This window comes from Gordonia sp. NPDC003950, assembly GCF_053605205.1.
In genome coordinates, this window is sequence record NZ_JBSGIT010000027.1 from 1 (window position 1) to 57,671 (window position 57,671).

General features: G+C 63.3%; 48 protein-coding genes and 4 tRNA genes (1 of these 52 running past the window's edge). 20 read left to right on the forward strand and 32 right to left on the reverse strand.

Annotated elements, in window-relative coordinates:
- Window positions 1-134, forward strand: a 134-nt coding sequence (locus ACWETB_RS20250) for an ATP-binding protein (RefSeq protein WP_452213292.1), incomplete at its 5' end; no start/stop codon positions are given.
- A gap of 68 nt (window positions 135-202) precedes the next feature.
- Here the strand turns inward: ACWETB_RS20250 and ACWETB_RS20255 are convergent.
- Together ACWETB_RS20255 and ACWETB_RS20260 are read right to left on the reverse strand one after the other, a co-directional pair.
- Window positions 203-1,798: a hypothetical protein gene (locus ACWETB_RS20255; RefSeq protein WP_452213218.1), complete on the reverse strand. Its 1,596-nt coding sequence runs from the start codon at window positions 1,796-1,798 to the stop codon at window positions 203-205.
- Window positions 1,795-2,868 carry a hypothetical protein gene (locus ACWETB_RS20260; protein ID WP_452213220.1) on the reverse strand — a complete coding sequence of 358 codons (1,074 nt, stop codon included), beginning with the start codon at window positions 2,866-2,868 and terminating at the stop codon, window positions 1,795-1,797. Before ACWETB_RS20260 ends, ACWETB_RS20255 begins: the two co-directional genes overlap by 4 nt.
- A 955-nt stretch (window positions 2,869-3,823) precedes the next feature.
- Between ACWETB_RS20260 and ACWETB_RS20265 the strand changes: the two genes are divergently transcribed.
- Window positions 3,824-5,560: a hypothetical protein gene (locus ACWETB_RS20265; protein WP_452213222.1), complete on the forward strand. Its 1,737-nt coding sequence runs from the start codon at window positions 3,824-3,826 to the stop codon at window positions 5,558-5,560.
- A gap of 281 nt (window positions 5,561-5,841) precedes the next feature.
- On the opposite strand, the gene ACWETB_RS20270 is transcribed toward ACWETB_RS20265, so the two are convergent.
- The 8 genes from ACWETB_RS20270 to ACWETB_RS20305 all read right to left on the reverse strand — a co-directional run bounded on the left by ACWETB_RS20270 (window position 5,842) and on the right by ACWETB_RS20305 (window position 16,916).
- Window positions 5,842-6,561, reverse strand: coding sequence for a restriction endonuclease (locus tag ACWETB_RS20270; RefSeq protein WP_452213224.1), 720 nt, complete (start codon window positions 6,559-6,561; stop codon window positions 5,842-5,844).
- Between the two features lie 63 nt (window positions 6,562-6,624).
- Window positions 6,625-8,103 carry a P-loop ATPase, Sll1717 family gene (locus ACWETB_RS20275; RefSeq protein ID WP_452213226.1) on the reverse strand — a complete coding sequence of 493 codons (1,479 nt, stop codon included), beginning with the start codon at window positions 8,101-8,103 and terminating at the stop codon, window positions 6,625-6,627.
- 29 nt (window positions 8,104-8,132) lie between these two features.
- Complete coding sequence (locus ACWETB_RS20280) at window positions 8,133-8,888, reverse strand: M48 family metallopeptidase (protein ID WP_452213228.1); 756 nt, start codon at window positions 8,886-8,888, stop codon at window positions 8,133-8,135.
- On the reverse strand, window positions 8,875-11,949 hold the full coding sequence (locus tag ACWETB_RS20285) for a type I restriction endonuclease subunit R (protein ID WP_452213230.1): 3,075 nt from the start codon (window positions 11,947-11,949) through the stop codon (window positions 8,875-8,877). Before ACWETB_RS20285 ends, ACWETB_RS20280 begins: the two co-directional genes overlap by 14 nt.
- Window positions 11,942-12,970, reverse strand: a complete 1,029-nt coding sequence (locus ACWETB_RS20290) for a GIY-YIG nuclease family protein (protein ID WP_452213232.1) — start codon at window positions 12,968-12,970, stop codon at window positions 11,942-11,944. The genes ACWETB_RS20285 and ACWETB_RS20290 overlap by 8 nt, the downstream gene beginning before the upstream one ends.
- The gene (locus ACWETB_RS20295; protein ID WP_452213234.1) at window positions 12,967-14,175 is read right to left on the reverse strand and encodes a restriction endonuclease subunit S; all 1,209 of its coding nucleotides are present in this window, start codon (window positions 14,173-14,175) and stop codon (window positions 12,967-12,969) included. The genes ACWETB_RS20290 and ACWETB_RS20295 overlap by 4 nt, the downstream gene beginning before the upstream one ends.
- Complete coding sequence (locus tag ACWETB_RS20300; RefSeq protein ID WP_452213236.1) at window positions 14,172-16,610, reverse strand: type I restriction-modification system subunit M; 2,439 nt, start codon at window positions 16,608-16,610, stop codon at window positions 14,172-14,174. The genes ACWETB_RS20295 and ACWETB_RS20300 overlap by 4 nt, the downstream gene beginning before the upstream one ends.
- A 220-nt stretch (window positions 16,611-16,830) precedes the next feature.
- A tRNA-Leu gene (locus tag ACWETB_RS20305) sits at window positions 16,831-16,916 on the reverse strand.
- A gap of 38 nt (window positions 16,917-16,954) precedes the next feature.
- Between ACWETB_RS20305 and ACWETB_RS20310 the strand changes: the two genes are divergently transcribed.
- The 8 genes from ACWETB_RS20310 to pknB all read left to right on the forward strand — a co-directional run bounded on the left by ACWETB_RS20310 (window position 16,955) and on the right by pknB (window position 26,931).
- Window positions 16,955-17,203, forward strand: coding sequence for a hypothetical protein (locus tag ACWETB_RS20310; RefSeq protein ID WP_452213238.1), 249 nt, complete (start codon window positions 16,955-16,957; stop codon window positions 17,201-17,203).
- A gap of 52 nt (window positions 17,204-17,255) precedes the next feature.
- Window positions 17,256-18,521: an FhaA domain-containing protein gene (locus tag ACWETB_RS20315; protein ID WP_449743339.1), complete on the forward strand. Its 1,266-nt coding sequence runs from the start codon at window positions 17,256-17,258 to the stop codon at window positions 18,519-18,521.
- A gap of 232 nt (window positions 18,522-18,753) precedes the next feature.
- On the forward strand, window positions 18,754-19,218 hold the full coding sequence (locus ACWETB_RS20320; RefSeq protein WP_449743340.1) for an FHA domain-containing protein FhaB/FipA: 465 nt from the start codon (window positions 18,754-18,756) through the stop codon (window positions 19,216-19,218).
- Window positions 19,215-20,753 (forward strand): PP2C family protein-serine/threonine phosphatase, encoded by a 1,539-nt coding sequence (locus ACWETB_RS20325; RefSeq protein ID WP_452213240.1) that lies wholly within the window; start codon window positions 19,215-19,217, stop codon window positions 20,751-20,753. The genes ACWETB_RS20320 and ACWETB_RS20325 overlap by 4 nt, the downstream gene beginning before the upstream one ends.
- Window positions 20,750-22,180: an FtsW/RodA/SpoVE family cell cycle protein gene (locus ACWETB_RS20330; protein ID WP_449743342.1), complete on the forward strand. Its 1,431-nt coding sequence runs from the start codon at window positions 20,750-20,752 to the stop codon at window positions 22,178-22,180. Before ACWETB_RS20325 ends, ACWETB_RS20330 begins: the two co-directional genes overlap by 4 nt.
- Window positions 22,177-23,658, forward strand: a complete 1,482-nt coding sequence (locus ACWETB_RS20335; protein WP_449743343.1) for a peptidoglycan D,D-transpeptidase FtsI family protein — start codon at window positions 22,177-22,179, stop codon at window positions 23,656-23,658. Before ACWETB_RS20330 ends, ACWETB_RS20335 begins: the two co-directional genes overlap by 4 nt.
- Window positions 23,655-25,016 (forward strand): protein kinase domain-containing protein, encoded by a 1,362-nt coding sequence (locus ACWETB_RS20340; RefSeq protein WP_452213243.1) that lies wholly within the window; start codon window positions 23,655-23,657, stop codon window positions 25,014-25,016. Before ACWETB_RS20335 ends, ACWETB_RS20340 begins: the two co-directional genes overlap by 4 nt.
- Before the next feature lie 4 nt (window positions 25,017-25,020).
- Window positions 25,021-26,931, forward strand: a complete 1,911-nt coding sequence (pknB, locus tag ACWETB_RS20345) for a Stk1 family PASTA domain-containing Ser/Thr kinase (protein WP_452213245.1) — start codon at window positions 25,021-25,023, stop codon at window positions 26,929-26,931.
- A 20-nt stretch (window positions 26,932-26,951) separates the two neighbouring features.
- Here the strand turns inward: pknB and ACWETB_RS20350 are convergent, their stop codons facing one another.
- A complete protein-coding gene (locus ACWETB_RS20350) occupies window positions 26,952-27,677 on the reverse strand; it encodes an aminodeoxychorismate/anthranilate synthase component II (protein WP_452213247.1) in 726 nt (241 codons plus the stop codon).
- A gap of 119 nt (window positions 27,678-27,796) precedes the next feature.
- Between ACWETB_RS20350 and crgA the strand changes: the two genes are divergently transcribed.
- Both crgA and ACWETB_RS20360 read left to right on the forward strand, forming a co-directional pair.
- Window positions 27,797-28,087: a cell division protein CrgA gene (crgA, locus tag ACWETB_RS20355; RefSeq protein ID WP_348805407.1), complete on the forward strand. Its 291-nt coding sequence runs from the start codon at window positions 27,797-27,799 to the stop codon at window positions 28,085-28,087.
- Window positions 28,088-28,193: 106 nt separating this feature from the next.
- The gene (locus ACWETB_RS20360) at window positions 28,194-28,661 is read left to right on the forward strand and encodes a PH domain-containing protein (RefSeq protein WP_449743347.1); all 468 of its coding nucleotides are present in this window, start codon (window positions 28,194-28,196) and stop codon (window positions 28,659-28,661) included.
- A gap of 19 nt (window positions 28,662-28,680) precedes the next feature.
- Here the strand turns inward: ACWETB_RS20360 and ACWETB_RS20365 are convergent, their stop codons facing one another.
- Window positions 28,681-29,604, reverse strand: coding sequence for a rhomboid family intramembrane serine protease (locus ACWETB_RS20365; protein WP_449743476.1), 924 nt, complete (start codon window positions 29,602-29,604; stop codon window positions 28,681-28,683).
- A complete protein-coding gene (locus tag ACWETB_RS20370) occupies window positions 29,601-30,122 on the reverse strand; it encodes a peptidylprolyl isomerase (RefSeq protein WP_348805410.1) in 522 nt (173 codons plus the stop codon). Before ACWETB_RS20370 ends, ACWETB_RS20365 begins: the two co-directional genes overlap by 4 nt.
- Before the next feature lie 74 nt (window positions 30,123-30,196).
- On the opposite strand from ACWETB_RS20370, the gene ACWETB_RS20375 reads away from it, so the two are divergent.
- The 3 genes from ACWETB_RS20375 (at window position 30,197) to ACWETB_RS20385 (ending at window position 32,762) form a co-directional block, all read left to right on the forward strand.
- Window positions 30,197-30,439 (forward strand): hypothetical protein, encoded by a 243-nt coding sequence (locus tag ACWETB_RS20375; protein WP_452213250.1) that lies wholly within the window; start codon window positions 30,197-30,199, stop codon window positions 30,437-30,439.
- 798 nt (window positions 30,440-31,237) lie between these two features.
- Window positions 31,238-31,867 carry a DUF4190 domain-containing protein gene (locus tag ACWETB_RS20380; protein WP_452213252.1) on the forward strand — a complete coding sequence of 210 codons (630 nt, stop codon included), beginning with the start codon at window positions 31,238-31,240 and terminating at the stop codon, window positions 31,865-31,867.
- 184 nt (window positions 31,868-32,051) lie between these two features.
- The gene (locus tag ACWETB_RS20385) at window positions 32,052-32,762 is read left to right on the forward strand and encodes a cutinase family protein (protein ID WP_449743477.1); all 711 of its coding nucleotides are present in this window, start codon (window positions 32,052-32,054) and stop codon (window positions 32,760-32,762) included.
- A gap of 475 nt (window positions 32,763-33,237) precedes the next feature.
- Here ACWETB_RS20385 and ACWETB_RS20390 read toward each other — a convergent pair whose 3' ends face one another.
- From ACWETB_RS20390 to ACWETB_RS20415, 6 genes are read right to left on the reverse strand one after another with little or no spacing between them, the layout of a single operon-like run.
- Window positions 33,238-34,542, reverse strand: coding sequence for a nucleotide-binding domain-containing protein (locus ACWETB_RS20390; RefSeq protein ID WP_452213254.1), 1,305 nt, complete (start codon window positions 34,540-34,542; stop codon window positions 33,238-33,240).
- The gene (locus ACWETB_RS20395; protein ID WP_452213256.1) at window positions 34,539-35,225 is read right to left on the reverse strand and encodes an SLATT domain-containing protein; all 687 of its coding nucleotides are present in this window, start codon (window positions 35,223-35,225) and stop codon (window positions 34,539-34,541) included. The genes ACWETB_RS20390 and ACWETB_RS20395 overlap by 4 nt, the downstream gene beginning before the upstream one ends.
- Window positions 35,206-35,637 carry a DUF6262 family protein gene (locus ACWETB_RS20400; protein ID WP_083859128.1) on the reverse strand — a complete coding sequence of 144 codons (432 nt, stop codon included), beginning with the start codon at window positions 35,635-35,637 and terminating at the stop codon, window positions 35,206-35,208. The genes ACWETB_RS20395 and ACWETB_RS20400 overlap by 20 nt, the downstream gene beginning before the upstream one ends.
- Window positions 35,634-37,634, reverse strand: coding sequence for a tyrosine-type recombinase/integrase (locus ACWETB_RS20405; protein WP_452213258.1), 2,001 nt, complete (start codon window positions 37,632-37,634; stop codon window positions 35,634-35,636). Before ACWETB_RS20405 ends, ACWETB_RS20400 begins: the two co-directional genes overlap by 4 nt.
- Window positions 37,631-38,719, reverse strand: coding sequence for a tyrosine-type recombinase/integrase (locus tag ACWETB_RS20410; protein WP_452213260.1), 1,089 nt, complete (start codon window positions 38,717-38,719; stop codon window positions 37,631-37,633). Before ACWETB_RS20410 ends, ACWETB_RS20405 begins: the two co-directional genes overlap by 4 nt.
- An 11-nt stretch (window positions 38,720-38,730) precedes the next feature.
- The gene (locus tag ACWETB_RS20415; RefSeq protein ID WP_005180051.1) at window positions 38,731-39,363 is read right to left on the reverse strand and encodes a hypothetical protein; all 633 of its coding nucleotides are present in this window, start codon (window positions 39,361-39,363) and stop codon (window positions 38,731-38,733) included.
- Window positions 39,364-39,677: 314 nt separating this feature from the next.
- Between ACWETB_RS20415 and ACWETB_RS20420 the strand changes: the two genes are divergently transcribed.
- Complete coding sequence (locus tag ACWETB_RS20420) at window positions 39,678-40,787, forward strand: XRE family transcriptional regulator (protein ID WP_005180052.1); 1,110 nt, start codon at window positions 39,678-39,680, stop codon at window positions 40,785-40,787.
- A 349-nt stretch (window positions 40,788-41,136) separates the two neighbouring features.
- On the opposite strand, the gene ACWETB_RS20425 is transcribed toward ACWETB_RS20420, so the two are convergent.
- Complete coding sequence (locus ACWETB_RS20425) at window positions 41,137-41,499, reverse strand: helix-turn-helix domain-containing protein (protein ID WP_373279122.1); 363 nt, start codon at window positions 41,497-41,499, stop codon at window positions 41,137-41,139.
- A gap of 137 nt (window positions 41,500-41,636) precedes the next feature.
- On the opposite strand from ACWETB_RS20425, the gene ACWETB_RS20430 reads away from it, so the two are divergent.
- A complete protein-coding gene (locus tag ACWETB_RS20430) occupies window positions 41,637-42,101 on the forward strand; it encodes an HIT family protein (protein WP_157227928.1) in 465 nt (154 codons plus the stop codon).
- On the opposite strand, the gene ACWETB_RS20435 is transcribed toward ACWETB_RS20430, so the two are convergent.
- The 12 genes from ACWETB_RS20435 to dnaA all read right to left on the reverse strand — a co-directional run bounded on the left by ACWETB_RS20435 (window position 42,098) and on the right by dnaA (window position 56,106).
- Window positions 42,098-43,123 carry a hypothetical protein gene (locus tag ACWETB_RS20435; RefSeq protein WP_157227930.1) on the reverse strand — a complete coding sequence of 342 codons (1,026 nt, stop codon included), beginning with the start codon at window positions 43,121-43,123 and terminating at the stop codon, window positions 42,098-42,100. The genes ACWETB_RS20430 and ACWETB_RS20435 overlap by 4 nt on opposite strands.
- A gap of 66 nt (window positions 43,124-43,189) precedes the next feature.
- Window positions 43,190-43,262: transfer RNA gene (locus tag ACWETB_RS20440), tRNA-Ala, on the reverse strand.
- Window positions 43,263-43,335: 73 nt separating this feature from the next.
- A tRNA-Ala gene (locus ACWETB_RS20445) sits at window positions 43,336-43,414 on the reverse strand.
- Between the two features lie 72 nt (window positions 43,415-43,486).
- A tRNA-Ile gene (locus ACWETB_RS20450) sits at window positions 43,487-43,560 on the reverse strand.
- A gap of 84 nt (window positions 43,561-43,644) precedes the next feature.
- Entirely contained in the window at window positions 43,645-44,604 is a 960-nt protein-coding gene (locus ACWETB_RS20455) for a DUF3566 domain-containing protein (protein WP_449743350.1), read from the reverse strand.
- 181 nt (window positions 44,605-44,785) lie between these two features.
- Window positions 44,786-47,272, reverse strand: a complete 2,487-nt coding sequence (gene gyrA, locus ACWETB_RS20460) for a DNA gyrase subunit A (RefSeq protein ID WP_452213264.1) — start codon at window positions 47,270-47,272, stop codon at window positions 44,786-44,788.
- A gap of 50 nt (window positions 47,273-47,322) precedes the next feature.
- Complete coding sequence (gene gyrB / locus ACWETB_RS20465) at window positions 47,323-49,401, reverse strand: DNA topoisomerase (ATP-hydrolyzing) subunit B (protein ID WP_348805418.1); 2,079 nt, start codon at window positions 49,399-49,401, stop codon at window positions 47,323-47,325.
- 320 nt (window positions 49,402-49,721) lie between these two features.
- Window positions 49,722-50,288, reverse strand: a complete 567-nt coding sequence (locus ACWETB_RS20470) for a DUF721 family protein (protein ID WP_449743352.1) — start codon at window positions 50,286-50,288, stop codon at window positions 49,722-49,724.
- Entirely contained in the window at window positions 50,285-51,592 is a 1,308-nt protein-coding gene (recF, locus tag ACWETB_RS20475) for a DNA replication/repair protein RecF (protein ID WP_449743353.1), read from the reverse strand. The genes ACWETB_RS20470 and recF overlap by 4 nt, the downstream gene beginning before the upstream one ends.
- Before the next feature lie 3 nt (window positions 51,593-51,595).
- Entirely contained in the window at window positions 51,596-52,528 is a 933-nt protein-coding gene (gene gnd, locus ACWETB_RS20480; RefSeq protein ID WP_452213267.1) for a phosphogluconate dehydrogenase (NAD(+)-dependent, decarboxylating), read from the reverse strand.
- Between the two features lie 106 nt (window positions 52,529-52,634).
- Window positions 52,635-53,816, reverse strand: coding sequence for a DNA polymerase III subunit beta (gene dnaN, locus ACWETB_RS20485; protein ID WP_348805423.1), 1,182 nt, complete (start codon window positions 53,814-53,816; stop codon window positions 52,635-52,637).
- 712 nt (window positions 53,817-54,528) lie between these two features.
- Entirely contained in the window at window positions 54,529-56,106 is a 1,578-nt protein-coding gene (gene dnaA, locus ACWETB_RS20490; RefSeq protein WP_452213269.1) for a chromosomal replication initiator protein DnaA, read from the reverse strand.
- Between the two features lie 572 nt (window positions 56,107-56,678).
- Between dnaA and rpmH the strand changes: the two genes are divergently transcribed.
- The 3 genes in view from rpmH to yidD are tightly spaced (at most 58 nt apart) and all read left to right on the forward strand, a layout consistent with a single transcriptional unit that may run on beyond the window.
- Window positions 56,679-56,822 (forward strand): 50S ribosomal protein L34, encoded by a 144-nt coding sequence (gene rpmH, locus ACWETB_RS20495; protein ID WP_348805425.1) that lies wholly within the window; start codon window positions 56,679-56,681, stop codon window positions 56,820-56,822.
- A 58-nt stretch (window positions 56,823-56,880) separates the two neighbouring features.
- Window positions 56,881-57,333, forward strand: a complete 453-nt coding sequence (rnpA, locus tag ACWETB_RS20500) for a ribonuclease P protein component (protein WP_452213271.1) — start codon at window positions 56,881-56,883, stop codon at window positions 57,331-57,333.
- On the forward strand, window positions 57,330-57,671 hold the 5' portion of the coding sequence (gene yidD / locus ACWETB_RS20505) for a membrane protein insertion efficiency factor YidD (protein ID WP_452213273.1). 117 nt of this gene lie beyond the right edge of the window; 342 of the gene's 459 nt are visible here — the first part of the coding sequence; its start codon is at window positions 57,330-57,332; its stop codon lies off the right edge, out of view. The genes rnpA and yidD overlap by 4 nt, the downstream gene beginning before the upstream one ends.

The following is a 57,671-nucleotide window of genomic DNA, read 5'->3' on the forward strand; positions in this document are numbered from 1 at the left end:
AACTCATGCCCAAAACACTGGCCACTGCCACCGTGGACCGGCTGCTGCACCACGCCCACCTCTGCCAGACCACCGGCGACTCCGTGCGCCTGGCCCAAGCACTCGCCGGGAAGGGGGTCACCGCCCTGAACTGACACACCCCCGGTGGCGGACCAACGGTGGGCACATTCATGTCCGCCACCGGGCACCCCCTCGTGACCGCCTACGGGCAGTTCCCACGTCCGCCTGTGGGCACTTCCCGATGTCCCTTGACAGTGAGCGCACGTGCGGCCTCGTGGTAGATCGCGTGATCGTTGGATCCGGGCGCCCACGGACTGAGCTGCTGTCGTTTGCGTTGGTCGTCGGTCAGCGTGATCGTGACGCTGCGTTGTCTGCAGCACGGATACAGCGGCATGTCCGGCTCGGGTTCGATGTATGGCAGATCGAGCCGGTCCTCGGTGTCTGGATTGTGCCAACGGGAACAGCGGACGTTGCCGAGGCTGGCCGGGCAGCTCAGCACCATCTTGACCGCCTTGTCGGGCTGTGCGCCTTCAGCGGGGCGTCCTGGTCGGGTGTTGCGCTCGATGAGTCGCCTGTCGACGCCCATCAGCCTCGGCAGGAGCTGACGGAGTCGGCGTTCGCGAGCCTCCCATTCGTCTTTGTCGAGCACGTCGCGTAGTGGCTTCACGTACTGCTTGCCCAGGGAGATGCCAGCCGCCGTCGGACAGTACCAAGCACCCGACAATTGCACGGGACCAGGCTTGACGCCACCGGGCTGCGCCGGAACGCTCTCGAAATCGCGTCGCCAGTGGTCGGGATAGCGGAAGACGCCAGCATACTTCCGATCAAATTGCCATCGATCGAGGCCGTCTTTCAGATAACCCATGTCGAAGGTGATCAGCGGCCATCGGGCCGTTCGGCTTGTCGGTCGACTGTCGAACCCGTTGCGTTGATGATGCTCGATGGCTTCGTCGAGCCCTTCGAGTGAACCCGATGTCGGTGGGTGAATAGCGATGCCGGTGAACAGGATCGGCCGGTTATGCAGGGCATCGGGCGGCCCGACGCTGCTGACCGCGGTGACACCGATTCCCCACGCCCGTTTCTTCGTCAGCGGATTCCCTTCGGCGTCGACGCGATTGCGGAAGTCCCTGCGGTAGTAGCCACCGAAGTAGATGGCCGACCGGTTGCGGTCGTCGGTGACGCCAAGGTCGTAGGTCCCATCTGACGTGTCGATAATGGTCTCGTCGACGACGACATCGCCGCGGCCGCTTTGTTGGTGTTCGGTGGGAATCGAGCCGGCCAGAATGCGGTTGACGACAGTCGAGAGTCGTTGCGCCGCTACCTCGTATGCCTCTTGTTGCTCAGGGGTTCGGGCTCGGATGATCGCCTTGTGCTGGGTGACGGGAATTCGTACTGCGGGCTGATCGCGTGCCGAGTCCAGGCAGGCCAGTGTTCGATCAAGCCAGTTCCTGAAGCTTTTCAAGGCTCGGTCAGCATCGGACCTGATGGCGGTGAGATCGGCGTCGGCGATGTCGAGCTGGGCAAGCTGGTCAGGGGTGAAGTCGAGCAGGGTGCGGAAAATCGTGCGGACCGTAGGTTCGGCTCGTCTGAGCAGCACGCAGGCAAGGGCGACGAGGACGCTTTCGACTGTGTAGGACAGGGCACCTCGGAACGGTCCGCGGGGTGCGGCCACACTCTCGGCTCGCCACCCCTCGATCATCGCTGCGGCACCGGAGCGGTTCACGACGACTACTGCTCGAGTGAAGATGCTGTCGCTGGTGTGGACTTCAGAGTGGTTGATGCTGGGATGAATACTCATTGCCCGTCCTCCAGGAAGTGAGCGGTGATCTCGTTGATGTCGCCCGTCGCGTCGGCAACCACGTCCAGGTCGCTCATGTGGTGCAGGCTTGTGACCCCGGCGAGGTAGCAGAACTCGCTGACGGGCACCAACTGCACAACTTCTTGTATCCACGCATGGCGCAGGGCCTGCGCGTTGAGTCGTTCGGGCTGGCCACGTTCAGCAAGCCGATCGTTGACCCGGTTGATGCCGTTCCTTTCGACGGTGGGGGCCGAGCCGAATGCCAGCAGGAGGTCGTGGCGTGCGTTCGCGGCGTAGTGCTCCAGTTCTTTCCCGATCTGCTCGTCAAGGACAGGCACGTCTCGTGGCGCTGTCTTCGGAGTTTGCAGCGTGACAACCACCCACCGCTCCCCGTGATGCCGCTCTACCCGAATGTGCTCGCGCCGCAGATGCTTGAGCTCCTCTGGGCGGGCACCAACCCCGTACATGAGGTCCACGAGCACCGTCAGCGCCAGCTCCCACTTCTCACCGAGGGTCAATGCGACGCGGTACAGCGCATCGATCTCCTCGTCGGTGGCCGGCGCGGTGCGTATCTGGCGCGGAGCGTCCAAAGTGAATGCCGGTGGGTACTCATGCGGGTACCAGACGCGGCCAGCGGTGTAGAGCAGGTATCGCAGGGTCCGGCGGGCAGGTCGGTTGCGTGATATCAAGTACGCGTCGACGTTGCTGCGGCGCAGTGCCCGCAGCGGATCGACCCGGCCAGTGTCGTGGTAGTAGGCGACCAACAGGTGCACAATTGCGCCGAACGCGTCCCGGTCGACGATCTCCGAACGAAACGGGACTGACGCCTGCACGCGCGCCGCGTCCTCTCGCACCGACTCCCCGACACTCGCTTGTCGCACCTTAATACCCATACCGCGCAACCGATTCAGACGCTCCACATCGAGACCATCGGTGGAGATCGTTCCAACAACAACGCCGGGATTGTCGTGGCGAACCTTACGACCTGTGGCTCGCTTGCCGTCGCGATCGTTCGGCTGGGGTTGCGGCGTCGGGCCACCCTTGCCGCGTGCCATCACCACCACCCCCACGCCATGAGGCTGGTGCGCTTGATTTCGTGCCGCGGGCACGATGAAATGAACATGCCAGAATCTCCTAGCTGAGAACTTGTGAGTTTTGGACGCGGCATCTGCCGCCCCGTGGGGGGCCGGGCCCTAATCCGGCCCTCCCACGGCACTCCCGGCGACGCACGCCGAGATCTTGCAACGCTGTCCCACGGCAATTCCACCGCGACACAGCACTGACATTGGTGGTGGAAGACCCGAATGGCGGCGGCACCACACGTCGGCGCGCTGCAACACCGTCACGCGACGGGAGCGCAACCAACAGGCACTACCATGAGCCACGACGGGCCCCTTTCCTTGGCGGTTCGGGTGCCCGTAAGGGGGCGGGCGCTGTTGACGCAGCGCTTGCCTCCGCCCTCGATAAGCGGGCACACCTCGAACAGTACGAGAGAATCCCTCATTTGCACCGCTGCCATCTATCGGCGTGTCGCAGGTCAACCGCTCAGTGCATGCCCTAATCACCGCCTAAGATTGGCGCATACGTCGAAGCCCACATTGTTTGAGGAGGATGGTCCGCCTTTGGCGTGCCGTCCTGTCGGTGCGTCCTGGTAGACCAACGCACCATGAGTATCCGCTCGCTGACGACCCCGAAATCGGTCGACGATCTCCTGTCTCACCGGACTCTCTATCCACCGGTTGCCATCTGCCTGAATCCGGGATGCACAAATTCGTGTTCGTATCCCATCAAGAACAAGGGAAGACGGCCCCTCTTCTGCTCAAAGGCTTGTGCCACAACGTATTCCGCAAATCGCGTCGCTCTGATACGAGAGCTTGAGTTCATCGAAGCGGCTCTGTCGGAGGTCGCGACATGGAGCGCTGCCGCGACCTCGCTACGTCAACAACGCGCGCATGCGAGTTGGCTTCTCACCAGGTATGGCGGCGCACCGAACCAGGACGCTGATGCTTCCGGAGCGGTCGCCCGTTGACTCCCGTCGATTGGCCCCGACTCGGTGACCATCTGTTTACCAGAACAGTCGAAGCGCTCGTCAAACGTCGATGGGCTGAAATCGCAAAGGTCACCTGCCCAGACGGGAGAGGGGGCGACAACGGCATCGATATCGAGGTCGTACAGGGCAAGGCCCGACGGCGCGTCTACCAAATCAAATATTTCACAGACGGTTTCAGTGGCGATCGCAAGTTCACCCGACGGCGACAGATCAAGAACTCGTTCGAGCGGGCCAATACTCTGCAGCCTCAACCGTTCGAATGGTATCTCGTGGTTCCCACGAAACTCACTCCAGGAGAACGTAAGTACGTCCTTGACCTGGAGGACGACGGTACTGCCCGCGTCAAGATTCTCGACCGACCGGAGCTCGACGATCTGATGGCCCAGTACCCAGACATCCATCAGTACCTCGCCACGGATCAGATGCGCGACGACATACGACTCTTCCAGAAGGAGACCGAAACCCTTAGTACTACAGACTCATTGAGTGAGCGTCTTAGGGGTCTTGGCGCTCGGGCCGATGCAATGAACCTGAACTGGGGTGTGAACTTTACCCGCACAGGACAGATCATAGAACTGTCACCGTATCCCAAGACTCCGAGCGCATCGCACGACTGCCCTATCACCGTTAGCTTTGGAACTCGGTTCGGACCCGAGCACGCCGACCTTCGCAATCAGTTTGAACGATTGATGAAGTTCGGCGCGGAAGGCACGGTCATCCTCAACTCCGAAACTCTCACCAGCCTATCCGTAGATGGCCCAATACCTTTCGCAACAGACGGCACTGACGGCGAGCTTGAGATATCAAAAGAGTCGCTGCCCAACGCGGTCGGAAAGTCAGCAGAACTCCGATTCTTGAACGACGACGACGTGACCGCCGCAACCCACGAGGGCACAGTCACCTACGCAAATCACGGGACCCACGGCTGGGCGATCACGCTCAGCTTCTACGGGCACGCAGCCGTCGAGATCGACCAACCCAACAAAGTCGGCGAAGTCGGTGCTGTTCATGTCAACTACAACTTTCACAGTATCGATCCGAATCAAGTCCTGCGCCTCGCGGGCCTTCTCGACAGCCTCCACGAGGCTGCCAGATGCGAGCTCTACCTCGACCAACAACGCGCCGGTCTCCTAGACCTGCAGGAAGTGGAGGTCACGAATACAGAGGAGCTACGCAAAATTGTTGGTATAGCAACCGATCTCGACATCGTGCAGCGACACTGCTCACAGTTCTTCACAGTCCCCCCGGAGGTGACAGCCTGGGACAGGGTCAACCTTCGCGTGGCCAGGTGCATAATTGAGGGTTTCCTCGTAGCCTCGCCGCGCGCGAAGGTGCAGACCGTCCAAATGACTGGGGAAGTATCGCCGGAGCTCGAGCTATTGCTCAGCGGGGGTGTCCCAATAAGGTGCTTGGTGGACGACTTCACTCTGACCCTAAGTGACCGGCAGCTACCTATAGGCACGGTCGGGATGTACCACCCGAGAGCGACTGCCGTGAACCCCGAAAAGGCCCGCGCGGCAATGAAGAACGGGACCGCACGTGGTCGAGAACTCCAACTGAAGCCCGGGAACGAACCGTACTTCTACCTCTACCTCGCCGACAAGACAGACAGCCCCCAAGATCTCAAGGTCGCCATGTGGTCGCTGCCCGACATCGATCAGCCCGGAGTCGACTCGACGGCCGTCCGTTCCGCCGTAGTCTCGGCCCGATGACACCCAGTGATCTACGACGACACCTTGTGAGCGGTCGCACACGGCAGCTCCGCGCTTCTGATGAGGCTCACCGATTTTCCCAGGGCGGCTCAGGGAGATTCCCCACCTGGTGGCGGCTTCTGCTGTAGCGGCGGCGGACACGGGGTCGTGCCGTGCACCTCCGGCGTGGCCACTTGAACCGACCCTTCTCAGCCGGTCCTTCGGGTCGAACATGATTTAGGGCCCCTCTCGCACAAGCGGAGTCGCGTCGAGGCCAAACGATAATCAACTGCTTACCAGGTTCAACGGGAGTCGCGCTCGTCGGGCTCGGCTGCGATGACGGACCAGCCGAGCACCACGCACAGCAGCACCATGGCGACGCCGCCTACCAGAAACCACCAGTCACCAGCAGTCGGCTCAGACAACAGCCCGGACACCCCGAGGTACATGAAGAAACCGCCAGTCGCCAGGACTGCCAGTGGTACCAACGCCAGCAGAGCTAGTGCCAGCCACGCCGCTACCTCCTCCACAAACTGCCGAGCGCGCCCAGGATGTGCCGGCTTTCTCGGCTTCGCCTCAGACGTGACGATCGACGGAGTCCTCCTGCGGTACGCCATCGCGTGTTTGCCTACGGCCTTGGCCCTGCCGTTCATCGAGAACTCGAACAGCACCATTCCCACCGCGTCCGCATAGTCCACGGCCTGAGGAGTGTAGCCGCTCTTCGAGAAGAAGAACATCTTGCTGTTCCGCTTCCAGAGGCGCTGCTCGCGCAACCAGGCGCCGCCGAGTTGCTGAACAGCCGGTCGGCCAACAGGTTTGGCCTGCCACTTCACCTGGGCAATCGTGTTCGATGAGCGGACATCGATTCCCTGATCCCCACTGGATACCGTCTTCACGGCATCTGAGAACCCGATCTTCTTCATAATCCCGGCTGCGACATGCTCGGCACGATCCGCCTCAGCCCGCGTGATCCCGGCCAGAGCATCAGTCACGTTCCCCAAAGAGTCACCGTCAACGTCCATCACTTTCTGGCCACCATCCCTCCCATGGTCTCTGCATCGCAGTATGCAGCACTGTCCAACAGATCACCTGATTAGGCCTAGCGCCTCCTTGAAACCTGGATGCACTCGAAAAGACTTCACGGTCGGATCGAAACGAGCCCTGGAGTCTTTATAGCGCCACACATACTCTGAACCTCCGCCCCTGCCTCCCGGCTTGAGATAGCTAATGATCGAGAAGGTGAAGAGATCTTCTATTGCTCTGATAGCGCTGCTTCCTGGCTCGGTAAATCTATCTTTGTAGATATCCTGAAACGTACCTAACTCAAACTTCTCTTGGCCAATTGACTTAATTATCTCGAGGTACTCCCGATACGCGGGAACATGCTTGGAGATTTCATCATCAATCTCGTTCAGAAGGTATTCCGAGTATCCTTCACGTGCCGAGTGAACGCAGTTATTATCAAACCTATCCGTGGAAGATTCTCCATTCTTGAAATGCACTAAGACCTCGTTGCAGAACTTAATCATGTCGCGTGGCCTGAGAAACGTACGATCACAGATGTGTTGGTACTTGGTTTGCCTGCCCGGCATTCGCGAACCAGAATCCTCTTCAAACACGTCTTCCCAGATCACGGGAAGGTCTGGCTGTCCGACCACCTCGGTGAACCTAGTCTCCATGAGTCGCTTCAGGGTGAGGGCTGATTGTGCAGTGGAAGAGGCGTTCCAGGTTATCCACGACGCGTAGTTTTCAGTTATCTTATTCTTATCCTCAAATTGCAGCTCATGAAAAATATCGTCCCTCAAGAACACGGTTGGGCTCAGGTTCTTTCCTGATTCGCGAGCCGCAAGAAATATGTCCTTGGCGGCTATTATTAGTCCAACGAGACGTTGGCTGTACGTGGGATCTTTAATAGAGAATCCCAAGTCTAACTGATCGAAACATATGTAGTACTTCAAGCTGGGATTGAGGCTCCTGACTATGCACTCCTGCATTGCCCTATTAACAGCTTGTATGTGAACTGGCAAATCCTGCATCGAAACCCGTTCACCCTCGACTTTTACGAGTTTGAAATCAATGGATCCCTTGACCTTTATCCTCTGGTCAGGGCTGAAAAGAGTCGCCATATCCGGGTCGCTCGACCCATACGAGTCCACAACGAATGCCTCAAGTCGTTGAATCGGCTCAAATGAAGAGTCACACCAAGGTTGGCTATTATCCTTATTCAAGAGAATCTTTGCCAGGTTCATCAGAATCAGGTATTTCCAAGAGTGGACATAGCGTCGCTCTTCCGGTACGCCTACCTCCGCTTGCAGGTCATGATGGTGCCAAGGGTAGTCTTCAAAGCTATAGCCTTCAGCGAGGACTGTCGAGTCATCCTTACCCAGTAGTCTTCGGTAAATTGCTGTCTTGCCTGAACCTTTCCTCCCCAGCACCAGAAACTTCTTCATTGCGCTGACAGAGATGTAAGCAGGATGATCTTCGAAGCAATCCGCAAGCAATCCATCAGCATCTGCGTCAATCCCTCCGAAACTATCCACGGCAGCCAATTCTGACTCAGTCACACGTACCTTCCCATGCTGGTTGTGGCATCCTACCGACCTTCCCATTCCTCATGTGCAAGCGAAGCCCCATTCAGCTGATTTCGGCGGTTGAGCCAGTCAGGTAACTCACTGTCCATCAGCGCTACGAAGCGCTGCCCGTGCCCACGCTCGAAGTAGTGCGTCATCTCGTGAACAACGATGTACTCCAGGCACTCTGGCGGCTTCTTCGCTAGTTCGACGTTGAACCAGATGTGGCGGGTCTCGCGATTGCAGGAGCCCCATTTGGTCTTCATGCGACGCACGCTCCACTTGGGCACGACGACGTCGAGACGCTTCTCCCACGTTTCGATGAGCGGAGGCAATGCGTGGCGGAGTTGCTGGCGGTACCACTGGTCGAGTTGCTGGCGATGCTGATCGGGCGACATCTCGCCGTTGGTGTAGAGCAACAACCGGTCGCCGCTGACCTCGAAATGAGGCCGGCCGGGCCGTTCGATCACAGCGAGGCGCAGCCGACGGCCCCACACATAGTGGGATTCGCCGGTTGTCATCTCCCGCTGAGATTGACGAGGTGCGTTCCGAAATTGGACCTGCTGCTTGCGAATCCACGAGTATCGCTGAAGCACAGCCAGTCTGACTTGGTCCTCGGTGAGACTCAAGGGTGCGGCTACGCGTACCCGGCCAAGCGGTGGTTCGACTGCGATGTGGAGATTCTTGACGTCTTTGAACTCGACGTCGACCTCGATGTCTCGGACGGTGAGGTAGCCGGGAGAAACAGAGGGATCTGTCGACTGGTCAGTGGTACTCATCGTGAGCCTTCACCACGGCCATGAGTTCGTCGAACTCATCCTCTCCGAAGTCGGCTGGCAACTCGGCTCTGATCGCATTTCGTACGAGTCGCTGCTTGAGCTTGCTGTCGATCCAACCGTGAGGCTTCACCTCGTGGATGACGATGTCGATTCGTCTGGCGAGTTGGTCGTCGCCGAGGTTGTCGATCAGTGCCTGGAGTCCCGTGTGGATCGGGCTCTCGCGCTCGGGTCGTGCTTTGCGTGCGAGTTCGATGAGCTCGGCGAGGTAGTTCTCGTAGTCGATCGCCTCCCTCCGCCGCTGTTCGATGAGCGCGGTCAGGAGGTCACTGACGTGGTCGTAGTACTTGGGGTTCATCATGCGTTCGTCGGTGAGGATCTTGCGCACGTTGTTGACGATCGTCTCTGACACAGCCCGCGGATCACTTCGCACACCGGCGGGGAGGAGGCCGAGAGCGTCGGGACCGAGCTCGACGATGAGCTCGATGAGACCCTTGTCCTCAAAGGTCGCAACCACCTTGGATGTGTCTGCCTGGATGTAGGTGTCGAGGAGGTAGCGCATTCCGGCTTCGTATTGTTTGAAGTCGACGTTCTCGCAAGCGCCGAGTTTTACCTCGGTACGGATGCTGATGTAGTCTGCGACTTCCTTCTTGATCTGCGCTGCTTGGGTTTTCGTGTACCCAGCATCGGCCATGTCGCCGGCGATGTTTGCGTAGGCGCTGGTGACCGCCGACACTGCTTTGTAGAGCATGACCCTCTTGGGTTCGTTGTCTTTGAGTTGCTTCGCGTCGCCTTGATCCTGGGCGCAGAAGTACTGCTGGTACTCGTAGGTGCCCTTGGGTGGCTTCACGGGTTCGACGAGCGCTCGGATGTGCTCGAGCGCCTCGTCGAGGTCTTCGCGCGCCTTCTTGACCCGATCGGTGAGGAGTCCCTCGATGTCGTCCTTCTCATAGCCGTCGAGCGCTTCCGCGGTGTAGTCGTGGATCGCTGATTCCAGTGACTTGAACAGATCACGGTAGTCGACGATGTAGCCGTAGTCCTTGTCGTCGCCGTCGAGTCGGTTGACGCGGCAGATCGCCTGGAACAGGCCGTGATTCTGCATCTTCTTGTCGATGTAGAGGTAGGTGGCCGATGGTGCGTCGAACCCGGTAAGGAGCTTGTCGACGACGATGAGGAGCTTCATCTGGCCGGGGTTCTCGACGAACTGTCGTTTGACCTCGCGTTCGAACTGCTCGACTTTGCTCATCGCTTTGTCGGCCGGTTCGTTGAAGTAGTCGGCGAGCATGCGACGGTAGATCTCGTACTGCCGCAGCTTCTCAGTCTTTCCTTCCCCGGAGCGTTCCTTCGCGATGTCACCGGTGTTGGGGATGTAGCTGGTGACGATGGCGCACTTGCCTTGGAAGCCGGCGTTGCAGAACAGTTCGTACAGGCGGCAGGCCTGGTAGATGCTTTCCCCGACGAGCATGGCGTTGCCGCGTGAGTTCTTCAGGCGCGGTTTGAGTTCCATGTCGAGGAGGATGTCGTTGACGATCTGACGAGATCGTGGCTCGCTGGAGGCGATCTTCTGCATCGTCATCCAGCGTTTCTTTAACTCTGCCTTGGACAGATCCGTCATGTTCTGGGTCTTGGCCTCGAACCACTGGTCGACCCGCTCCGGAGAGGTGAGGTGCTGCTCGATGTTGCGCGCTTCGTAGCGGAGATCGAGGACCACGCCGTCGGCGACGGCTTCGTCGAACTTGTAAGTGTGGATGAAGGAGCCGAAGGTTTCGAGGCTGGTGGCTTTGTCGGCCTTGAGCAGCGGCGTGCCGGTGAAACCGATGAACATCGCTTCTGGCAGCAGCTGTTTCATGGCGTCGTGCATCACGCCGGACTGGGTGCGGTGGGCCTCGTCGACGAAGACAAAGATGTTGCCCTTGGCCTTGAAGTTCTTCGGGATCTTCGCGTTGAGTTCACGGACGAACTCGGCGGTGGCCTCGTCGTCCTCGCGGTCAGAGTCCGGCGCACGGAACTTGTGCACCAGTGAGCAGATCAGCCACTCTTCGGACTTGTTGAGTGCGGCGATGAGGTCGGCACCACTGCGGGTGCGGTAGATCTCCTCGTTGACACCGTGAAACACCTTCTCGATCTGCTCATCGAGTTCGGTGCGGTCGGTGATGAGCAGCACGCGCGCGTCGGGCTGGTTCTCCCGAATCCACTTGGCCAGCCACACCATGGTGAGGCTCTTGCCGGATCCCTGGGTGTGCCAGATGATGCCGCCCTCGCGCCTGGCGATGCGCTCTTGAGCAGCCTTCACCCCGAAGTACTGGTTGTGACGGGGGCCCTTCTTTACGCCTGAGTCGAAGACGATGAAGTCGTGAATGAGTTCGAGGAAGCGGCTTTTCTCGCACATCTGCAGGAGCGCCTTATCGAGCGGGCTCACTTTGCGGCGAGAAGCTTCTTTCCATGTGAGCCAGTACTTTTCGGACGTGTCGATCAGCCCGTATCGAAGACCTTCGACGTCGTTGCCGGCGAACACGAACTGGACTGTGGAGAAGAACGGTCGGATGAAGTCCGGTGATTGGTTTCCGATTGTCTGTCGAATACCTTCGGACACGGCAACTTTGGACCGCTTGAGTTCGAGGGTGGCCAGAGCGATGCCGTTGACGTAGAGCACGATGTCAGGGCGCTTGGTGTGTTCGCCCATCACGGTCACTTCCTCGGCGACGGCGAAATGATTTGCCTCCAGATCATCCCAGTCGATCAGCCAGACCGTCTCGTACTGCTCGCCGACGCCAGGCTTGACCTTCACGCCGTAGCGCAGCAGACCGTAGACATCACGGTTCGCTTCGTACAGGTCGTGGCCGGCACCAACCGCTGCGGCCTTCCCGAGACGATCGAGTGCACGGGTGATGACACTCTTGTCGTAGCCCCGTGCCCGGAGACTTGCGACAAGCAGTCCCTCGTCGATGTTGGAGTTGCCGGCCCTGGCAGCCCAGTTGCCGAGGTAGTCGTATCCAAGCTTCCTCGCGAGAAGGTCGACCACGTGTTTCTGCGTGATGCGCTCCTTCCGGCCTACCTCACTCATGACCTGCCCCCTCGCTCATGGCCTCCTCGAGCCCCTCGGACTCCCATTCACCGTAGGTTGTGCGCGTGCCCTGTACCTTCCACTCGAGACGACCGTTGGCGTTACGGCCGGCGACAACAGCGGCTGCTGCGCTCGGGCTGGAGAAGGGGTGGTCGCGGTGGAAGATCATCGTGGCGCCGTCCGGCGAGGGTACAAGCGTGCCGTCGTTCTCCAGCTTGGTGCGCAGCCCGATGTAGTTGTGGCCCGCGGCACCCATCCACGCGGAACGCGCCTGGGAGCCTTCGATCACGGTGAACTCGCCGTCCACTTCTTGTGCCGTCGCGATGATGCCCCACTTCTTCATCGTCATCTCGAACTGCGGCGAGTCCGTGCGGCCGCCCTCGGAAGATGCAGACGCCGTGGCAACGGACGTCCTCGGGGACCGAAAGATGTTTACTCCCAAGAAACCAAGCACCCACCGAGGGATCAGCAACCCCAGATGACGAGAGTGCGGGTTGTCAGCGTGGCGGTCAGCGCGAGGTCGAAGTAGAAGCAGCACGATCTTGGCCTGCTCAATGAAGTACTCCATGTCGGACACGTCCGCCTCGGGCAGCACAATCGGCGCGGGAGAGGTTCCGTTCGTGAGACGCGCGCGGCTGGCCCTGACCGCGAGGGTGATGAATCGACTCTCGAGGTACCGGGCGTGTGCCTTGGTCAGGTTCGCGTCCTTACTTGTCAGGACAATGGCCCTATCCCAGAAGTCCTTGCCGTTCTGACCTTCTGGCCGCGCATGTTGGTACAGGCGCTTGCTTACATCATCGCCTTCACCGACGTACGCCAGCTGCCCGCCGAGGCTGTCCGGATCATCACCCAGCAAGATGTAGATACCCGTGCGAGTCGCTTCGGGACGCTTCAACAACGCCGCCAGATCTGAACGCGGGGCCGCCACGACGTGACCTGTCCAGTTCATGATCTCCGCCGTCAGCAGACCACCAGGAGTGCCGTCAGCGAGGAACAGCCGAACCGACTTGCCAGCGCTCACGGTTCATCCTCCACCGGCAGGCGGGTGCGACCGGTCAGGAGTTGTTGCATCATCCCGGTCTTGATGTCGCGTGACTTCAACAACCTCGATCGAATCGACGAGATCTCACGTTCGATATCATCCAGCGCTGTAACTATCGCTGCCTGCTCGACTCTCGGCGGAAGATTTAATTCAATGCGCTCGATCTCTCCCATTCCTATATTACCTTGCGATGAAGTATTGGTTAGAACCTCAATTTGGCGTTCCGTTTCCCTCGACTGCAGCTGGTAATAGATAAATTTTGATACCAGGCTATCTCGTGGCCGAATTAGTGCAATTGGCGACCATATATTGACTTCTTGGTCAGAATCGAGGACCGCCACCTTCCCAACCGAAGCGGCCTTACCGAGTAGCACATCGCCTCGCCGTGGCCGACATTTCCTGCTAAAGACTTCATGGTCGGACCTCGAGATATAGCGTAGATCTCCCCAGTCGATATGCCCGTCCACCAGATTATTTACCGAAAGAAACGGGACTCCAGAGTTTAAGAACTGCGGCGTCGAGTGTGGTCCATCAGTCACTGGAATCTCCACGATATCCTTCACACTTAGGTTGATCCACCGTCCATCAAACCCAGGCAGGCGGGTGCGGCCGGTCAGGAGTTGCTGCATCATGCCCTGCTTGATCGCCTGCTTCTTGGCGATGAGGCGTTCGAGGGAGTACGTGAGGCGATCAGCACTATCGAGTGACTTACGCACATGCACTTGCTCGTCGTAAGCTAGCCTTGGTATTTCCGTTGCGCGAACTTGAGCAAGGCTGATCTGCGGGTACGCCTGTCCCGTAACAATTGACTCGTAGTATTCGCGCATCGCACTCTGGGACAGATAATGATACACATAGCCCGGGTCAAACGCGGCGTCTGTGATCCGGATGCGAGCTATATGCTGATTAATATTTGCTGAATCGAGATCTTCTAACAAGACTACCCGTCCAACATTCCCGGTAATCGTCATTAAAATGTCGCCCTTGACCACTCGACTCCGCCGGAGGACCTTATTTGCCGACTCTGAGATGTACATGGATTGCCTCATGTCAAGTCCATGGTCGGAGACACACTCGCTGCGGAGGAAGGGGACTCCCGTTGCTTCCCAAGCGAATCCATAGGTTGTAGGGGTGGCGCCCTTTGTGATGAATCCGCAGATGTCACCAAGTTTGACAGTAGTCATGATGATGGAACACCCATCTCTGCCAGGTGCCGAAAGTTATCAGCTTCGAGCTTTTTCAGTGTGGCTTCAATGGCGGAAGCCGTCTCAGCATAGCGCTCCCCGAGCAGCCGTATGCGTTCGACGAGGCCGACCGTTAGGCCTTCAACTTCACCGGCAACACGTTGCGCAACAACACTCTGCCATTTGTCATCGAGTACAAGGGCTTTGACATCGCTGATCGTCAGATCTCCGTACTTGGCCAGCGTCTTCTGGTCCAACTCGACCTGCGCATCTTTGGATGCCTTCTTCGTGTGGGCCTCGGCGTCGTAGAGTTTGAGAAGTTGCCCCAGGGCTCCGATCTCATCCGGGTCTGCCCCTTCGCGTTTAGCTACCCGAAGGCGCGCACTCACGAGTGCTTTGGTCGCCTTGCCGTCGTCCATGGACTCGGCGAGCGGCCCATCCTCAGTCCCGTTCTCTTCGATGTACTCCTCGACGGCTCGCGTCGCGTCATCCGCAGCGGCATTCAGTTCGTCAAGCTCAGCTTGCTCACGAGCGAAGTACCGGGCAACGATCAGTGCCGGCGGGATGAGGTCCATCTTGTACTTGGTAGCTCCTCGTCCTTTGCCAACCACGAGATCTGCTGTCTCCGATAGCTTCCTGACCTTGTCCTCGATGGTCTTGCGAGGCTTTGCCGCGTCGAGCCAGCCGTCGCTCATGATGAGATACACATCGTCGTGCATGACCTCGTGCCAGTAGGTCATGAGTTGCTCATAGATGTCGTATTCGTCCACCAGCGGCACATCAGCGAAGCTGCGGAGCAAGTCGTCGCCGATCTCGGTGATCAGGTGGTTCGGATTGGTGTTGGCGGTGATGTGGCTCAGCCGGGCACGATGCGAGGTGAACCAGTCCGTCGTAATGGCCTGCGCGCGTTCTGCAAACGCTTTGAACTCGTCGGAATCGAGGATCGCTTGTTGCACGTCGCCGACGTCGATACGTAGGTCGCTGTAGCCGGCCCTGTTGCGTTTGAAGAGCTGCTTCCGCAGGCTCGGGAACGCCTCCCAGTAGTCGATGAGGGCATCGAGGTCGCGGTTGGGGATGCCGCCGTTGATGTGGGCGTCGAGGTCCTGCAGGTCTTCGGGTTCGGAGGAGTCGATGTAGCGGGGAATGTTGAGGTTGTAGTCGTTCTTGGCGTCGGCGATCTCGCGCAGCGGCACCATCCGCGAGTACCGGGGAATCTCTCGCTGATTGGTGAAGGTGTCGACGATCCTGTGGATGTCTTGGCTGCGCAGTCGGTTCTTGGGACCGTCCTTCATGAAGCCCTTGGATGCGTCGATCATGAAGACACCGGTGCGTGCGTTGGCGTTCTCCTTGTCGAGAACGACGATGCAAGCAGGAATTCCGGTGCCGTAGAAGAGGTTCGCGGGGAGTCCGATGATGCCCTTGATGAAGCCCTGCTGTAGCAATCGTTCGCGGATGCCGGCTTCGGCGTGGCCGCGGAACAGGACGCCGTGCGGCATGATGATGGCCGCTTTGCCCGTGCTCTTCAGAGATGCGAGAGCGTGGAGCAGGAAGGCGTAATCGCCGTTCTTCTCCGGTGGTTTGCCGTATTCGAAACGGCCGTATTCGTTTTCGAGGCCGTTGCTCCATGACTTTGTCGAGAACGGTGGATTCATCACGACATAGTCGAAGCGTTCGAGCCGGGTGCCCTTGACGAACTGCGGGTTGGTGATGGTGTCGCCCTTGGCGAGATCGGCAATCTCGTTGCCGTGCAGGATCATGTTCATTTTGGCCAACGCCCAGGTGGAGAAGTCCTTCTCCTGCCCGTAGATACTCATGCCGTGCGGTGCCTCGGCAGCGGCCTTGAGTAGCAGCGATCCGGAGCCGCACGCGGGATCGAACACCGTGTCGCCTCGCTTGGTGTGTGGCCCGATCCCGACGACCTGGGCGATGACCCGTGACACCTCGGCCGGCGTGTAGAACTGTCCCTTGCTCTTGCCCGACTCCGTTGCGAAGTGCCGCATCAGATACTCGTAGGCGTCTCCCAGCAGGTCATCGCCTTCGGCTCGGGAACCGCGGAAGTCGAGACCGTTGAAGATCTCAACCAGCTTTGAGAGCCGGTCTTGCATCTCCTTGCCCTTGCCGAGCTTCTCCTCGTCGTTGAAGTCGGCGAGGTCAATGACATTGCGCAACTCGTTAGCCTCGGCCAGCTTTGCGATGACCTTGTTGAACCGGTCACCGATCTCGACCGACCCCTTCGCCTTCAGGAGATCGTCGAAAGACCCGCCGCGCGGAACATCGATGAGGCTATTCCGGTCGGCCTTCGCCTTGTCGGAAACGTACTTCACGAACAGCAGCGTCAAGATGTAGTCCTTGTACTGACTTGCGTCCATGCTCCCGCGCAGCTGATCACAGCTCGCCCAGAGCGATGAGTACAGATCCGACTTCTTCAGCGCCACGACACCGGCCTTCCACAAACACGAGAGGGTGTTGCCTGCAAATAAGGCCCTACCCTAGTGCGTTCGGAAGGGGTTTACGGGCAGCTCAAGGGGACGGCGTCGATCCAAGTCCCCTAAATCAGAAAGTTGCCACCCGGCGCAGGAGACTGGGGATAAAGAGCGAGGTCACAGCCTCGGAAGGACTGTGACCTCGAATGTGCAACTGTTGTGAACTGCTCCGTGGTGGGCGAAGGGGGACTTGAACCCCCACGTCCCGAAGGACACTGGCACCTGAAGCCAGCGCGTCTGCCATTCCGCCACTCGCCCGTGACCGCCGATTTCTCGACTGGCATGACCGGTGATCGTTGGGTTCGATCAACGGCCTGGAGAACGATAGCACGCACCCCACCCTGAAAGAAAAATCGTTCCGCCCGACCCAAATCCCGCGGATTGTCATTCGAGCGGAGGGCATGTCGGGGGTGGACGTCAAAGTGCTGGTCAGGGATCATTTCCAGGACCCGGGGCAGACATCCGGTGCCGTGGTGCGCGTGATGCGGGCGGTACTGCAGTTGCTTGATGACAGCCCTGGCCGTCAGTATCGGTATCATCCATGAAGGCCATACGCACGGCGACACGCCAGACAACAGCCGCGAAGGGAGGTCGACGGTGGGGATATTGCAACGCTTCGAGCGCAAGCTCGAGGGAGCTGTCGATGATGGCTTCGCACGCGTCTTCGGTGGCGAGGTCGCTCCGCAGGAGATCGAGAACGGCTTGCAGCGCGAAGCCGAGGAGTCATTGGAAGATCTCGGCGGCGGTACCGTTCTCGCCGCCAACAGCTACACCTTGCTGTTCAGTCCGACCGATCACGAGCACATCGCGGCCGAGTACGAACTGAATCGCAAACGTTTCTCCAAGCATCTGGAGAACTACATCAAAGACAACGGGTGGCAGACATACGGTGAGGTGGTCGTCGAGTTCGATCAATCGCCCTCGTTGCATACAGGTATCTTTCGTGCGCGCGGCACGGTCAACCCCGACGCCCGGCCCCGGCCGGCGACGGGAGGCCCCGCCCCACGTCCCCAGTCACAACCGCATCCCGACGGTGCGGCCCGAGAAGTAGGAGCCCCAGAAATGACCCAGAACCCCGGATACGACCAGCGCAGGGGCCCGGATCCGGCCTATGACCAGGGCGGCTACGGCCAGCAGGGCGGGTATGACTACCAGGGCTATGACCAGCAGGGGTACGGCCAACAGGGCGGCTACGACCCGCAGGCCTACGGTCAGCAGGGTTACGACCAGGCCGGCTACGGCCAGCAGCCGGGCCACGCCTCGCAGCCCGGATACGGCTCGCAGCCGGGTTACGGCCAGCAGGGCTATGAGCAGCAGGGCTACGACCAGGCGGGCTATGGCCAGCAGGGCGGCTACGACCAGGGCTACGCGCAGCCTCAGCCGGGTTACGGCCAGGGCTACGAGCAGGGTGGCTACGGCCAGCAGGGCGGCTACGGATACGACCAGCAGGGTTACGGCCAGCAGGGCGGCTACGACCAGGGTTACGCACAGCAGGGGTACGAGCAGGGCGGTTACGGCCAGCAGGGCGGCTACGGATACGACCAGGGCTACGGCCGCCCGGCCGCCGGTTACGCGCCGACCGCGATCACTCTTCTTCTCGAGGACGGCAGCAACCGCACCTTCCAGCTGCGAGAGGGCTCCAACGTCGTCGGCCGCGGACAGGACGCCCAGTTCCGTCTCCCCGACACCGGCGTCTCGCGTCGTCACCTGGAGATCCGTTGGGACGGCAGCACCGCGATGCTGACCGACCTCAACTCCACCAACGGCACCACCGTCAACGACGTCCAGGTCAACAGCTGGGAGCTCGCCGACGGCGATCGCATCCGCGTCGGACACTCCGACATCACCGTGCGTTTCCAGTAGCGGCAATACCCCGGTCGACCTCGGCGATCGTCCACGGCAACCCGCGTTGCCGTCGATCGTTGATATGTAACTGACACATCCGAATGGCCGAAGACCGGGATCCAGCCCATAAGATGCACTCGGGTCCGTTGTGCGGTCCCCTGTCGGCCTGCCCTCGTATCCTGGGGGGCCGATTGCCGATCGGTGACGAAAACGCACAAGTGACGACGAACGCACGGAGGTGGATGACGACATGCAGGGGTTGGTGCTGCAACTGACCCGGCTGGGGTTCTTGATTCTGCTCTGGCTGTTCGTCTACGCCGTGATCCGTACCGTGCGTGCCGACGTCGCGACCGCCTCCGGTTCGCGGATGCCCCGGTTCCGTTCGAGCGGTGACAAGAACAGGGGCAAGCCGACGACCCGCGGGGCGGCGAAGTATCTGGTGGTGACGCAGGGCAACCTCGCCAACACCCGCATTACGTTGGGCGCCCAACCGGTGCTGCTGGGTCGCGCCGACGACTCCACCCTCGTCCTCACCGACGATTACGCCTCAGAACGCCACGCACGCCTGTCCCGTCGGGGGGATGACTGGTATGTCGAAGACCTGGGCTCCACCAACGGCACCTACCTGGACCGGTCCAAGGTGACCACGGCGGTGAAGGTGCCGTTGTCCACGCCGATCCGCATCGGCAAAACCGTGATCGAGCTCCGCCCGTGACACTCGTATTGCGCTATATCGCGCGCAGCGACCAGGGTTTGGTCCGAGCCAACAACGAGGACTCCGCGTACGCGGGGCCGCGCCTGCTCGCCCTCGCCGATGGTATGGGCGGCCACGCCGCGGGCGAGGTGGCCAGCCGACTCGTCATCGAGGCGCTGCGGTCACTCGACGACGACGACGCGAGCAGCGATCTGCTCGGCGCGCTCAATCACGCCACCCAAGTCGGTAACCACGCCATCGCCGCGCAGGTCGAGGAGAAACCCGAACTCGACGGCATGGGCACCACGCTCACCGCAATCCTGTTCGCAGGCAACCGAATTGGCCTCTGCCACATCGGCGACTCGCGCGGCTACCTCTACCGCGACGGGGAACTGACGCAGATCACCCGCGACGACACGTTCGTGCAGACCCTCGTCGACGAGGGGCGCATCACCCCGGAGCAGGCACACACCCATCCGCAGCGCTCGCTGATCATGCGGGCACTGACCGGCGCCGAGGTCGAACCGACCCTGACCGTCCGGGAGGCCCGCGCCGGTGACCGCTACCTGCTGTGCAGCGACGGCTTGTCCGATGTGGTCAGCGAGGAAACCCTCGCCGAGACCCTCGGTTCGATCACCGACTACCGCGAATGCGCCGACCGCCTCATCGAGTTGGCGCTGCGCGGCGGCGGACCCGACAACGTCACCGTCGTCCTCGCCGACATCGTCGACACCGACTACGGCGACTCGCGACCCATCGTCGGCGGCGCCGCCGGGCACGGCGCGGACGCCTATACCCCCGATCCCAAGACCGCTGCCGGCCGGGCCGCGGCCCTGCGCCCGCGCCTCGCGGCGCCGCAGCAGCCGACGATCCTGCCCGACGAGGAACCGGCCGCTCGTCGCGGCCACAAGGGACGCTGGATTGCCGGTGCCGTCGCACTTCTCGTCGTGGCGGCACTGCTCGCCGGCTTCTTCTTCGTCCGCTCGTACCTGCATCGCACGTACTACGTCGGCGAACAGGACGGCAACGTCGTGGTGTTCCAGGGCTCGCCGGATTCCGTGCTGTTCTACACGGTGCAGAATCTCTCGCAGAAGGGCTGCATCGTCGATCCGGCGTCGAAGGACGCGGAGATCACGTTCATTCCCGCCGACAGCACTGACCAGTGCACCGAACTGAAGATCAGCGACCTGCAACCGGCGCCGCAGGGCACCGTGCGTGATCACGGGATCTCCGGCATCTCGCTCGACGACATCCCGGCCAGGACGTCCGAACTGGAACTCAAGGATCCGTGCCCGCCGGCCCCACCGGTCGAGGACAAATCGACGCCGGCACCCGCCACGCCGGGTGCGCCGGAGACCAGTGCTCCGACGACCACCACCCCGCAGCAGGCGACGTTCGCGCCGGCGACGGCCGTTCCGACACCCGCACCCGCGACGACCACACCCGAAGCGTCCCCACCGAACGCATCGTCACCGAGCGAATCGTCACCGGCGACCTCCGCCCCGCCGAGCACGACGCCGAACGAGCCACCGTACTGCCGCCAGGTTGGCGAATGACCCAGACCGCGGCCTCGACGCATGCGCCTGCCAGCCAGCCCGAGCAGTCCGGACGCACCGCCGAACTGGTGTTGCTCCTGTGTGCCATCGGGTTGGTGACGGTGGCGCTGCTCATCGTCCAGAGCGCCCAGGGCGAGTCACTGACCTGGGATATCGCCAAGTACGTCGCCGCGTACGTGGCGCTGTTCGGTGCGGGGCACTTCGTGATCCGGCGCTATGCGCCCTACGCCGATCCGGTGTTCCTGCCGATCGTCGCGGTCCTCAACGGGCTCGGTCTGGTGCTGATCCACCGGCTCGACCTCGGCTCCGGCAACACCGGTGAGTCGATCAATCCGACCACCCGCACCAACAATGCCGACCAGCAGTTGCTGTGGGCGTTCCTGGGGATGATCGCGTTCGCGGCCATCCTGATCCTCATCCGCGATCACCGGACGCTCTCGCGATACGCCTACACCCTCGGCCTCGGTGGCCTGATCTTCCTCGCGATCCCGGCGATCCTGCCGTCGTCGCTGTCGGAGATCAACGGGTCCAAGATCTGGATTCGCACCCCGTTCTTCAACATTCAGCCCGGCGAGTTCTCCAAGATCCTGATCATCATCTTCGCCGCGGCGTTCCTGGTGTCCAAGCGGGATCTGTTCACCACCGCGGGGAAGCACTTCCTGGGCACCGACTTCCCGCGGGCCCGCGACCTCGGGCCCCTGCTGGTGGCGTGGGCACTGGCGATCGCGGTCCTGGCGTTCGAATCGGACCTGGGTACCTCACTGCTGATCTTCACCACGGTCCTGACGATGGTGTACGTCGCCACCGAACGGGTCAGCTGGCTGGTGCTGGGCCTGGGCCTGTTTGCCGTCGGGGCGATCGTCGCCTACAACCTGTTCAGTCACCTGCAGGTACGCGTGGCGGTCTGGCGCGATCCGTTCGCCGACTTCTACGACACCGGCTACCAGATCGGTCAGAGCCTGTTCGGTCTGGCCACCGGCGGACTGTTCGGCACCGGACTCGGATCGGGGCGGCCCAACGCCGTGCCGTTCGCCAACACCGACTTCATCATCTCCACCATCGGTGAAGAACTCGGCCTGTTCGGTCTGGCCGCGATCCTGATGCTGTACCTGATCTTCGTCATGCGCGGCCTGCGCACCGGCGTCGCCGTGCGCGACAGCTTCGGCAAACTGCTGGCCACCGGGCTCTCGTTCACCATCGCCGTTCAGGTCTTCGTTGTGGTCGGCGGCGTCACCAAGCTGATCCCGCTGACGGGTCTGACCACACCGTTCCTGTCCTATGGTGGTTCGTCGTTGCTGGCCAACTACGTCCTCGTCGCCCTGCTCATCCGCGTCTCCAACGCGGCCCGCGAACCCGATCCCACCAAACGGCGCCCCTCGCCGAAATCGGTGGACTCCCTGCCGACGCGGGCGGTGAAGAAGGCGTGAACACACCGATCCGCCGGGTGTCGATGGCCGTCGTCGTGCTCATCGTCATCCTGCTGGCGAATGCCACCTACGTGCAGGTCATCAAGGCCGACTCGCTGCGCAACGACACCCGCAACGACCGTGTGCTACTCGACGAGTACTCCCGGCAGCGCGGTGCGATCATCGCCGGCGGGCAGGTCATCGCCATGTCGCAGGCCACCGACAGCCGCTACAAGTACCTGCGACGCTATCCGCTGAACCCGCGGGCCTTCGCGCCGATCACCGGCTACTACTCGATCCAGTACGGCTCGGCGGGACTCGAGCAGTACGAGAACTCGATCCTGACCGGCAACGACGATCGGCTCTTCGGCCAGCGATTCACCGACATGTTCTCCGGGCGTGACCCGCGAGGCGGCAACGTCGTCACGACCGTCGACCCACGACTGCAACAGGTCGCCTACGACCAGATGAACAGCGGCGCCACCTGCGACGGCCCGTGCCGCGGCGCGGTCGTCGCGCTCGAACCGAGCACCGGCAAGATCCTGGCGATGGTCTCCACCCCCAGCTACGACCCGAATCTGCTGTCCAGCCACGACCAGGCCACTCGCGAGGCCGCCTGGGCGGTCGACACCGGACCCGACAAACGACTGCAGAACCGGGCGACCGACGAGATCTACCCACCCGGGTCGACATTCAAGATCGTGACGACATCGGCGGCGCTTCGTGACGGACGCGACGCCAACACGCAGCTGACCGCGGCGTCCACCTTCCAGCTTCCCGACTCCACCGCATCGCTGCCCAACTACGGGGATGAGACCTGCCCGGGCGGTAGTGGCACCGTCAGCCTGGCCGACGCCGTGAAGTACTCCTGCAACACCGCGTTCGCCGATCTGGTGCTCAACAAGATGGACGACGCGACGGCCAAACTCAAGCAGACCGCGTACCTCTACGGCTTCAACCAGTCCGGACCGAACATCCCGATGCCGGTGGCGCAGTCGTCGACCGGCGAGATCGCCGATCGTGCCGCCTTGGCGCTGTCGTCGATCGGGCAGAAGGACGTGGTGGTGTCGGCGGTGCAGAACGCGATGGTGGCCGCGACGGTGGCCAATGCGGGCGTACGTATGCAGCCATACCTGGTGGACAAGCTGCAGTCGGCCGACCTGCGCACGCTGTACACGACCCCACCGACCAACATCAACTCACCGATCACCCCCGAGCAGGCGGCCAGCCTGACCTCGATGATGGTCGGGGTGGAGAATTCCTCGGGGACGAGCAGCCCCGTGCAGATCGCCTCGAAGACCGGCACCGCCGAGCACGGGGACGCGTCGACCTCGACGCCGTATTCGTGGTATATCGCCTTCGGACCGTCCAACGACGCGAAGATCGCAGTGGCCGTCGTGGTGGAAAATGGGAAGTTCGGTGTGAGTTCGGTCGGTAATACTGTCGCCGGACCCATCGGCCGAGCGGTGATCAATGCGTATGTAGGAGGTGGACGATGACGTTGCAGAACGGCTCCATCATCGCCGACCGCTATCGGCTGATGCGTCTCATCGCCACCGGCGGTATGGGACAGGTCTGGGAAGCGCTCGACACCCGGCTCAATCGCCGGGTCGCGGTCAAGGTGCTCAAGGCGGAGTACTCCGACGATCCCGAGTTCGCCGCGCGGTTCCGCACCGAGGCGCAGACCACCGCCAAGCTGAACAATCCGGGCATCGCGAACGTCTTCGACTACGGCGAGACCGCCGATCGTGGTGGCGGCACCCTGGCGTATCTGGTGATGGAGCTCGTCGACGGTGAGCCGCTCAACGCCGTGATCTCACGGATGGGCCGGCTGTCGGTGACCAACACCCTCGACATGCTCGAGCAGACCGGCCGTGCGCTGCAGGCCGCGCACGGTCAAGGCCTGGTGCACCGCGACGTCAAGCCCGGCAACATCCTCATCACCCCGACCGGTCAGGTGAAGATCACCGACTTCGGTATCGCCAAGGCCGTCGACGCCGCACCGGTGACGCAGACCGGCATGGTGATGGGCACCGCGCAGTACATCTCCCCGGAACAGGCCACCGGCGACGACGCGACCGCGGCGTCGGATGTGTACTCGCTGGGCGTCGTCGGCTACGAGGCCCTGGTGGGTCGTCGACCGTTCCTCGGTGACGGCGCCATCACGGTGGCGATGAAGCACATCCGGGAAACCCCGCCGCCGCTGCCGGAGACGATTCCGGCCAACGTCCGTGAGCTCATCGACATCACGATGTCGAAGGATCCGAAGCAGCGTTACCCCAACGGCGGCGCCTTCGCCGACGCGGTGGCCGCGGTGCGGGCCGGTCATCGTCCGCCACGGCCGGGTGCCGCGGGTGCCGCCGGCGCGGCAGCTGCAGGGGCCGCACTCGGTGCCGGGGCAGCGGCCGCGGCGCGTCCGTCCACCCGCGCGATGAGCGGCAGCGCCACGGCTGCGGCCACACCCACCCAGCCGCCGCGGACCGCAGCCTCCTCGACCTCCGACAGTGGATGGACCACCGGTCAGAAGGTGCTCGCCGGGGTGGCCGCGGCGTTGCTTGTCGGTGCGATCGCGCTGATCGGCTACTACTTCGCCAGCGCCAACGACGACACACCCAGCACGCCGCTGCCGTCGTCGACGACGGTCACCGAGACCACCACCGAGCGGACCACGCAGACCACCGACGAGACGACAGAGGAGACCACCACCCGTCGTCCCACGCGGACCACCACCACCGAAGAGACCACCACCACCGAGGACACCACGACCCCGCCCACCCAGACGCCCGAGACGCCGACGACGACCGACACGGGGGCGGCGACCGGAACCGGCCCGTTCTGTCCGCCGATCTGCTTCTGAGCGCATGATGAGCACCCCACATCACCTCTCCGACCGCTACGAACTGGGCGAGACGCTCGGTTTCGGTGGCATGTCCGAGGTGCACTACGCCCGCGACCTGCTGCTCAACCGGGATGTCGCGATCAAGGTGTTGCGCGCCGATCTGGCCCGCGACCCATCGTTCTATCTGCGGTTCCGCCGAGAGGCGCAGAACGCCGCGAAGCTCAATCACCCGACCATCGTGCAGGTCTTCGACACCGGTGAGGCGGAGACCGAGGACGGTCCGCTGCCGTTCATCGTGATGGAGTACGTCGACGGTGAGACCCTGCGGGATGTGTTGCGCCGCAACGGTCCGGTGGCCCCGCGGCAGGCGATGACGTGGATGGCCGATGTGGCCGCGGCGATGGACTTCTCGCATCGCAACGGCATCGTGCACCGGGACATGAAGCCGGCGAACGTGATGATCGACTCGTCCGGGGCGGTCAAGGTCATGGACTTCGGCATCGCCCGCGCCATCAACGACTCCACCTCGACGATGACGCAGACGAGCGCGGTGATGGGCACCGCGCAGTACCTCTCCCCCGAACAGGCCCGCGGCATCAAGGTGGATCCGCGCAGCGACATCTACTCGATGGGCTGTGTGCTGTTCGAGCTGCTCACCGGCGAGCCGCCGTTCACCGGTGACTCCCCCGTCGCCGTCGCCCACCAGCATGTCCATGAGGACCCGCGGTGGCCGTCGGAGGTGCGCCCGGAGATCCCGCCGGAGCTCGACTCCATCGTCATGAAGGCGATGAGCAAGAACAAGGACAACCGCTACCAGTCGGCGGCGGAACTGCGTTCGGACCTGATCAAGGTGCTCGCCGGCGGGAAGCCGTCGGCGCCGCTGCTGATGAGCGAGGACGACCGCAACTCCCTGCTCGACTCGGGACCTCGGCGGGCCCTGCGCGCCGATTCGGGTCGCGTCCCGGTCGCGGGCAAGCACAGCGCCGACGATCCGCCGTTGCGGCGTCGCTCCCCGTGGCTCATCGGCGGTTCGGTGGCGATGGTGGCGGTTGTCCTACTCGGGCTGCTGCTGTGGTGGGCGCCGTGGGCGTCGGACAGCGCCGCGCAGAAGGTGGCCGTGCCTGCGGTGTCGGGCCTGTCGGCGGCCGATGCGCGTACCGCCCTGGAGCGGGCCGGGTTCACGGTGAACCAGGTCGACGAATCGAGTGAGACCGTGGACGCCGGCAGCGCCACCCGCTCGGTGCCCGGCGCGAACGTGCCGACCGCGGAAGGGTCGACGGTTCAGCTGTTCATCTCCAGCGGACGGCAACGCCAGCGGGTTCCCGACGTGCGCAACAAGACCGAGGCCGAGGCCGTCGCGATGCTCAAGGACGACGGTTTCACCAACGTCCGGGTGGACAAGGTGGATTCGCGGACCATCGCCGAGGGGCGGGTCGTCGACACCAACCCGGCGATCGGCACCGACGCGCCGATCCGGGATCCGCTGGTCGTGCGTGTCAGCACCGGCCCGAAGGAGGTGACCGTTCCCAGCCTGGTCGGCCAGTTCGAGTCGGCCGCCCGCTCCGAACTGGAGCAGCTCGGACTCGAGGTCGTCATCGTGGAAGGCGATTCGGATCTGCCGCAGGGCCAGGTGGTCAACGCCTCACCCACCAGCGGGACGACCGTCGAGCAGGGTTCCACGGTGCAGCTGACCATCTCGCGCGGCAACATGATCGTCGTGCCCAACCTGTCGGGACAGACCGTCGATCAGGCCCGATCCACGCTGCAACGGGCCGGGTGGAACGGGACCCTGACCCAGACGACGCGCAATGTGGCGCTGGGCAGTCCCGACGACGGCAAGGTGCTCTCGCAGAGTCCGGGGAACGGGGCCAAGCTCCTCAAGAACGGTTCGGTCTCCGTCGTGGTGGGACGCGCGAGTCTGCTGCCCGGCTGATCCGGTGATCCCGGCGTTCGTCAGCCGAAGTGCGCGCTGAGCGTGGGCCCGATCGCCTCGGCCATCTCCGCCTCCAGCGCCCGCACCGCGGACTCGTCGATCGTGATGGCGCAGATCGTGAGCCAGTTGGCCAGCATGCGATGACCGCCCTGGGTGAGCACGCTCTCGGGATGGAACTGCACCCCGTGGATCGGCAGCTCGCGATGCTGCAGACCCATCACGATGCCCGACTCCGTGCGTCCGGTGACGACGAGGTCGTCGGGGATGGTCTCGGGAAGCACGGTCAGCGAGTGATAGCGGGTCGCGGTGAACGGATCCGGCAGTCCGCGCAGCACACCGACCTGATCGTGGAAGACCTTCGACGTTTTCCCGTGCAGCAGTTCCGGTGCGCGGTCGACGGTGCCACCGAACGCCGCCCCGATGGCCTGGTGGCCCAGACACACCCCGAGCAGCGGGACCCCGCCGTCGGCGGCCACCCCGACCAGCGGCATCGTCGCACCGGCTCGCTGCGGGGTTCCCGGACCGGGGCTCAACAGCACACCGTCGAAGCCGGCGACCGCGGCGCGCAGTGAATCGTCGGTGAAGGCGCCCTCGTCGTCGGTGAGCCGGGGGTCGTCGTTACGCCACACTGTCGCCTCGACGCCGAGCTGGCCGAGGTACTGCACCAGGTTGTAGACGAAGCTGTCGTAGTTGTCGATGACGAGGATGCGGCCGGTCGACGACGACACAGGTGTTGGGCTGGTCATCTGTGTGAGATTACCCGCCCTCCTTCACCCGTCTCGTGGCACCGACCTGGTGCGATACCGTAGAGGGCAAACGTGTATGTCCTACGACGTACACGTCGCCAGTACAACGCGAGGAAGTCATGCCGAAGTCAAAAGTCCGGAAGAAGACCGATTACACCATCAACCCGGCCAGCCGCACGCCGGTCAAGGTGAAGGTCGGTCCCTCTAGCAGCATCTACGTCGGCGTCATGCTCGGTCTCATGCTGCTCGGGCTGGCCTGGCTGATCGTGTACTACCTCGCGGCGAGCGCCACCACCTACGGCGGCGAGGGCCAGGCCCTGCATTGGATGGCCAACCTCGGTGCGTGGAACTTCCTGATCGGCTTCGCATTGATGGTCGCCGGCCTGTTGATGACCATGCGGTGGCGCTGACACCGGCGTCCGAGAGACCGCATCGGTGCTGGTCACAGCGGTGTTCGCGTTATCCACACTGTGTAAATTACATGTGTGTAAGTCATCCCCACTGTGAGTAAGTCCTGTGGATAACTCTGCCGATTCCTCCACACGTGCGTGGGCGACGCCCATGCCCGCGGTCGCCGCGCTGCTCGTCGGCGGTGCCGCGCTGCTGCTGTGTGCGATCCTCGTCTCCACCGATGCGGCGGGTCGCACGATCATGGCGATCGCCGGGGCGATGCTTCTCGGATTCGGTGCCTACGCGGCCCTGATCCGGCCGCGCCTGTCGGTGACGACCGATCCGTCGCCGACGCTGGCGATCCGGCGGATCGGTGGGGAGATCACCCTGACGCCCGCCGAGGTGATGCGGATCCGGATTCTCTCGATGCGGCGGATCGGTAGGCGCTCGGGCCAACTGGAGATCGATTACGGCCCGGCGGACTCCGAACCCAAGCTGATCGTGTTCAGCCGCTGGGATCTGGGCGCCGACCTGCTCGACGTCGTCGACGCCCTCGCCGACGCGGGCTATCCGGTGGAGGATTCACGACGCTGATGCCGTGTGAACGGCCGTCTCAGCGTACGTAGACCATGATCGGGCCGCTGTAGGTCACGGCGACGATCACGCTGATGGCGATCGCGGAGACCAACAGCAGGGCGGCGCCCGACCAGCCGACGATGTTCGCAGCAGACTCTGATCGACCCGACGCCGGCAGCAGCCTCGGGGCGAAGATGAAGGCGGCCGTCGACGCGGCGCCGAAGATCAGTCCGCCGACGTGGGCGGCCATCGAGATGCCGGGGATGGTGAACGACATGACGAGGTTGATCGCGATGATCGTCAGCACCGGCGCCGGCGATATCCGCAGGCGCAGGACCACCACGAGCATCGCGCCCATCAGGCCGTAGATCGCGCCGGAGGCGCCCGCCGATCGGGTCTCGTTGCCCTGTAGCAGCATCACCGCAGCGCTGCCGCCGAACAGTGCCGTCATGTACACCATGACAAAACGACCTATGCCCAAAGCGATTTCGAGGTCACGTCCCAGGATGTACAGCGACACCATGTTCACCGCGAGGTGAATCAGGCTGTAGTGCAGGAAACCGGCGGTGAGCAGTCTCCAGTACTCGCCGAGGAAGACGTTGCCGCGGACGAGTTCGCCGTGCAGCAGCGGGGCGGAGATCTGCACGTCGAAGGAACCCGCCGCGTACACGGTGTAGGCGAACACCGCGACGTTGATCGCGATCAGGGTGTAGGTGGCGATGGGGCGCCGTGCCGTGCGGACGCGGGCGACGACGGGCCGCACCCCGCGGTCACCGAAGCCGGGCCGCGTCACCTGCTGCGTTCCCTGATCGCGGACGCAGTCGACGCACTGCGCACCGACCGCGGCCGGTCGCAGGCACTCCGGACAGGCCGGCCGCCCGCACCGCGTGCAGGACAACGCGGTGGGGCGGTCGGGATGTCGGTAACAGACCGCCGTCGGACCGGCGGTGGGGATGGTCAGGCGACCTCGATCTTCTCGATGACCACGGCGTCGAGCGGACGATCGGAGCGGTCGGTGGAGGTGGTGGCGATCGCGTCGACCACCTGCTGCGACGCGGGATCGGTGATCTCACCGAAGATGGTGTGCCGACGGTTCAGGTGCGGGGTGGGGCCGACGGTGATGAAGAACTGCGATCCGTTGGTGCCAGGTCCGGCGTTGGCCATCGCCAGCAGGTAGGGGCGGTCGAACTGCAGCTCCGGGTGGAATTCGTCCTTGAAGCGGTACCCCGGTCCACCGCGACCGGTGCCGGTGGGATCGCCGCCCTGGATCATGAAGCCCTCGATGACCCGGTGGAAGACCGAACCGTCGAAGAACGGACCGGAGTTGCCGCCCGATGCGTTGGGCTCGCTGTACTCCTTGGTGCCCTCGGCGAGACCGACGAAGTTGGCAACGGTCTCGGGTGCGTGATTGCCGAACAGGTCGACCTTGATGTCGCCGCGATTGGTGTGAATGATGGCGGTCTGTGTTGATGTGCTCACACACCCATCCAACCAAATCGTGACGACGTGGTGGGCGACTAGCACCGGACGTTTCCACCTGGCACCCTGTGGGCATGTCGAAGAAGTACGTGTTGTTGCTCGTCGGGGCGGCGGTGGCCGCGGTGTCCACCACCGTCGGCGCGGTCATTCTCCTCCGACGCAGTCGCACCGAGATCCCGCCGGTGTCGGCAACCGTGCCCCGGGTGGAGGACTTCGCCCGTGACGACGCCGTGGACTCCGTGGCGCCCGACGCCGGCGCCCAGACGCCCGATATCTCGACCGACGGTCCGGCCAACGGTTCGGCCGAGGCGTCCTGAGGGTAATTTGGACCGGTGAGTTCCGACGACAGCCGCCCTCCGGGCGAGCCTCGCCCCGATGGCGCCTCGAGCGATGATGCGCCGGGCGGATCGTCGACGTCGTCGACATCCGGCTCCGGTGGATCCACCGGCGGCTGGTCGGTGCCCGGATCCGGTGACACCCCGACTCAGTCCCCGACGCGGACGCCGAGTGCCGGCCCGGCGTCGAGCGAATCGTCACCATCAATCCCCCGGCCGAGTACCGGTGGCGCGACCACCCCAGACGAGGGCACCGGCGCGGCGTCCGCACCGTGGGAACGCCCGCCCACCGCGCCGCTGAGCGGCTCCAATCCCTCGCTGCGGGTTCCGCGGCCGAGCGCGCCGCCCGGTCCGGTACCGCCGAGTGCTCCCGAAAACGTTTCCTCTCCGCGTGGTCGGCCCGCGCCGGGTGCTCCTTCGCCCGGTACTCCTGCACCGCCGACCGCGCCCGGGTCGTCGAACCCACGGTTGCCGGTGGCCGATGCCGGTGTCCCACCCCGCCCCGATCGGATGTCCTCCACGGGCCAGGGACCACGACCCCCACAATCGTTGGGCGGCACCGATTCTGGGCCTCGTCCGGCGCCGATGTCCACCACCGGTCAGGGACCACGACCGGGGGTGCCGTCGACGACGGGGCCGGGACCACGACCGGGCCCCGGGGTGCCGTTGACCACCGGTCAGGGACCACGACCGGACGGACCCTCGACCACCGGCCAAGGCCCACGACCGGGGTGGCGTGGTGGCCCGCCGCCCGGCGCACGCCCCGGTACGGGCACACGGATGCCGCCGCCACCCGGACGGCGACCACCGCCCGGCGCACCGATCCCGCCCGGCGCACGTCGGCCCGGCCCTCCGCCCGGTGTTGTCGGCCCGCAGCGCCCGCCGGGTGTCCCCGTCGGCGAGCCGTCGGAAACCCAGAAGGCGACCGACGCGCCGAACAATCTCGCAGAGAACAACCCCACACCGAGCAATCCCGGGAATCCGGCGCTGGCGTACTCGGCTGTCACCGAGAAGAGCCCCGCCGATCCGATCGCCGGGGCGCCCGAGCCGCGGCAGGCCGCGGAGACCACCGCGGCACCGTCACTGTCCAAGGAGTCGCCCGTGTCCGGGCAGGGAACCAGCACGCGCCGTCCCGGCGCGCCCGCACGACCCACCAAGTCGGGGGCAGCACCGAGATCCGGTCCCACTCCGGGGACCAACACCCTCGCCATCTGGGCGATGGTGCTGTCGGTGCTGGGATGTGTGTCGCCGGTCGGGCTGTACCTCGGATACCGTGCACGCGGCCAGATCCGTCGGACTCGTCAGTACGGTGAGGCCTTCGCCCAGGTCGCTATCGTCGTCGGCTGGGCATACATCATCGCAGCTGTCGTCGCCATCATCGCGTATGTCTTGTTGCTCGTCCTTCGTTGAGCAAGCTGCAGTTGATGGTTCAACGATCGTGTCATCCGACCCGACGACAGGCTGCGTGAACTTCCGACCCGCTATCACAGATTTATTTGTGATCCGGCATGTCTGATTGTCCAGAGCTGATGACCTGGGCTATTTCCGTTCATGCCGTCGCGTCGATGATGTGTCCCGTAGCATCGGCTTCATGATCAGACGTCCACTTCTGATTTTGTCCGGCCTGGCCATGGTGGTGGCAGGCGCGCTTCTCGGTCCCGCACCTCAGGCTGCGGCGGCTCCCAACTGTCCCGATGTCGAGGTCGTATTCGCCCGCGGCACCGTTGAAACCGCACCTCCTGTCGGCGTCACCGGCGAATCGTTCGTCGCAGCGCTACGTAGTCAGCTTCCCGGTCAATCGGTGGCTGTCTACGGCGTGAACTATCCGGCAGGCAGCAACTTCAACAATCGCGTCGCCTTCGTCGAAGGTGTGGTGAAGGGTGTCAACGACACCCAGCGGCGCGTCAACTACCTGGCTTCGGCCTGTCCGTCCACGGACATCGTCGTCGGCGGGTACTCACAGGGCGGGGTCGTCGCGACCTACGCCCTGGGGAACAAGATCCAACTCGAACCCCGGTATCAGCAGTACGAGGACCAGGTGCCGCCGGCGTTGAGTCCCGACGTCGCGTCGCACGTGAAGGCCGTCGTGCTGTTCGCTCCGCCGTCGGAGCAATGGATTCGGCAGGTCGGTGCCCCACCGATGAATGTCGGTCCGCTCTACGCGCGCAAGACGAAGAGTTACTGCATCGCCGGTGACGTCGTCTGTGACGGTGCGCCCGTGGGTCAACCCAACGGGCTGCACGTGCTGTACGCGGTCAACGGCATGACCGTTGACGCTGCACGGTACGTCACCGCGCACCGCTAGACCTCACCTGACCAAACCAGTCCACCCCTCGCCGTCGGCGGGGGGTGGACGTGTCTTACCCTGCGCCATGCGCGGAGGATGGGTGGTGTTGGTGAATGTGGGTGATACAGCAGCTGCGTTGTCGCATACGACCCACATTGAGATCAGGGTGAAGAGATAGACGAAGAGGTGGTGGGTGGTGGAGCCTAGGAGATTCGATATCTCTAGGACTGGAACCGCTGCCGTCCACGTCGCCGACAGGCGTCAAGGGCGTCGGCGGTCGCCTGTGATGGAGCGGTTATCTATAGGTCTTCCACGACGAGTCGAGTAGCCCTGGGCACGACTGGATTTCGGCGCCGTTTTCCTCCTTGCCGGTCACAACCAGAGGAAAGCTTGGTGAGAACGTGTCCACGGTTCGTGTGGAAATCTCACTGCCGGGCCCACTCAACCTCCGCAGGCCTTTGCGGGCCAGGCGCGCACGAGGTGGATGTGCTTATCAGGCTGCGGCGATCTTTGTATTGCTGATCGGCACGTCGATGCGGTCTCTGGCAACGACGATCCCATCCTTTATGACGTAACACTCGACAACGTGCTCGCCCTTGAAGTCCGAGTGCTCGACCCGTTTGTTCTTCCTGGTCGATTTCACTATCTGGCCGCGGATCATGTCGCGCCGTTCGGCCTCGGGCCCGCGATTGAGGACTTTCCACCTCACGTCGAAGGGCTCTCTGACTGAGCAGTCAGTCACCCAGAACCTGAGGCTCTTGTCCGCCCTCAGCAACGCGCCTGTCCGCAGCATCTGCCGCAACCTGGTCGGCCTCCATCCGTCCTGTGTTACCTCGCAGTCAATCGTTACCGACTCCGAGATGTCGACAGGGAACAAGTTCTCGATGAACTCTTCAGTGTCCCGATGCGCCTTCGCTTCCTTGGCGGCGGTCGTCGTCAGAGGCACCGCGGTTCCAAAAACCTCCCGCCACTTTTCGTTGGCTGCTGCCTTGCCTTCCTGCCCAATCGCCTCGAGGCAGCGGTTGTACGCCTTCTTGGCCTTCGGTTGGAATTTGGCTTTGACGTTCACTCGCTGGCGACTTCCCAGAGCGAGGTAGTAGGCCTGCTCGGGCTCGTCCTTGAGGAACGCGAAGAAGTCTCGTGCCATGGTGTCGAAGGTCCCGGTGCCGGCCGAGTCATACTCCTCGGTCTGCGCGAAGAAGTTGTAGACGAGGGTGTCGATGAGCAGGCCGCCCATGTTGACGCCGTTGGCGTTCTTCCACGCGCGGGCCATGCGTGCCAGATGTCGCATGTTGGTCGAGGTGCGGTTGTTGCAGTCCTTCGTCGCGGCAATTTCCTGGCGCGGCTTGGTGACTTTCCAGGTCTCGGATTTAGTGTCTGGGTAGTCGAAGCTCCCGTCGTCGTTTGCGAAGGCGGGCTGCACCTCAAATTTGAATGCGTTGCTGGTGAATTTCACGCGAACCACGCACTGGTCGACGCGGACCTCTGTGTTTGGGTACCGGGCCTTGAGGTCGTCGCGGACCCTTTCGAGCATGCGCCGCGGACCAGTTTCGCTGTTGTAGTCGGGGCGAAGCGCTGGCGGGAGGATGTAGACCATGTCGAGGTCGGATATTCCCTTGATGGCGGTGTGCCGCCCGAATGAGCCCACCATCAGCTTGTAGTCGGTACATGCGTCCTTGGACCTGAAATCCTTGTTGAGTGCTTTGGTGATCTCGTCGCGGCGCGCTGCGATCGCTATCGCAGTGTCGCCTACCTTGAGGTTTGCGAGCAGGGTGTCGAAGATTTCGGATGTCTTCACGATTGGCCTTCGTTGTTGTTGAGCCGGAGTCTTTCTGGGAGGAGCAGGTCGATCTCTCGCGCAGTGAACGTCATCTCCTCGTTGTCCTTGAGTCCCTCTTGCGCCCGCTTGAACGCACCGCTGCCAGTCCGCGGTGCGGACGCGTAGATGTCTCCTGTGGCCTTCTGAAGCTCGTCGCGGCGAGTTCGTGCGTCAGCGTCGGAGATCGCACCTGACATGAGGTCGGCAACGAGCGAGATGTATGACTCTCTGATGTCCCAGAGTTGAGCGGCAACGTCACGGTGAGCGTTGGCCTCCTCTTCGTACTTGAAGGTCTTCGCTCCGAGGCTTGTCCAGCTGACAAGGAGTGCGATGGATGACGTGGTAAGGCTGGTCACCGCTTCGCTGCCGAGCAGTCCGACCACCGAAGCCAAGAACGTGCCGGAGCTGATAGCGGTGAGGGCGATGAGTAGCCCTTGTTGCCACCGGTGTTTGGTGAAGCAGATGTCGGCCTGCTTTTGGCGAGTTTTGTCGCTGTAGACGATACGTCCGTACGCTTCACGCACCTGGGCCAGTAGGTAAGGATCGCAGTCTGGCGTGCGTCGGTTGATGTCTGTCAATCTGCTCCCATCGTCGTCAAGCGTCTCCTGCGCTGCATCCGATGTCGGGTGCATACCTGCGCTGCTAATCATGGCGGTCGCCACCGACAGTTCGGTCCGATGGGGTGTGCATGACGCGGCCTTCAATCAGTCGACTGCGAAGTGTTTGATTTTCCGTGGTGAGTTGTGCGAGTTGTTCTGCCAGTTGGTGGTTTCGAGCATTCGCGGCGGCAAGTTTGGTGCGGAGGGATTCGAGTGTTGCGGGTGACGCTGGCCGTGGCCCCGCAGTCGGGGCGGACATTGTCCTACGGCGGACAATCTCCGCACGCAATTCGGTGTGTTGGTATAAGAAGCTCGTCGAGACTCCTGCTGTCCGGGCAACAGCGACGAAGGTGATGGGCTGGCCGGTGTTGTGCAGCTTGGTGATTGCCCTCTGTGCTCGGGCTTGTGATTCATCGGTTCTCGCAGTGGCCGCGGCACACAGTCGTGCGGTTCTTTCGTCGCGATCTGTAGTCACGTCGTTTCCTGGTTCTGGTTGATCTCGTCGATGAGCTTGGTGACTTTGTCGAGCATGGTCGCGTTGATTGCTGTGACCTCTGTGTCGCCGTGTTCTTCGGCGTCTGCGACAAGGCGTCGCAGTTCGTCGCGGTGGGCGATATGGGCACCAAGGAATACCCGGCCGCCGGGGTCGTGGAATGAGCAGTCCAGGCAGGGGTTCGGGCGGAACTCGCAGCGCTGAGATGAAGGCAGGGTGCAGAATCCGTTGGGTAAGGCTGCGGTGAACTTGGCCCGGAGGCGTTCGACGTGGGCGTCAGCGTCGGGGGCTTCGATGTCCCAGAATTCGCGGGCTTTTCGGGCGAGGGTGTCGTCGGTGATGCGAGCGTATGCGGACGTCATGGTGTCGCTCTGGTGACCGAGAAAGTCTCGGACTTCTTGCTGTGTCCATCCGTTGTTGAGCAGAGTCATTCCAACGGTGTGGCGGAAGCGATGCACATCGCCACCGGAGATCGTCTCGCCGGTGATGGTTGATGTGGTGATGCCGAGTTGGGTGAAGAGGGCCGAAAGCTTATGGCGGAGACCACTTGTCGACCAGGGTTGGGTTCGCCCGGAGGCGGCGCTGGAACGTCCGCCTGGGAAAAGGTGTTCGGCGTCGGGACTGTAGGTGTCGCGGACTCGGGTTTGTTGCTCCCGGATAATCGCGGCAAGCGTGTCAGGGATGGGGATTCGACGCCATGCTCGGGTTTTCGGCATCCAGTACTCGACCCAGTAGCCGGCCTGGGAGTGGTGAAGACAGTCGATGGGGAGGGCGACAAGCTCAGAGATCCGGCATCCAGCCCACCGTGTGGTGGCGATCATTGCCCGCAGGGTCGGGTCGGTATCGGGGTTGTTCACGATCAGTTCGTCGACCCGTTCGATGACGTCGGGTGGGAATGGCCGGGGTTGACGCGTCTTACGGTGAACATTTTCACCGCGCCTCAAATAGACGGCCGACCCGAGGTCGGCGGCAATTCCGCTGTCGTGCAGGGTTTCCAGCAGGTACGCCCCCGTGTTGGCCAGTCGGGGGTCGGCGTTGGTGTCTGACTGGCGCGTCCACGCGAGGTAGTCGAGGAACACCGGCCGCGTTACGTCGGGTGGCTCCGGCACTTGGTCGTTGAGGGTGAGGTAGCAGGCGAGCTGTCTGGCGGCGCGGGCCCAGTGGGTGAGGGTGCCCCATGACAGCGTTGCGGTGGTGAGTTGGCGGCGGGCAAGGTCCTTGACGGCTACCCGGAGCCACGGCACCGAGATAGTGCTCCAGTCGATCGCTGTGTGCGTTGCTCCGGACTGCTCCGCATCGAGGAGGAATTCGAATCCGTCGACCCAGTGCCAGTGATCCTCGGCCCACAGATTCGGGTTGGTCGCGCCGTTGAGTAGGCGGAAGAATCGGCGGATGTAGGGAGCGCAGAGAGTCTCGAAGGAACTGGTGTAGGGCCATTCTTGGCGGCAGAACATCAGCCAGTCGTCAGCATTGCGTTCTGTGAGTGACGCGGTGATCCTGGACTCGGCGGTGGTGATGAGAAGGATGAGAAACCGTCGCAGACTTGCGTTGCAGGTCCAGTCTCCTCGCTGGACCTTCGTGGCGACGACGAAGCGCATCTCGTCGGCCGCGGTGGTGGGGAGCCGTCGAAAATCGACAACCTGCGTCGACGATCGACCGCGGGGTCGCCGGGTGGGTTTGGCGTCAGTCGCGGCCCATTCGGTGAAGTCCGATGGCTGACCTGCACGAAACCACTGGAAATAGTGCGCGTAGCACAGGCCAGAGCGATCTCCGGTTATCGCTGGTCCACCGAGCCAGTAACGCTCTCCATCACAGGGATTGACGGCGCAGGTTTCAATTCCTTGGATTTTTCGCCTGCGGTCTCCCGCTGGTTCGACGACCTGCCACGTCGGTGCGCACCATGGTCCATCGGGTATAGCGAGCGTTCTGCCCACCGATTGTGTTGTGGACGTATCCCGTTTGCGTCCGTTCATCGTCATCGGACGTCATCGTGGGAGGTGGCCGGCCACAGGAGATGTTCAGTCTGTTTCATCTTGTCGGCGAGGTCGTCGCTGGCGATGTGGATGTATACGTCGGCGCTCGCTGCGTGGGACTGACCTAGCCGGGCGGCGATCTCTGGTGCCGTCCACCCGGCCCTCGCGAGGGCGGTAGCGTGGGTGTGTCTGAGCATGTGGGGGTGGAGGTAGTCCAGACCCGCTGCAGCACCAACGGTTTCGATCAGCTGGTATGCGTTGGAATAGGTCATTGGGCCACCGATGGGTGCGCGCGTGAGGTTGACGAACACGTAGTCACTGTCCACGTCGGCGACCTCTCCGAGGAGGTACGCGGCGTAGAGATCGAAGAATCGTCGGGGCGCGTCGACGCTGAACTGTGCTCGCTGTTTCGACAACGCCCCATTCTCGTTGTCCTCTCGCCGGTGTATTCGCACTTGTCGTCGCATCAGATCGAGGTCGCTGTGTCGTAATCCGAGGGCCTGCCCTATTCGGAGTCCAAGGTCGTAGAGAGCCGAGAGGAGCAATCGGTCGCGATCTGTTGAGGCGGCTGCCAGGAGTTTGCCGAAGTCCGACTCGAAATCGATCGTCTTGACTGTCTCTGCTGGCTTGCGGCTGGGCTGCGTCAGTCGTGACACTCCGCTGGGGTTTCGTTGCTCAATGTGTGCGAGGAAGCTGTGAGATCGGCGCGGGAGTCTGGATGGGTTACGTGTCAGGACAAGCTGTTTCGGTCCTCGCCCTTCGACGCGGTGAAACTCGTAGAACTCGCGTACAGCGGCGCTGACGGCCTTGACCGTTCCCTGGGCTCGCCGGTTCCTCTGTGTCTGCAACGGCGGCAAGCCTGCTGTGAGAGCGCCGACGAAGTCGCAGACCGCATCGAATGTGACAGTGTCCCAGTCGATTCCACGTGCTGTCAGCCATCGGTAGTACAGGCTCAGGTGGCGGGCGTAGGAACGCACAGTGTTCTGGGACCGGCCGATCGCCCGCATCCAGTGCAGGAACTGCTCGACCTCAGCAACTGGTAGGCCAACGTCGTCGACAACAGTCCAAGAGGCGGCGCCGTTCACGGTCACAGGCGCCGCCCTCACTGCGCATCCTGGGCATCACCGTCATCGCGTGGTTTGACCGCGATTCCGGTCCGCAGGTCGTCGGCCTGCTGCTGAGCAGGTAGGGGATATGTGGCGGCGCCCTGCTGGCCCGCACCGGTGCCCGGCAGCCACTTCATCCGACGTTTGCGCCAGGTTTGGTACTGAGCCTGCGCTTTGTCCATCGGGACCTCGATGGGCGGCCAGTCTACGCCTGGTGCGCTGATCCAGATGTGGGTGATGTGCGTCTGCATCGGGTCGTAGTCCCACGTGAGCTCACAGTGAGTGGGGTCTCCGACGAGGTCGAGCGTCTCGGAATCCTGCTTGCAGAAGGCTGCGCGCCGGACATTGGTGGGTTGCGTCTCATTGTGGTGGATCGCCAGGTACGCCTTCCCGTTTGCCACCCCGGGCCATACGTAGGGGTCAACCGCGATATGGCGCGGCGGGTGCTTCTTCGGGGTGCCGATCCATGCGGCTGTGCCGGCCGCCGCCATGCCGGCAATGGAGGTACCGCGGATCAGCGCATCCAGCTGGGTTCTGAAGTGTGCGGAATGCCCCTCACACTGCGTGTTCCATTGGTCCACCGCGGCGAGCAGCAGGGCGCCGACGCCGATCGATACCTGACGCAGCACACGCCGCGTCTCCTTCCGAGACATCAACTCTTTCGAGGTTGAATTCTTATCCACCGCACCCGCCTTTCAACTTGAAATCTTGCCCAGAATCTTGCAGACCGTGGTAAGGTTTGGAACGTGCGACACGCCGTGACCAGCGACAATCCAGTCAGTCGAAAGTGCGTGGCTCTTCGTGGCGATATTCGTCACAGAAGCCCCACCCGTTGCAGGGCAAATGCTGTGCCGGAACGTGAAGTCGCAGATCACCCGGTGTTTCTGCGGGGCTTGAGAGCAACACGCGGTTACGGTCTGTGGAACAAGGATGGGGACCGGATGTGGAGGCGATCGTGACGGCACCAGACCCGCATGCACAGGCAAATAGTGTGATGGTGCAGCTCAACAGGCTGTCGTGCGGATGGTCGATGAAGCGGCTGGCAGATGAAGCGGGTGTGTCCTCCTCGCACGTGAGCCGGGTCGAGGCCGGGATACTCCCACTCGCGGGCCAGGCTCTCGATGACTATGCGCACGCCCTGCATTGCCCTGCGGAAGCTCTGTGCGTGCCGTTCTCCCGAACTCCTGCGGAAGGGACGCATTTCAGGGCAAACGCGAGCGCAGCAGAGTGGAAACGTGATCGCGTGTGGGCCCGAGCCAACCTCGTCGCCATGCGTATTGGTCGGCTCGCCGAGCGCGCCGACCTCGACCCCGCACTCTCACTTCCACAGCTCGACCCGACCGACTATGCCGCCGAGGGCGGCGAGATCACTGTCGCGCAGGTGCTGCGGCGACTATGGAGAATCTCCGGACCAATCGCTTCCATCAGCAAGCTCATCGAAGCGGCTGGCGTCTTCATCGTGAAGGAGGACTTCGAGGACCCCGACGTCGATGCGGTGACACTTCGCGCAGGAACGCATCACCCACACGTCATCTACCTGAATGCCGCGCGGCCGGCAGACCGGATGCGCATGACCCTTGCCCACGAACTTGGTCACCTTGTGATGGATGCCATCACGCTGGTGAGTCCCACCGAAACCGAGCGCAGAGCAACGTCGTTCGCATCAGAGTTTCTCGCGCCGATCGACGACATTGGGTTCGATCTCGACCGCGTCTCGATTCGCACCGTGCATGAACTCGACGAACTACGGCTGCGGTGGGGAGTCAGCGAAGCATCACTGGTCGTGCGGGCACATCAGCGCAACGTCCTCTCCGACTACCAATACCGGTCGATGTTCCGGCTACTCAACGAAACTGGCCGCATGTACGGTCCGCGCCTCGGAGTCGCCACCGAGGAACCCACCCTCACACGGCACCTTCTCGAACAACTCTCCGCCGGCGGATACAGCGACGCTGAGCTCGACGACATCACGCTCCTGTCAGCACCTCAACGCGCGGATCTGTTCGACATTCCCAGCAATGGAGCTGCACACCGACACCTGAGCATGGTGTAGCCGGAAACGGTGGCAACCACTGGTTGGAGCCCGAATCGGGTTCGCGAGGACCAGTGGAAGCCACTACCCCACTCCACCAAACAGTCACTGGCTCACGAACAAGATGACGCCGCAGGTAGTCGCCAACACCGTGTTGTCAGCGACGGATCGGGAGCACTTGGACGGGTAGTCCTACAGGCAAGGAACCGGCGGCTCTACGCCGAATTACGTTGGCAGACAGATAGAATGCAGCGCAGCAGATACCTGGGAGAAGTGAACGAGGCAACACGCAAAAAGAACCTTGCGATGGGATGGCGGCTCGCCGCCAACCGCGGCTTTACGTCCGCCAGTGTGCCCGATCCGCCTAGTGTCAACGATCAGTAGGAACGCGCCGAGGGGCCGCTCGACCAAGCGCATCATTGAGGCTCGCTACCGCTGTCCGCAAGTCATCGACGACGGCTTGCAAGTCCAGGTTCTGTTGCAACAGCTCGTCATATTCGGCGCGACCGACGCAGTTCCCCTCAACGTGCATGTGGAGGTCGCCAGCAAGTTCTTCCCGAGCATCGTGCACCGACGCTGCAGATACTCGAGTTCGTCCAGGTCGCACAGAAGTAGAAAGCTCGCCGTCCGCGAGTCGCCGGGAGATCGTGGAGACGCTGACATTGAGCAATCTCGCAGCGTCTTGCAGCGAGTACCCATCATCGTCATTTGACGGCCAACTGATATCGTGCACGCTTCACCTCCTGTCACCTCCTCTTGCTAGTCTGTCATTACAACGTCAAATGACATCCGTGTAGTTTGCGGTTTGCGCTCTTGCGCAGCGCACGGCAGAGTGTCGATTAGAACGTACGTTCGATGGTGAGGTGGGCAATGACGGTCGTAGTCGACAACACGAACGTGGTAAGGGCCGGAGTTCCGTCGTCGCTGGACAGCGGCTGCCCAGCATGCGGCTTCAGTCTCTGGCTGCCGATCGCTGAACTCTCCGTGTCTCGGGTTGGCCTCTACGACGATGCGAGATTTCCAGGTCGCGTGATCGTCTCGGCCATTGAGCATTTCGACCACCTTGACGATGTGGAGCCCAGCTACCTGGCGCAATTCATGGTGGATGTTCAGCGTGTCAGTTCAGCACTTCGGTCGCTCGGTGACGTGGAGCGAACCAACATGGCCATCCTGGGCAACCGCGACGCACACGTGCATGCACACGTCTTCCCTCGCAGGCTCGACGATGCCAATGCTGGCCGAGCACCTTGGGATCAAGCGCCACCCCACACGAAACTCAGTCCCGAGACCCGTAATCGGATTTGCTCAGAAATCCGGTACGCGCTGCTTGGCTAGAACAGCATGTAGCTCTTCGTCGCCTCAATGACGTTGGGAGACGTGAAGATCGCCGCCAACGCATCATCCAACTCGTCGGCCGACGCCTTGAGTGCCATGTAGTCAGCGTCCTGCTCGCGATCATCCCAATCGATTCCATCGAACCTCTGGCGCTGCTCCTTTGATCCTGTAGCCGCCAGAAAATCATTCAGCACCCGACACACCACCCTCGTGTTCTCGACAGCGTCAGCGTCATCGAGTCGGGTAGTAGTCGCGATCAGCCGGCACAGCGGCGGATCGTCGAACAGTGCAGCCAGCTCGTTGATGTAGGTATCGCGATCATTTGAGCTCGGCGAGACCGTGATTAGTGGAAGTACCGAACTGGCAAGCAGAATTTTCCTAGTGATTCTGAGCTTCAAGTACCGCAGAATCATCTTTTGCTGATCATGACTGCCGTCCCGCTTTGCCTGAAAATCGACCGTGATTGTCCGCCAGTACCGCAGCACGTCGTTGATCAGGAAGCGAGGAGGGCCCATCGAACTCCTGCTCGTGGTGTAGCGATCAATTATCGCCCGCACGATCTGCGATCTGATGTCACCGCCGGTGAGGCTGACCGACTCCAAGAGGATTTCCATCCGCCGCGTGTGCGAGATGTTGGTGTCGTCTTGAAGCCCCACACGTTCGATCAAATCGAACATCCCCACGGCCTGCCCAAAGATTCCGGACGCACCAGGCTTCCCGTCAAGCTCGGCCACTAACCGGTGAATCTGATGACCAGCATCGCGCAATGCCGCAAAACGCAGACTGCTAGAGACAATCAGGTAGTCGACGTCGCTAGCGTCTGAGTGTTCTTGCCGCGCCAAGGAGCCACACGCGAGTACATCGACGGTGTCAGGACTGATTCCCTCCACGCCCTCGATAATCTGCTGCACCTTACCTGCGAGCATCTCTCGAGTGCTGATCGACCGAGTGCAAAGATCCCGAAGTGTCCGCAACTCGTCGGCGGCGGGCACGATCTCAGCAACTGCGTCGCGAACATCCACCGGACGGCCACCTCTCACGTACGTCTGCCGCGAGGCCACCGACACCCGCTGCGCGAACATCAAGAGTGGAGACTAGGGGATTCGAACCCCTGACCCTCGCCTTGCAAAGGCGATGCTCTACCAACTGAGCTAAGTCCCCTTGTTCAATTATTCAAGCCCACCGTCGCGGACATGTCCACGACAGCGAACCCGCAGGTTCTCAGCCTCTCACCTGGCGGAGCTCCAGATAAAATTCGAACTCCTGACATCTGCCTTGCAAAGGCAGCGCTCTACCAACTGAGCTAAGGCCCCTCGCCGACCGTGTGATCGACGTTTTCGGGTCGGGATCTCGCGCTGCGAAACCGCTGCTGCGAGTGATCCCAGTGGGCCTAGGAGGACTTGAACCTCCGACCTCTTCGTTATCAGCGAAGCGCTCTAACCGCCTGAGCTATAGGCCCTTGAACCGAGGACAGAGATTACCCGACGTAGTGCCCGGACACCAAAACGCCTCCGGAACACCGGCTCTGACCTGCGCCGATCCTCTAGTCGAGGTCGGCGAGCGTGACCTCGAGTCCGCCGACCATATCGGCCACCAGGTTGTAGATGTAGGCACCGATGGTGGCCAGCGCGGTGATTAGGATTCCGTTCACGACGCCGAGGATGCCCGCGTACAGAAACACGCTGCCGGCACCGATGATGTCGCCACTGGTGGCACCGTCGGCGGTCACCAACGTTCCGAAGGAACTGTTGACCTGTTCCCACACACCCATGCCGTCGAGGACCAGGTAGAGCACGGCCACGGCGATCATCCAGATCACAAAGCCGACGATGGCGAGCACGCCGACCACCTTGAAGGTCGCCCACGGATCGAGACGGCGGACCTGAACGGCGGCGCGCAGGGCTCGTCCGGAGCCGACCTGCGTCGGTGCGGAGCGGGTCGCCACACCGGCCGCAGCCGCAGCGGCACCCGCTCGTGTCGCCTCGCCGGAGGTGTGGTGGATCTCGTCGAGGTCGGGCAGCTTCTCCCCCGCCGACGGTTCGCGTGCGATCGTCCGCGTCGGTGTCTCCACAAACCGGCCGCGGGGTGCCTCTGTCGTCGGTGCGGCCGGACCCACCGGCGGCGCGTCGAGCTTCTTCACCGGTGCCTGCTGGCCACTCATGCTCGCGGCGGCGGTGCCACTGCCGGTGACCACGCCGCGCGGGGTGCCGGTGCGGCCGTTGACGATCTGTTCGGTCGGGGCGCTGCTCGACGGCATCGGGGCCTGCGCCGAACCAACCGGGTTGGTGCCGTCGGGGCCACCCGGACCACGCTGCCACGGCGGCACCAGACCACCGCGCTGCGGACCCGGCTGGGGACCGGACGTCGACGGGGAAGCTCCGGACGGCGATCCGGCAGTGGGAATGCTCGTCGTGGTGGCCACGTCATCGGAGGCACCCGACGCCGTGGGTCCCTTCGCCGGGGACGGCGATGTCTTCTTGTCCGGGTCGTTCGGTTGGCTCACTGGCGTCTTATCCTCACTCGGCACGTCCGCGGTGGCTTCCTACTGCTCTGGCCGCAATGGCTCCACCCTAACCGTTGTGGCCGTCACACAAGTCGAGCCACGACGCTGTTCCGGCGTCGCGGCCCGTCTTGTGTCCGAATTGTTTTGTTGGCGAAGTGGCCCTCGCCTACCCGAGGGTCCTCTACTCGGCGTCGGGGTCGGGTTCGTCGGCGTTGCGGGCAATCGCCAGCAGCGTGGTCCCCTCATCGAGGTTCATCAGGCGCACACCCTTGGTCTGGCGACCGGCCTTGCGGACCTGCTTGGCCGCCGTGCGGATGACGCCGCCACCGGAGGTGATGGCGTACAGCTCGGTGTCGTCGTCGACGATGAGGGCGCCGATCAGGGTGCCGCGTCGACGATCGTGCTGGATCGTCAGGACGCCCTTGCCGCCACGTCCCTGCACCGGGTAGTCATCCATGCCGGTGCGCTTGGCGTAGCCGCCCGACGTCGCGACCAGCAAGTATGTGCCCTCGCGAACGACATTGAGCGACAACAGCTGATCGTCCTCGTTGAACCGCATGCCCTGGACACCCGAGGTGGCCCGGCCCATCGGACGCAGTGCCTCGTCGTCGGCGTGGAACCGGATCGACTGCCCCTTGTCGCTGACCAGCAGCAGGTCGTCGTCGGCGCTGCACAGCTGTGCACCCACCAACTCATCCCCACCGCGCAGATTGATCGCGGTGATGCCGCCGGAACGGTTCGAGTCGAAGTCCTCGAGCTTGGACTTCTTCACCAACCCGTTGCGGGTGGCGAGCACCAGGTACGGGGCGTCGGTGTAGGCCTTGATCTGGATGACCTGCGCGATGCGCTCCTCCGGCTGGAAGGCCAGCAGGTTGGCCACATGCTGACCGCGGGCGGTGCGGTTGGCCTCCGGCAGTTCATACGCCTTGGCGCGGTAGACCCGGCCCTTGGTGGTGAAGAACAGGATCCAGTCGTGGGTGGAGCACACGAAGAAGTGCGCCACGATGTCGTCCTGCTTGAGGCCGGCACCCTGCACACCCTTGCCGCCGCGTCGCTGACTGCGATACAGATCGGTCTTGGTGCGCTTGGCGTAGCCGGTCTCGGTGATGGTGACGACGACGTCCTCGCGGGCGATGAGATCCTCGTCGGTGACGTCGCCGTCGGCGGCGATGATCTTCGTGCGACGTTCGTCGCCGTACTTCTCCACGACGACGGTCAGCTCGTCACGCACGATCGACCGTTGACGCTCGGGCCGGGCGAGGATGTCCTTGTAATCCTCGATCTCGCGCTCGATCTCGGCGAGGTCGTCGATGATCTTCTGCCGCTCCAACGCCGACAGCCGGCGCAGCTGCATGGCGAGGATCGCATCGGCCTGGATCTCATCGATCTCCAGCAGATCCATCAACCCGGTGCGGGCGGCCTCGGTGTTGGCCGACGCGCGGATCAACGCGATCACTTCGTCAAGGGCGTCAAGAGCTTTCACCAGACCGCGCAGGATGTGGGCGCGCTCCTCGGCCTTGCGCAACCGGTAGCGGGTACGCCGCACGATGACGTCGATCTGATGGGCCACGTAGTAGCGGATCATCTGGTCCAGGCGCAGGGTGCGGGGCACACCGTCGACGATGGACAACATGTTGGCGCCGAAGCTGGTCTGCAACTGGCTGTGCTTGTAGAGGTTGTTCAGCACCACCTTGGCGACCGCGTCGCGGCGCAGGGTGACGACGACGCGCAGACCCACACGATCGGAGGAGTGATCCTCGATCTTGCTGATGCCCTTGAGCTTTCCCTCGTTCACCTGCTCGGCGATGGAGGCGATCATGTTGTCTGGGTTGACCTGATACGGCAACTCGGTGATGACGATCTGGGTGGCGCCGCCCTTGGCTTCCTCGATGGAGGTGACGCCGCGCATGCGGATCGAGCCGCGGCCGGTCGTGTAGGCGTCCTTGATCCCCTGACCGCCGACAATCAAACCGGCCGTGGGGAAGTCGGGACCCTTGATGCGCTCCATGCACGCGGCCAGGGTGGTCTCGTCGTCGGCCTCGAAGTTCTCGAGCGCCCAGAAAATGGCCTCGGCGACCTCGTTGAGGTTGTGCGGCGGGATGTTGGTGGCCATACCGACGGCGATACCGCCGGATCCGTTCATCAACAGGTTCGGGATACGCGCCGGCAACACCGTCGGCTCGTTGGTCTTGCCGTCGTAGTTGGGCGTGAAATCGACTGTGTCCTCGTCGATGTCGCGCAACATCTCCATTGCGAGGGGGGTCAGCCGGGCCTCGGTGTAACGCATGGCGGCGGGGCCGTCGTTGCCGCGGGAACCGAAATTGCCCTGACCGTCGATCAGCGGGTAGCGCATCGACCACGGCTGGGCGAGCCGCACCAGCGCGTCGTAGATCGCCGAGTTACCGTGCGGATGGTAGTTACCCATCGTCTCCGCAACGGGTTTCGCCGATTTGACGTAGCTGCGGTCGGGACGGAAACCGGCGTCGAAGGATGCGTAGAGCAGGCGGCGGTGTACCGGCTTGAGACCGTCGCGGACCTCGGGGAGCGCACGGCCGACAATCACGCTCATCGCGTAATCGATGTAGCTGTTCTGCATCTCCTGGCCGAGATCGACCGGTTCGACGCGGTCGCCTTCGCCGCCGGCGGGCGGCAGTGTGGTGTCAGTCATGAAGTGTCCTTGTCAAGGTGTCGACGTCTGCTCACGCGGGGGGCGTGGAATCAGACATCAAGGAAGCGAACGTCTTTCGCGTTGCGGGCGATGAAGCTGCGGCGTGCGACGACGTCCTCGCCCATCAGCACCGAGAAGAGTTCGTCGGCAGCGGCGGCGTCGTCGAGGGTCACCTGACGCAGTGTGCGGGTGACCGGGTCCATGGTCGTCTCCCACAGCTCGCTCGGGTTCATCTCGCCGAGACCCTTGTAACGCTGGATGCCGTCGTCGGTGTTGATCTTCTTGCCGTTCTCCAGACCGGCGGCCACCATGGCGTCGCGTTCCCGGTCGGAGTAGGCATACTCGGCCTCGGCACCCTTCTGCCACTTGAGTTTGTAGAGCGGCGGCTGCGCCAGATAGACGTGGCCGTGCTCGATCAGCGGTCGCATGAATCGGAACAGCAGGGTCAAGAGCAGCGTCGAAATGTGCTGGCCGTCGACGTCGGCGTCGGCCATCAGCACGATCTTGTAGTACCGCAGCTTGCCCAGATCGAACTCGTCGTGGATGCCGGTGCCGAACGCGGTGATGATCGACTGGACCTCGGCGTTCTTCAGCACGCGGTCGATCCGAGCCTTCTCGACGTTGATGATCTTGCCGCGCAACGGAAGGATCGCCTGGTACATCGAGTCGCGGCCGGTCTTGGCCGAACCGCCGGCGGAGTCGCCCTCCACCAGGTAGATCTCACACTTGCTGGGATCGTTGCTGCGGCAGTCGGCCAGCTTGCCGGGCAGGCCACCGATGTCGGTGGCGCTCTTGCGGCGCACCAGATCTCGCGCCTTGCGGGCCGCGAGCCGGGCGTGCGCGGAGTCGACGGCCTTGTTGACGATCACCTTCGCCTCGGCCGGGTTGGCCTCGAACCAGTGCTCGAGGTGCTCGCCGGAGGCCTTCTGCACGAAGCTCTTCACCTCGGTATTGCCGAGCTTGGTCTTGGTCTGGCCCTCGAACTGCGGTTCGGCGACCTTGACCGAGATGACCGCGGCAAGTCCTTCGCGGATGTCGTCGCCGGTGAGGTTGGAGTCCTTCTCCTTGAGCAACTTCTTGTCGCGTGCATAGGAATTCACCACGCGGGTCAGTGCCGCACGGAAACCCTCCTCATGCGTGCCGCCCTCGTGGGTGTTGATGGTGTTGGCGAAGGTGTGCACCGACTCGGAGTACCCGTCGTTCCACTGCATCGCGATCTCGACCTCGTGGCCGGTGCCCTTGCCGGTGAAGCCGATGACCGACTTGTGGATCGGGTGCTTGGTGCGGTTGATGTGCTTGATGTAGTCGACCAGGCCGTCCGGGTAGTGGTACGTCCGGGTCTTGGGTTTCGCTGCGGCAGCGGCCTTTTCGGCTTCACTCTTGACGGCTTCGGCGGCCTCCGGGTCACCGCTGTCGGCGTCGCCGTTGGGATCGCCGGGCGGTTCGATTGCCTTGGGTCGCTCGTCGGTGAGGGTGATGGTCAGACCCTTGTTGAGGAAGGCCATCTCCTGGAGGCGACGCGACACCGTCTCGGCGTTGAACTCGGTGGTCTCGGTAAAGATCCCCGCATCCGGCCAGAACCGAACCGTGGTGCCGGTCTTGCGGGTGGGCTCACCCTTGATCAGCCCGTCCGGCTTGGACGCGGTGAACGTCTCGTTCCAGTGGTAGCCGTCGACATCCACCTCCACCTCGACCTTGGTGGACAGCGCGTTGACCACGGAGATACCCACGCCGTGCAGACCACCGGACACCGCGTAGGCATCAGAGTCGAACTTGCCGCCGGCGTGCAGCTGGGTGAGCACGACCTCGACGGTGGGCACACCGGTGGCATGCATTGCGACCGGGATACCGCGGCCGTCGTCGACGACCTGGACACCGCCGTCGGCGAGCAGCGTCACGTCGACCTTGGTCGCGAAGCCGGCCATCGCCTCGTCGACCGAGTTGTCGACGACCTCCCAGATCAGATGGTGCAGACCCCGCTCACCGGTCGAGCCGATGTACATGCCGGGTCGCTTACGCACCGCCTCGAGACCTTCGAGGATGCTGATCGACTCGGCACCATATTCGGACGGCTTCTTTCGGGGCTTCTTCGATCCCGAGCCACCGGTCTTGTCGCTGCTTTCGGCCACGAGGTGCTAGCGCTCCTGTTCTGCTCTCGATGGGCCCGACGCCATCGGGGGTGATCAGCACAAAATCGCCCGCGCGGTCACCGGCGGCGTACAACCTCTGCTGCGCGTGCACCGGCGCCCTGTCACGGGCTGCTGATCCCCCAGTCGGGACAACACGGTCCAGTGTACTGCCTCAAACGAGTAGAAACCCGCATCAGGGGCCGCTGAATCGCGCGCAGACCGATTTTTTTCGACATCTGCCGGTCCGGTCGTGGTCCGTGGAGAAAATCTGCCTCAGATTCTTTCCTGGCGAGAAATCACCCGGCGCGGGCGCGGCCATCTCAGCCGTAGGTGTCCCGCGGTCCGCGACCACCCCGCACATGTCGCTCACCCTTGCGCCACGACGGCCCCTTGGGGCCGGTGATCCGCAGGGACGTCACCACCCCGTCGCCGATGGCCGCGGCGATCTTCGCCAGGATCTGGGCCTGGACGTACCGTAGCTGCGTCGCCCACGCCGTCGACTCGGCCTGCACATGTAAGACCTTCTCGCGCAACGACGTTGGCTGCGCGTGGGCGGCGATGTCGGCTCCGACGATCTGTTCCCACATGCCGAACAGGGTGCCCTCGGCGATCTGCGGCTGCCAGCCGCGCTCACGCGCGATGCCGCCGACGAGGCGTCCGAATGGTTGCGGATCCCGGGAGTCGGGGCCCGCGCCGGACCAGCTGCGGCGCCCACCCCGCCGCACCCCGGACGAGCGGCGCGACGGTGATGCCCGTCCCTGACCGACGGACTTTCCGGCGGCGCGGGCCGAGGCACGGGCCTCTTCCAGTGCCCGGCGGGCACGCTCGTATCCGCTCATGCCGTCGGGACCCACCGGCCGCGGATCGGCGGACTCTGACTCGGTCATTCCGACAGTCTCCCCTCGACCTCCGACAGCATCGACTCGGACACTGACGGCTCGGACACTGTCGGCTCGAGGGATTCCGAAACAGCGGTGTCCGGGGGCTCGGGAGCCGGCTCCGCCGTCCCGGCGTCGTCGGTGACGGCCACCACCGTGGATTGGCGAGTGCCGTCGACCTCGACCAGGTCGACGCTGATGCGTCGGCCCCCGAGGCCCTCGGGGATGTCGTCGGCGACGGCGGCGGTGATGAGGATCTGCTCTGCGCCGCTGGTGAATTCGGCTAGTTTGCGTCGTCGCGCGGCATCGAGTTCGGCGAACACGTCGTCGAGCATGATCACCGGTTCGACGCCCTCCGCACGGGTCAATTCCACCGATCCCAGCCGCAGCGCCAACGCCAGCGACCACGATTCGCCATGACTTGCGAAGCCCTTCGCGATGTCGTCGCCGAGGATCAGGTCGACGTCGTCGCGGTGCGGCCCGACCAGCGACATCCCGCGGTCGATCTCCTTGTCACGCATCGCCGCGAGCCGGGTGAGCAGCACCTCACGGATCTGCTCGGGGTCGGCGGCGAGCCCGGCCGGCGGAAGGACGTCGTCTCCCGCGGAAGCCCGGTAGCGCAGATCCGCCGGTCGGGAATGCGGCGCGATGGCGGCATAGGAACCGGAGAAGTGTGGTGCCAGTTCGGTGAGCAGGTCGATGCGCGCGGCGGTGACCTGGCTGCCGTGCTCGGCCAACGCGCCATCCCAGACGTCGAGGGTGCTGATCACCGAATCTGCCTCGGATCCACCGCGACGCAGGGCGGCGCCTGCGGTCTTGAGCAATGCCGACCGCTGTCGGAGCACCCTGTCGTAGTCGGCACGGGCCGCCGCCCACCGCGGTCCGCGCTGGGCCACGAGTTCGTCGACGAAGCGCCGGCGATCGGCCGGATCGCCGCGCACCAGCAACAGATCCTCGGGGGCGAACAGCACAGTCCGTAAGACGCCCAACAGATCTCGGGGCCGGCGTTGCGGGGAGGTGTTGAGCCACGCCTTGTTGGCACCCTCGGCGTTGATCTGCAACGACGCCGTCAGTTCGCGGCCCGCATTCTCCACGGTGGCGGTGACGGTCGCCGACGACATCGACGAACGAACGAGTGGCGCATCGGAACTCACCCGATGAGACCGCATGGTGGCGAGGTAGAACAGGGCCTCGACGAGGTTGGTCTTTCCGAAGCCGTTGCGGCCGGTGATGATGGTCGGCCCGGGACGCAGTTCGAGATCGACACTGCGCCACGACCGGAAGTCGCGCAGGTGCAGTTCGCGGACGAACACGGCTCAGGCGGTCGGCGAACTCGGCGGTGCACCACTGGACCCGACCGAACGGCCCGTGGTATCACGAACGGCGTGGCCGCCGAACTGATTTCGTAACGCGGACACCGCTTTCAGAGCCGGCGACCCGTCCTGGCGGGAGGCGAAGCGGGCGAACAGCGCTGCGGAGATGACGTTGGCCGGAACCGAGTGCCGGATGGCCTCCTCGACGGTCCAGCGACCCTCACCGGAGTCGGTGGTGTAGTCGGAGATACCGGCCAGTCCCGGATCCTCCTGCAACGCCCGTACCAGTAGATCCAGCAACCACGACCGGATGACCGTGCCATGAGTCCACGCCCGCAGCGTGCCCTCGACGTCGGTGATCAGCGGCTCGGCCGACAGCAGTTCGTATCCCTCACCGTAGGCGTGCATCAGTCCGTACTCGATGCCGTTGTGCACCATCTTGGCGTAGTGACCCGCCCCGACCGGACCGGCATGCACGAATCCGTCGGCCCGGTCACCCTCCGGTCGCAACGCGTCGAAGATCGGCATGGCGCGCTCGATGTCGGCCTCGGAACCGCCCACCATCAGCCCGTAACCGTTCTCCAACCCCCAGACACCGCCGGACACACCGCAGTCGATGTAGCCGATTCCCTTGTCTCCCAACAATTTCGAGTGCTGATGATCGTCGGTGTAGCGGGAGTTGCCACCGTCGATGACGATGTCACCGGGGTCCAACGCGTCGGCGAGGGAGGCGATGGTGGATCGGGTGGGGTCACCGGAGGGAACCATCACCCAGATCACCCGCGGCGCATCGAGGGCGGCGACGAGATCGGTGAGGGATCCGACGTCGGTGACGTCCGGACGCGGGTCGTAGCCGACCACCTGGTGCCCGGCGTCAGCGATCCGGGTGCGCATGTTGGCACCCATCTTTCCCAGTCCGACGAGGCCCAGTTGCATCGCAGTCCTTCCGATCTGAGTGCCGAGATGTGGTTGAGCGACAACGATTTTCGCAGACGATCACTCGTCGCGGACGGCGGTCGTCTGGCGACGTCCGCGGGACGGATCAGCCGGGCAACCGGACCGGCATCAGCAGGTAGCTGAACGCGCTGTCGGGAGCGACGAACGCACCGGATTCGTCGGCGACGGGGGCCTCACCGTTGGAGATCCGCAGCACTGCGGGCCGGCTCGGCGTCGTGAAACCGAAATCCACCGACTTCGCGTTGATCGCCGACAATCCGTCCTGCAGGTACCCCGGGTTGAACGCGATGGTCAGCGGTTCACCCTGGAAGACGACCTCGAGTTCTTCCTCGGCCTTGCCGGCCTCGTCGCCGCCGGCCGTCAGCAGCACCGAGCCCTCGGTGAACTCCATCCGGACCTGCGCACCGCGCTCGGCCACCAGCGCAACACGCTTGATCGCCTCGATGAGCGGAGCACTCTCGATGGTGGCGACCGCGGTGTGCGACGCCGGCAGCAACTGCCGGAACTTCGGGAACTCCGCGTCGAGCAGCCGGGTGGTGTTCTGCTTGGTCGCGCCCATAATCCCCAGGATCCCTTCGGCACCGATGGCGTCGCCCGCTCCGAAGGCCAACCGGACCGAACCGGTCCCCTCGGCGCCCGCGGTCTTCGCGCTCTCCGACAGGGTCTTGGCCGGCACCAGCACCGCACCGCTCACGTCCGGCTGCACCGGTTCCCATTCCAGTTCACGCACCGCGAGCCGGAAGCGGTCGGTCGCGGCCAGAACCACCGAATTACCCTCGATCTCGACCCGCACACCGGTGAGCATCGGCAGGGTGTCGTCGCGACCGGCGGCCACCGCAACCTGTGAGACCGCCTCGGCGAACACATCCGCGGGGATGGATCCGGTGACCGCGGGCACCTCGGGAAGCTGCGGATAGTCCTCGACCGGCATCGTCGGCAAGGAGAACTTGGCGCTACCGCAGGCGATCGCGACCCGGGATCCGTCCAGACTCACATCGACCGGTTTCGACGGAAGTGCTCGGGTGATGTCGGCCAGCAAGCGGCCCGACACCAGGACCTTGCCGGGTTCGGCGATCTCCGCGGAGATCGACTCCTGGGCGGAGACCTCGTAATCGAACCCGGAGATCGTCAGGCCACCACCGGTCGTCTCGTCGGAGGCATCGAGAACCACACATCCGAGCACCGGAACGGGGGGACGGGACGGCAGGCTACGGGCAACCCAGGCAACGGATTCGGAGAACTCGTCGCGCGCGACACGGAACTTCATAACGGGGGATGCGTCCTTCTCTCGGTTGCGTCTGCCGGGTTCGGAAATCGTCGTCGCCGATGCGTGGTCGGTGCCGGGCAGCGCACGGGCAGGCGGCCACGATCGAGGATCGGGAGTTCCCACTCTAGAACGCCGATACGACCCGGTGGGTGATTGGGGTCAAGTCGCCACGCCGGGAGATCGGCGATCTCGACCGGCCCGGCCCGCATGTGTGTACACACATGCTTCTTGAAAGAAGATCTCTTGAAGAAGAGATCAACAATAGTTGTAGGCACTGTGGATCCTGTGGAGTTCATGCCATCGTTCGAGGACAGTGGGCATTCGGTGCTGTGGATGGCCGGTGGAGGAATGCTGGACGTCTGACCCCGTCGATGTGGATGACCGGTGTTGTTCGTTTTCTGTCCACCCTCTGTGCACAGCTTGGGGCCAGAAATCCCACGATTCATGCACATGTGGCGACCTGGGGATTTGCGGCCTGACGGGGCACGTGCCGAGCCGGGATCCGGGGGGTTCACACGTCGCGCACCTCGGGCACGGGTTGAGAGTTGGTGTCCTGGGACGACGTCCCCGGCGTGCGAGCACGGCCCATAGGGACAGCCGCAGCGCGGCGAGAGCCACGCTGCACGACGAAAGCCATGGCACGACAAAAGACCACCGAGCGCGACACGAGATCGCGCGGACCGGTCTCGGTGAAGTGGGTAGCGGAGCGGTGTCAGCGCTCGGCGCGCTGCTTGATCCGGGCGGTGAGTTCCTGGACGTAGTCGTAGACCTTGCGACGCTCGGCCATCTCCTTGCGGATCTTGCGTTCGGCGTACATGACGGTCGTGTGATCGCGATCGAAGGTCTCACCGATCTTCGGCAGCGACAGGTCGGTGAGCTCGCGGCACAGGTACATCGAGATCTGGCGGGCCTGGGCGAGCGACCGCGTCTTGCCGGGTCCACGGAGTTCCTCGACGGAGATGTCGAAGTATTCGGCGGTGATGGCCAGGATGCTGGCGGCGCTGATCTCCAGCGAATCGGAGTTCGGCAGCAGCGCCTGCAACACCACGTCGGCCAGCGACTTGTCGAGCGCGGCGTTGTTGAGTGAGGCGAACGCGGTGACGCGGATCAGCGCACCCTCGAGCTCGCGGATATTGCGTTCGATCTTGGAGGCGATCAGCTCGAGGACGTCGTCGGGAACGGCGATGTTGTCCATCTGCGCCTTCTTGCGCAGGATCGCGATCCGGGTCTCCAGATCCGGCGGCTGGACGTCGGTGATCAGTCCCCACTCGAAGCGGGTGCGTAGCCGATCCTCCAGTGTCGCAAGCTGTTTCGGCGGGCGATCGGAGGAGATGACGATCTGTTTGCTGGTGTTGTGCAGCGTGTTGAAGGTGTGGAAGAACTCTTCCTGGATACCTTCCTTGCCGATCAGGAACTGGATGTCGTCGACGAGTAGCACGTCGACGTCGCGGTAGCGGCGTTTGAACGCCACCCGACGGTCGTCACGGAGAGAATTGATGAAGTCGTTGGTGAACTCTTCGGTCGAGACGTACTTCACGCGCATCCCGGGGAACAGGCGCTGGGCGTAGTGGCCGGCGGCGTGCAGCAGATGGGTCTTGCCGAGCCCGGATTCTCCCCAGATGAACAACGGGTTGTAGGCGCGCGCGGGGGCCTCGGCGACGGCGACCGCCGAGGCGTGGGCGAAACGGTTGGACGCGCCGATGACGAAGGTGTCGAAGGTGTACTTCGGGTTGAGGCTCACCGGGGAGGTCGCCGACGACGTGCTCGTGGGCCGCTCCGCGAAATACGACGACCAGTCCGTGGTCGCGGATCCGTTGGTGGCGGCCGGGTGGTGCGTCCCGGGTGTTGCGGTGCCCGGCGCCGGCGGGGGTGGGGTGTCGAAATTGGTGGACACCGGTTGGCCCGCGAAGGTCTCGCCGGTGGGTTCGGCACCGAATGCCGGTCCCCCGACAGGACGCGCCGGCGGTGGCGTGGCGGCCATCGGATCCGAGGGTGTGTCGTCCTCGACGGGCTGCGGAGTGGTGGTACGCACGCCCAGGTCGACGGGTTGGCCGAGCATCCGACTCAACGTCGTGCGGATCGTGTCCCGAAGATTGCGTTCGATCTGTTCCTGCACCAGCGGGGTGGGTACCGCCAACAGCGCGAACCCCTCGGCGAGGGTGAGTGGCTGCACCAACGACAGCCATGCCTTCTGTTGCCTCGAGAGGGGTTCGTGGTCGGCGGAATCGTCGTTGAGTTCGGCGACGACCTGCTGCCACACCTCGCCGAACGAAGCGCGATCGGTAGTCACAGCTGATCCTCCTGCCCGGCGCCACGAACGGTTGGGTGTCACTGCGCTCGAAATGCCTGAAACGGCCGACCCCGCTGGTCCGTCGCCACGACGAAAGTACCAGGATCGGATGGGGTCGACGTTCCCTTGGCGACGCTGGAGAGACTTGTCCACACGGTTATCCACATCTGTGAATAAAAGGGGGAGCCACGGCCCAGGAAGGACGGGGACGCGCTGCGCGACAGCGGCGCGACAACGTGGGAGAACCGTAACAGACCGGCCCTGCACCCTCCAGCGGAATCCCGCGGACGACGGCACGGTTTACGTCCCTGGCCTGGCCGATTGGCGCTCGTTTGATTTGGCCCGGCCCGCTCCCGTACTCTCGACTGGTCATCCAGGTTGCGGATTTGCGGTGGATCACGTCGTCTGTGCCGGTCGTCACGAGAGTGTGCATCACTCGAGTCGCGGCCGGTGGGGGTGGCGCCACCAACCGGCACGAGTCCGGCACCGCGTCAGGATAAGCAGAGACCACCACACGATGTGGGAACGCTGTGCAAGTCGGCGTGCCACATCCCAGAGCACAAGGAGTCACCGTGGCCAAGGGCAAGCGGACTTTCCAGCCCAACAATCGTCGTCGTGCGCGCGTGCACGGGTTCCGTCTGCGTATGCGCACCCGCGCCGGCCGCGCGATCGTCAATTCCCGTCGCAGCAAGGGCCGCTCGAAGCTCACGGCCTGATCTCGATCTGCGCCTGCCGATCGCGGAGCTGCGTCTCCCGGTCGGTTCGTAGTGTTCGATGATGTCGGCCGATCATCGGATCTCTCGTGGATCCGACTTTTCCCGCACACTCAAACGCGGTGTGCGGTCGTCCACTCGTGATCTCGTCGTCAGTGTCGCGGTAACGCCGACCAGGTGGCCCGACCCGTCGGGTCGTCGGCGCACCGTCGACATGACCGGTGGTCCATGGTTGGGACTGATCGTCAGCAAGTCCGTCGGCTCGGCGGTCGTGCGACACCGGGTTGCACGTCGGATCCGGGCCGCTTTCCGATCCGTGATGGATTCAGCGCCTGCCGACGAGACGTTCGTCGTGGTTCGGGCCCTCCCAGGCGCTGCGTCTGTCGGCAGCGACCAACTCGCCGAACAGTTGCGCGAGGTGTTCGGGCGTCGCCGTATCCGCGAGCTGGCTCCCAACGCAGCGCCGTCGGCCGGCGGGCTGTCGACCGGCAGAGTGTCGGGAGTTCGGGAATGACTCGCCCCGTGACCACTGACTCCCCCGCCGCCGATGGCGTGGTTGATGACGCGGCCGAGGTCGGTCTGTCGACTCGGTGTCTGCGAGCACTCCATCTCCTCCCCCGCCGCACGGTCATCTTCCTGATCGAGCTCTACCGCACCTGGGTCTCTCCGCTGCGATTGCCGACCTGTCGGTTTGAACCGACCTGTTCCGGGTATGCGGTGGAAGCACTTTCGATGCACGGCTTCTTCCACGGCGGAGCACTCGCGCTCATCCGGCTGTGCAAGTGCGGCCCGTGGCACAAACCTGGTTATGACCCGGTACCCGAGCGCGGGTTCCGGCATCGTCCGCCATCA

What these genes read in the sequence shown, in the direction of transcription:
- ACWETB_RS20255 (WP_452213218.1), bottom strand. Translation starts at nt 1,798, where the DNA reads ATGAGTATTCATCCCAGCATCAACCACTCTGAAGTCCACACCAGCGAC.
- ACWETB_RS20270 (WP_452213224.1), bottom strand. Translation starts at nt 6,561, where the DNA reads ATGGACGTTGACGGTGACTCTTTGGGGAACGTGACTGATGCTCTGGCC.
- ACWETB_RS20280 (WP_452213228.1), bottom strand. Translation starts at nt 8,888, where the DNA reads ATGAGTACCACTGACCAGTCGACAGATCCCTCTGTTTCTCCCGGCTAC.
- ACWETB_RS20285 (WP_452213230.1), bottom strand. Translation starts at nt 11,949, where the DNA reads ATGAGTGAGGTAGGCCGGAAGGAGCGCATCACGCAGAAACACGTGGTC.
- ACWETB_RS20295 (WP_452213234.1), bottom strand. Translation starts at nt 14,175, where the DNA reads ATGACTACTGTCAAACTTGGTGACATCTGCGGATTCATCACAAAGGGC.
- ACWETB_RS20320 (WP_449743340.1), top strand. Translation starts at nt 18,754, where the DNA reads ATGCAGGGGTTGGTGCTGCAACTGACCCGGCTGGGGTTCTTGATTCTG.
- ACWETB_RS20330 (WP_449743342.1), top strand. Translation starts at nt 20,750, where the DNA reads ATGACCCAGACCGCGGCCTCGACGCATGCGCCTGCCAGCCAGCCCGAG.
- ACWETB_RS20340 (WP_452213243.1), top strand. Translation starts at nt 23,655, where the DNA reads ATGACGTTGCAGAACGGCTCCATCATCGCCGACCGCTATCGGCTGATG.
- pknB (WP_452213245.1), top strand. Translation starts at nt 25,021, where the DNA reads ATGATGAGCACCCCACATCACCTCTCCGACCGCTACGAACTGGGCGAG.
- ACWETB_RS20350 (WP_452213247.1), bottom strand. Translation starts at nt 27,677, where the DNA reads ATGACCAGCCCAACACCTGTGTCGTCGTCGACCGGCCGCATCCTCGTC.
- crgA (WP_348805407.1), top strand. Translation starts at nt 27,797, where the DNA reads ATGCCGAAGTCAAAAGTCCGGAAGAAGACCGATTACACCATCAACCCG.
- ACWETB_RS20375 (WP_452213250.1), top strand. Translation starts at nt 30,197, where the DNA reads ATGTCGAAGAAGTACGTGTTGTTGCTCGTCGGGGCGGCGGTGGCCGCG.
- ACWETB_RS20380 (WP_452213252.1), top strand. Translation starts at nt 31,238, where the DNA reads ATGCCGCCGCCACCCGGACGGCGACCACCGCCCGGCGCACCGATCCCG.
- ACWETB_RS20405 (WP_452213258.1), bottom strand. Translation starts at nt 37,634, where the DNA reads ATGACGATGAACGGACGCAAACGGGATACGTCCACAACACAATCGGTG.
- ACWETB_RS20430 (WP_157227928.1), top strand. Translation starts at nt 41,637, where the DNA reads ATGACGGTCGTAGTCGACAACACGAACGTGGTAAGGGCCGGAGTTCCG.
- gyrA (WP_452213264.1), bottom strand. Translation starts at nt 47,272, where the DNA reads ATGACTGACACCACACTGCCGCCCGCCGGCGGCGAAGGCGACCGCGTC.
- ACWETB_RS20470 (WP_449743352.1), bottom strand. Translation starts at nt 50,288, where the DNA reads ATGACCGAGTCAGAGTCCGCCGATCCGCGGCCGGTGGGTCCCGACGGC.
- gnd (WP_452213267.1), bottom strand. Translation starts at nt 52,528, where the DNA reads ATGCAACTGGGCCTCGTCGGACTGGGAAAGATGGGTGCCAACATGCGC.
- dnaN (WP_348805423.1), bottom strand. Translation starts at nt 53,816, where the DNA reads ATGAAGTTCCGTGTCGCGCGCGACGAGTTCTCCGAATCCGTTGCCTGG.
- rnpA (WP_452213271.1), top strand. Translation starts at nt 56,881, where the DNA reads ATGATGTCGGCCGATCATCGGATCTCTCGTGGATCCGACTTTTCCCGC.